The sequence below is a fragment of the Paenibacillus violae genome, from assembly GCF_032461945.1.
Classification (GTDB): Bacteria; Bacillota; Bacilli; order Paenibacillales; family NBRC-103111; genus Paenibacillus_E; species Paenibacillus_E violae.
In genome coordinates, this window is sequence record NZ_JAWCUD010000001.1 from 1,326,446 (window position 1) to 1,384,116 (window position 57,671).

The window sequence follows — 57,671 nt, forward strand, 5'->3', positions numbered from 1 at the left end:
TTTCGCATTTGCACAGAAATATTTCGTAGAAGGAATTGCCACAACAGGGATTAAAGGTTGAACAAATCTTAGGAGTATTTTGAAACAAATCGTTGGGTACTATCATAGGCATGATGATTTGATAGAGCTATAGTTAGTAAAGATTGAAAATTCAAACTACTATATCACGAAGGGGTTATGACAAATGGCTACAATGAGAAAAAGACTGACTATCGCCATGTTAACAACAGCAATCGGATTATCGTTAGTAGGATGCGGTGCGGCAGAGTCATCGCCTAAAGCAGCCGATAGCAAGAGTCCGAGCAGTACAACGAATGCTACATCAAGCAATAAACCGGTTAAACTGCGCATTATGTGGTGGGGATCTCAGCCACGTCATGATGCGACTTTGAAAATGTTGGAACTTTATACGAAGAATAATCCGAATATCACGTTCGAACCGGAGTACTCAGGGTTTGACGGTTATATCGATAAATTGACTACGCAAGCCGCAGCGAAGAATGCGCCGGATATTATTCAGATGGACGCAGCTTGGCTCGCAGATTGGAACGCTAGAGGTCAGTTAGCGGATATCAGCAGTATCAATGAAAAGGATGTAGATCCTAAACTAGTTGAAGCTGGAAAATACAAAGATAAGCAAACAGCCGTTCCGCTTGGCGGAAATGCTTGGGGTCTCATTTATGACAAAGGGTCATTAGATAAACTTGGGATTAAGCTTCCGGCAGAAGGGATTACCTGGGATGCATTTTTCAGCCTAGCGAAAGACATTAAGTCCAAATTGGACAAGGATCATTACGTCATTGGGGACTTTGCGAGAAATCGCGATATGTATACGTCCTATCAATTAAGTAAAGGAAAAGGTTACCCCGTCACACCGGATGGAAAGTTTAATTTCGATAAGGACACCTGGTTGGAATGGATGAAGATGGCCGAAGATTTCCGCAATGCGGGTATTATTCCACCAGCGGATGTATCGGTCAGTGACGTTGATTTGGATCCGAAGCAAGACTTAATGCTTACTGGTAAAATTATCTTCAAAGCAGCACATGCGGCACAAGCTTCTTCATGGGATAGCCTAAAACCTGGCAGCATTGGTGTTTATGCAATGCCGAAGGACAAGCAGGGCGGAAGTTGGTTGAAGGCAACATTCTTCTTTAGCGTCAGCCAAGATTCTCAGCATAAAGAAGAAGCGAAAAAGTTCATTGACTGGTTTATTAACAATCCGGAAGCAGGAGAAATTTCGGGAACGACACGCGGTGTGCCTGTTTCAAGTAAAATTCTCGCCCAATTACAACCGAAATTTAGTAGCGCCGATAAATTAACGATCGATATGATCAACATGGCTACACAAGGAGCTCAACAATTTAATCCGGGTGCGAAAGGTTGGAACAATTTCGATACGAAGGATTACAAAACGATTACAGAATCAATTATGTTCGGAAAAATGAAGATCGAGCAAGGATTTGACGAGCTGAAGAAAAAATCGGCTGAATATGAAAAATAAGTAGTTGTGAGCACCCCTTAGTTAACATAGAAACCCTAATTCGGTTATTCTGATGTTATAATTAAGGGGTGCTTTGACATGACATCCGTTTTTATAGGAGGCAACGAGATGTGGAAGGTTGCAATCATTGATGATGATCGGCAGGTACTCAAAGGAATGAAACAAGTGATTCCCTGGGAAGAAATCGGAGCCGAGTTAGTAGGAGAGGGTCTGAATGGAGAGCGCGGATTAGAACTGATTCGGGAGAAAAAGCCTGATATCGTCATAACAGACATTTATATGCCTGTTATGGGTGGAATGAAAATGATAGAAACATTGCGCAATGAGAGTTTTGAAGGAAAAATTCTTATTCATAGCGGTTACGCCGATTTTGAAGTGGCTCGACAAGCGCTAAGACTTCAAGTTGAGGATTACTTATCAAAGCCAGTTTCTAGAAACACCATCACAGAAGTGCTGCTGCGAACCATTTCGTCCATCGAACTTGAAAATCAATCAAAGATTGAGCAGGAGAAACTACGAGACCAAATTGATGAATATGAACCGTTCGTGCGGAAAGAACAGTTAAAGACAGTCGTGACGGGGACAGCTAGCAATTGGAATGAAATGACGCTTTTATGCAACATGAGAGATGATCAGAGCCATATCGTCCTTGGATTAGAGATTCTAAGAACGTCGAGAATTTCCGATGTCCGGACGCAAGATCGATTGTTATTTCGTTTTGCCATCAAAAACATTATGAAAGAAATTCTCCAAGCCGAGAAGCGATCTTATGATTATGTTGAATTGCATGGTTATCATGCAGCATTAATTCTTCATTTTGAAAAAAACGCGGTGTATTCGGAGCATATCGATCATATAAGAACTATTGCTAAGAAAATCATAGAATGTGTACAAGCCTATCTCGATATTACAATCCGGATTGGCATCGGCAGATTCACAGAGAATTGGTCCAATCTATCGGATTCACTGGAAGAGGCTTTTCAACCACTAGTCCCGGATGCCAGGATGCTTCAATCTACCGGTGTCTTTGAATATGTGAATACGGAGCGTTTCCCTGCCAGTCACAGCCAGACGACGGCCAAACCGATCAAGTTTTATCAACAAATCATTGAGGATATCAAAACAACGCAAGGCAAGAATGCCCAGAAGATGATTGAAAGTTATATGGCTACCTTAAGGGTAAGCGCAACCCCTCCTCCATTCAGCTTACTTGGCGCGCAATTTTGGGCTATTTTCAGCTTCGCGCTAGCGGATGAGGATATCCGACTGACGGAGATCTTTCAGGATCACAGTATGGAAAGTGAGTTGAATAAAATATTTACGTTTGACCAGTATGAAACATGGCTGCTCAGTATTATTCAGCGAATCTGTACGAATCAGCCTTGGCAAGAAAGCTTCAAGCATAAGATGGCCATTGATTTTATCAAACAATATGTCCGTGAGAATTATGCCAACGATATCACGATTGCCGAACTTGCCGATAAAGTGTATATCTCTCGTAACTATTTAAGTCAAATCTTTAAGAACGCAACAGGAGAGACGATCAACAACTATATTATCAGTGTGAAGATGGAAGAAGCTAAACGGCTTATTTTAGAAAGAAAATATAGAATCTATGAGGTCGCAAATAAAGTAGGCTACAATAATATCCCTTATTTTAGTACCACATTTAGAAAGCACTTTGGTATTACACCTGCGGAATTACTCACATAAGGGCGGAATGGCGAATGAAGAAGATGTTTAAAAGATACCGGATCGATTATTTGCTTTTTGGAGGCTTAACAAGTTTTGTCCTCATCTTGCTCACGATTGTCATTTTACTAACTTATACACTTTCAACAAAAGAATTGGTGAGGGTAACGACCTATTATCAAAAAGAAAATTTGAATGAATTGTATAACAAAATTGAAATTCAAATGCGCGCAATTGAGCAAATTTCTTTGGCGGCGACCAGGAATATTGTGACAACGGAATATCCGGACATCACCACGGATTCATACGTCAATTATCAGAAACGTGAAGAGCTAGAAACATTTTTGAGCAACATCGCGTATTCTACACCAATTATTCAGTCCATTGAATTATATACGGGGAATGCATTTCCATCGAAATCACAAAGTCTTGTTTCATTTATTGACTTGAATCAAGCCAAAGACCAAAGCTGGTATGAAGCTGTTGAGAATGCAGACTTCGCATGGATTGGCCAACATACCATTGCTTCCAATCAAGGCCGAATAGAAGTCATCAGCTTCGCCCGCAAAATATATTCAAATAGCGGCAAATACCAAGGGTTCATGATGCTGAACTTGAAAGCGTCATCAATTCAAAATCAGATCAGTGGTGAAATCCCGACTTCCAACCGGATATTGCTTGATTCAGGGGGCAGAGTAATAACTTACATCGGTGATCCCTCCTTACCGACGAAGATTAAGTCCTATTTGTTGGACATGAATAACGAAAGCGGTTATATGAAAGTCGGGCTTCCCGGAAATAACGACTCGGCTAGCTCCCCAAAGAATAATACCTTAATGGTATGGGCCATGCATTATAATTCCAGTTGTATGCTCGTTCAGCTCACACCTTTGAATCAAATCACAAAAGGCAGTGTTCACATCTCCGCTGTTTTATCTCTTGTGGGTGTTTCGGCGATTCTGATTGCCTTATTATTTACCTTATATTTTTCGAATCTATTCATTACACCTATACGTCAGCTGCTCCACGAAATGGGGAGATATACAGCTAACACAAATAAAGTGAATCTGCCGGAAGACTATCATAATGAATTCGGTGTGTTATTCTCCGGTTATCGCAAATTAATGGATCGAATTAAGTCGCTATATGTTTCTCTGGAGAATCAATATAAGGAGCAAAAGAAAGCAGAAATCAAAGCGCTTCAAGCGATGATAAACCCTCATTTTTTATATAACACATTAGATCAATTAAATTGGATGGCGCTGACTGCTGGACATGATAAATTAAGTCAAATACTTGAGCTGATGGGGAAAATGTTTAGAATCGGGTTGTCCAACGGCGAAAGCCTGATCACGATTCGCGAAGAATTTACACATGCGTTGTGTTATGTGCAAATCCAGCAGCTGCGCTGGGAGGAAGGGTTGACCGTATCCATTGATCTAGCAGAGCATTTACAAGATTGGTACATCCCCAAAATGACGTTACAACCGTTCATAGAAAATGCGATTATGCACGGATTCAATGAGCGATTAACCGGAAATATTACCATTAGCGCCAAAGAAGACCAAGGGGACGTTATCATTCAAATCACGGATGACGGCGTCGGACTGAAAAAAAACTGGAATGCCCAGCGGGAAGGAAATACGGGCGGTTATGGGATACGGAATGTAAAAGAGCGTTTCGAAGCTTTTTTTGGAACCCGTTATCGAGTCGATATTGTAAATAATTCGCAAGCCAGTGGAACGACGGTAACGATACAATTTCCAATGCTAAAATACAAGCAAGAAGAGGTGAATGTCAGCCTCGGAGCAAGTATCCCATAATCAACTTGGGATTGGTGTAACCTACAGAGGAGAGGTGAAAGAATATGCGTGAACCTAAGCCTTATTGGCGCGATGTACCCCTTGAGTTGAGGAAGCAAGTGGAGGAGCGGATGGAAAGCTCGATTCGAACGGCAACTCGTGTGTTCGGAGGATATGGACCGACGGCAACGTTTCGCATTTTTTTAGAAGATGGAAGAACGTTGTTTGCCAAGGGAGCAGGGCTGGGATCACTTGCAGAAAATTGGCGAGTGCTTCCGTTAGAAGAAGCCGTGTATCGTGAGGTTCAAGCGATTTCGCCGATTTCACCACGGTATTATGGGTCAGTCAGCACCCAAGGCTGGCATCTTTTATTATTGGAGGATTTAAAAAACTGCAAGAAAGTGCCTTCTTGGACTGAAGCATTAGCAATTCAGGCGATGCGTGATCTAGCCCACTTTCACGTGCAGGGAATCGCCGAGGCTGATAAGGTGGAAGCCATGTCTGCCCGAGGTGTAACGGAGAACTGGCTTTCCATCAAACAGAACAGCGAAGAGCGACATTATTTTCTCGAGCTGTTTCACGAGAATAGAGATGAAGCGGAGGCTTGGCTGGATGCGGTGCTTGATGTTTTGATTCCTCTTGAAGCGGATCTTATGCGTCAAGACCAACCATGGGGTTTGATCCATAAAGACATACGCTCGGATAATCTTCGATTTAGAGACGGCAGATTAGTGTTGTTCGATTGGGCATTGGCTTGCAGAGGTCCCTTGCTATTCGATATTGGTTTTTTCTTTCCTAGCTTAGAAGGGGAAGGAGGGCCTACCGCAGAACGATTATTGCCCATTTTCAAAAAGGAAATGGCTGCACACGGCATTGAATTCCCCGAATATGCCGAACGATCTGTTGCCGTTTGTGCGGCAGGATTCTTTGCTACAAGAGCAGGGAAACCGCCAATTCCTCAGCTCCCGCGGCTTCGATATATTCAGTGGCTACAGCTGGGACCTGCGCTGCGTTGGACATCGAATCTGCTAGGGCTGCCTCAACCGCCTCAATTATCGCCACTTAAAGAAGAGTAATGTTAACCTATTCAATACGTTGGAGGAATGGTATGAATCCTATTCAGAATAAAATCGGTGGCGTCTTTATCCCAGTCAGCAATATCGAACAGGCTCGTGATTGGTATTGTGATATTCTAGGCTTACCGACGGATGGAGAAGTTTTGTTTGGGCATATTTATGTTTTGCCGATGGAAGGACCTAGTCTTGTGTTGGACAGCAAGATATATGCACCTGATCACGTTTATAAAGTGCCGGCTTTTCAATTCCGTACCGATGATATCGTTCAAGCTTTTGAATTTATGAAAGCAAAAAATGTTCAATTATTAACTGAAATCGAGAGTGATCACTGGTTTAATTTTAAAGACCCTGATGGTAATGTTTTAATGATTTGTAAGTAGTGCTTAAGTTAAAACTCCCTAATCCGAGGATTAGGGGGTTTTTTATTTTTCTGTCAAATCTACAAAAAGACATGATCATTTCATAGAAAGTCATCATCAGTATGTATGCCAATTGGGGTGAGAAAGTATTAAGCTATTCCTAAGAAAGGAGGCGGTTGATATGTTGGCAAGTCAGGTTTTTGCGGGAAGTGTGTTTATTGCAGGATTGCTTTCGTTTTTCTCACCATGTATTTTGCCGCTATTACCTGTCTTTATTGCCCAACTCAGCGGCGCAGCGCCAGGCAGTGATGCAAAAGCCGTAAAAATAGGTGCGGTTCAGCTTCGTCCTCATCTGATAGGGAACACGTTGTTCTTTATACTAGGCATTTCATTCGTATTCGTGTTACTTGGTTTTGGAGCAGGTGCTATCGGCAATGTCATTAACACCTCTTGGTTTATTGTCATTTGCGGAGCCATCGTCGTCTTATTCGGAATCTTTCAAACAGGTGTATTTCATGTGCTATTTATGCAGCGAGAGAGAAGGTTGTCCATCGAAATGAATGGGAAAAAGGGTTTCACAGCGGCCTTTTTACTCGGCTTTACATTCAGCTTCGGTTGGTCGCCATGCATTGGCCCGATATTAGCGGCGGTGCTCAGCTTATCTGCAAGTGAAGGATCTTCCCTGCAAGGCGGCGGTTATATGCTAATTTACGCGCTAGGTTTGGCTATTCCTTTCCTTATTCTTTCCTTCTTTTCGGATTTGCTTGCAGGACGTTTAAGAGCGCTTAATCAACATTTGCCTAAAGTAAAAGTGATTTCCGGTATTCTGCTCATCGTGATGGGCGTTCTGCTTATGACGAATAATTTAAATGCAATTGTATCTTTATTCTAATGATGGACAGGAGGAGTTTTATTATGAAGAAAGTAAAATGGTTACTCGCCGGTGTGATTGTGCTCTCACTATTCGTACTTGCGGCATGCGGGGATAAAGGCGCCACAAAGGCTGCTCCATCCTCATACAATTCAGGGCAGGCGGCCCCTATGTTTGAGCTCAAGGATCTGAAGGGAAATAAAGTGGAATTGGCTAGTTTTGCCGGAGAAAAAGTATATGTCAAGTACTGGGCCTCTTGGTGTTCAATCTGCTTGGCAGGACTTGATGAATTGAATGAATTGGCCGGTCAAGACAATGGATTTAAAGTGATTACAATTGTCAGCCCAAATTATAAAGGGGAACAGTCGACCAAAGCATTTACGGAGTGGTTTAACGGTCTGCAAGATGAGCAAAAAAGCAACTTAACGGTGCTTCTCGATGAAGATGGTAAATGGGCTCAAAAATTTGGAGTAAGAGGTTATCCATCTTCTTATTACATTGGTTCTGACGGTATTCTGGCAAAGTCAGTGCCAGGTCATAATTTTAATGATGCGATTATTGATAATTTCAAGAAAATTTCTTAATTTTCCATTTGTAGAATAGGAGGAAAAGACATGATGAAAAGATTTCTGTATGTAAGTTCTCTACTGTTGCTATTGTTTGTCACTGCTTGCGCCAATTCAATCGGTATCAGCGATTCTTCGAAAGCCGCGGGGGCATCATCGGCGACATTAGCGAAAAATGAACCTACGACGACTAGATCCGCAAATCCTAATGATAAAATTGATTATTCCAATAGTAAGCTGCAAACCATTTATTTGGCAGGTGGCTGCTTCTGGGGAGTGGAAGCTTTCATTTCCCGAATTCCAGGCGTACAGGATGTAATTTCCGGTTATGCTAATGGCATAGGGGAAAATCCGACGTATAAGGACGTTGTTCGGGAAGACCGCAAATTTGCGGAGACGGTAGAGGTTAAATATGATCCGGCACGAATCGAATTGTCCGATCTGTTGACTCGTTTCTTTAAAATCATCAATCCGACAAGCGTGAATAAGCAGGGAAATGATATAGGAATCAGCTATCGATCTGGGATTTATTATGTCAATGAGAGTGACGCTGCTGTGATCAACTCAGTAGTTGCTAAAGAGCAAACGAAATATGATAAAAAGATCGTGACGGAAGTACTGCCTCTCACGAACTTTTATGTAGCTGAGGAAGAGCATCAGGATTATTTGGAGAAACACCCGGATGGTTACTGTCATGTTGATTTAACGATTCTGGATGAGCCAGTTAAAGTTGACCCTACAAAGTACTCCAGACCCAGCAATGAAGAGTTGAAAGCGAAATTGACCGATCTTCAGTACAACGTAACGGTACTCGGAGGCGAGGAGAGAGCTTATTCCAATGAATATTGGGATACGTATGATCCAGGCATCTATGTCGATATCACCACAGGCGAACCTCTATTCTCCAGTCGTGACAAATATGATTCCGGCTGTGGCTGGCCAAGTTTTACGAGACCGATTGATCCTGATGTGGTAACTTATGAGAAGGACACTAGGTACAATATGGTTCGTACGGCGGTCAAAAGCCGCGTAGGCGGCATTCATCTTGGTCATGTATTCGATGATGGGCCTGCCGAATCGACAGGGAAAAGATTCTGTATCGATAGCGCCTCCATCCGGTTTGTTCCACTGGACGACATGCAAAAGGAAGGCTACGGATATTTGCGTACAAGTGTTGAATAAATCAGGAGGTAAAGCGCGATGTACAAATTATTGCTTGTGGAGGACGAAGAGCTGATCAGGAATGGAATCAGACGGCTGGTTCCTTTTGAGAAATTTCAAATAACTGAAATTATAGAGGCGGGAAACGGTGAGGAGGCGTATAAGCTATTCCTTGCTCATCGTCCCGATATCGTCCTGTTGGATATTAATATTCCGAAAATGAACGGGCTTGATTTTGCCAGAAAAGCCAAAGATCTGAAGCAAAATGTCAAGATTGCGGTTATTACGGGATATGACTATTACGATTATGCGGTTACTTCTTTGAAAATTGGCATTGATGATTACGTGCTTAAGCCGGTATCTAAGGAAGACGTGTATGAGGTCCTTCAAAAGTTGGTGAGTAAGCTTCAAAGCGAGCAGCAGCAATCCGAACTGCAAAGCCTTGTAAGCGATTATAAAACGACGCTGCAAGCAAAAGATGAATCCGATAACAAAGCATCTATTGCCAAAATTATCGATGAGAATATCGCTAATCCCGATTTCTCCTTAGCCATTCTGGCGGATCAGAAAGGGTTCAGCAGCGGGTACATGAGCGTTCTTTTCAAAAGATTATTTAACGTCTCCTTTCAGGATTACTTAATTGCTGTCCGGCTAGAACGTTCAAAGCTTCAGCTTCTGGTGTCGGATTTGAAAATATATGAAATCTCAACGGCGGTAGGATTTGATAACCCGAATTACTTTAGCGCCGCGTTCAAAAAGAAATTCGGGGTCTCCCCACTGCAATACAGGGAAAGGATTAAATATTCGTGATGAGATTTCCCCGGTCGCTGCAATCCCGTATTTCGTTCGTTTATATGCTAATCAGTCTCGTAACCATAGGAATTATCGGCACTGCCTTATATGTGGGCATTTCTAGAGTAGTCATGAATGACTCCATTCAGTCGTCGCAGATAGCCATTTCCAAAAGCGGGGCTTTCGTTGGAGCGTATATAGATCGGCTGTTGGTATTGTCCAATGTGCTTGCTAACAATCCCCAGACCATTAAGACTTTAGCCTCTCCAACCAAAGAAGGGGAGAAGGATGAGATGCAGCTTATCCGAACTGTGCTGATGTCCGATTCCTATATTAAGTCCGTTGTAGTCATCGGAAAAGACGGCTATATGTTGTCCAATGAAACGAAGCTAAACATGCAGCGATCATCCGATATGATGACAGAGCCTTGGTATGTAGAAGCAATTAAAGGTAAAACGCCGGCCCTTTCTTCTGCCCGCATGCAGGAATTTGCGATGGACAAGGACAAATGGGTGATTTCGATGAGCCAAGAAGTGAAAGATGAGAACAATCAGAACCTTGGCGTCATCCTATTGGATATCGAATACAATGGCATCGATGATTATTTGAAAGATTTGGATCTGGGGAGTAAAGGTTTTGCATTCATCATTAATAGCCATAGCGGCATTGTTTATCACAAAGACCCTACATTTTTTGTTGATCCAGCCAAGAAAGAGCAATTAAGGAACATAAGCATGTTAGCTAACGGTTACGATCGATCGCAAAATGTCCTTATTCATAAAACACAAATAGCAAACTCCGATTGGACTTTGGTAGGCGTTAGTTCACTGGACGGTTTGCTGCAAATTCGTAGCCAAATGCTTCGTTCTTTTGCAATTGTCGGTATAGGACTGTTCATCCTTATTATTACGGTGTCATTGATCATTGCCAGAAGCATCACGCGGCCGGTTCATCGATTAGAGCAGGCCATGCAAAAAGTAAGAGCAGGTACGTTGGAAGTAAGTGTGCCTGAATCCGGCGTGACGGAAGTGCAGGGACTAGCCCAACATTTTAACTTGATGGTTTCCGAAGTTCGCAGATTGCTGGAGGAAATTGAAACGAAGGAAAAAGCGCTGCACACCTATGAACTAAAAGTGCTGCATAGCCAAATCAACCCCCATTTTCTATATAATACGTTGGATACGATCGTCTGGATGGCCGAATTTAATGAAAGCGAACGTGTCATATCCACGACCAAAGCATTGGCCAAATTTTTTCAATTGTCACTAAGCGGAGGAAGCGAGATGGCGACGATTGAAAATGAAATGAACCATGTCGCTCAATATTTATTTATTCAGAAGGAGCGATATGGAGATAAACTTCATTATCAGCTAGACTTCGACCCCGCGTTAGCGGTCAAGGTCATTCCTAAAATCATTTTACAGCCCATAGTGGAAAATGCGATTTATCACGGCATCCGGGAAAAAGAAGGCTCCGGATTCGTGGAAATTACATGTGACTATACGGATGATGGACATGTGCAGTTCATTGTGAGGGATGATGGCGTGGGCTTCGACCCGCTTGCTCATCGCTTAAATAAAGACGTCGAACCATCAACTGCCCAGCCCAAGTTAGGCGGTGTTGGCATCAACAACGTAGATGAACGCTTAAAACTTTACTATGGCAAAGAATATGGGGTTCATATCCAATCCCGTTTGGGAGAAGGAACAACAGTAACCATCATCATACCGTGAGAACTCCGAACATAACTCATCAGGAAGGGGATTGATTCTTGTGAACAAATCTAAATTAATGGTAAACTTAATAATAGTTGTGCTGCTAGTCGCCCTATTAGGAACCGTATATACGGAAATAGATGCTTGTTTTTTGAATAATTAACTGAAATCGACGGATGAGAGGTAATGAGCGCATATGATCGAATATGAACGGATCCATCATGTAAGCTTAGCTGTTAGAGACTTGGAAAAAGCGAAGAAATTTTATTCGGAACTGCTTCATTTTCAGGAAATTGAGCGCCCTCCTTTCAAATCCAATGGTGTCTGGTATGCGATTGGGAATCAGCAGCTGCATTTGCTTGAACACCCGAAAGGCGAAGCATTGCGTATGAGCGGCATAGATTCGGTAGATGGGCACTTTGCTTTATGGGTTAAAAGTTATCGGAATACGATACAATGGCTCGAACACATTGGTGTGCCTTATGAGGCAAGACCCCAAAGCGTGGCTGGGTTTGCACAGATTTATATCCTGGATGTGGACAACAATATCATCGAGTTTGATGCTGTATATGACTCCTAACATGAATTAAACAAAAAGAGGCATTCCCTTGAGTCATTTAATGACCATGGGAGAGCCTCTTTTTTGAGCTTATGGGGCAGCTTTTTCAAAATAAAGCAAAATCTTCCCGTTATTTAATGTAGTAAAGAAGTATTCTCATGAAATAAATGCAATTTTTCCTATTAATAGGGGGGTGTGCTTTGGAGCAGCGGTTTTCGAGCAAATTAAAGGGAGATATTTCTGTTAATTGTCATTTAATTCATGATTTGCTTGAAATAACAGCAGGATTTCCAGTTAATATTGAATTAGCTAAGCGAAGCAAGTGTCTTACGAGTAAACGTTTCATCGAAGGTGTAGCTTTAGCAATCCATTAAATAGCAACAAATCTAAGAATTTGAAGAAGGAAAAGTCTTCTAAGAACGACGACACCACGATTATTCATAAATCGAAGAACAATGGAATTACGATTTCTGGATACCACACGACCGTTAAAAACGGTAATGAACCCATTGGCACTGCGGTAAACAATACCATAAAAGTGGTTGATTAATAAAGCCATTTCTATCATTCCTTTCTAGCGGGGATACTTTAGGATATGCAGGAAAAACTTGTCTGCGAGGGCTAATTTAATAGATTAGTATGGAATTATGAATGTTTCTGAAATTTTACATCACGGCAGATCAACTACTTCATATCCCCATTGGCATATGTTATGTTTAAAGAAAATTGAAATAGATCCATGCAACTCGCAATACATTGAAACTGTACGGCAGTTATTTGTATCCGTTTATTAAAGTTTGTGATGAAAGGTGGTATTTCAACGATGCCTTTTAATCCTCGCATCTTAATTCTTACGGCTAGTTATGGAAATGGACATATTCAAGCTTCTAAAGCGCTGCAGCAGCAGTTCTTGAAACAGGGTATAGAGCAAGTGAAAATTGTTAACCTCATGAAGGAAGGCCATCCGTGGATCTACTCCATAACTTCTTCGTTAATCAGTAAAAGTACAAAAAGCTCTAAATTAGGCCTTGACTACTATGGCTGGAGTTATTATTTAACACGTGAAACGAAAGAGACCGCGCTATTTCAGAAATCAATGACTTATTTGGGTCAAAAGAAACTAAGAGAACTTATCCAAAAAGAACGTCCGGATGTTGTGGTCAATACGTTTCCTTTCGGCGCTGCTCCAATCGTCTGTAGTGCAATGGGGGTTAAAAATTTTACAGTACTCACGGATTACGCGTTACATGCAACTTGGCTGCATCCAAAAGTCGATCGGTATTATGTGGCAACGGAAGATTTGAAACAACAAATTATTTTTAAAGGATATAACAAAGACTGTATAGAGGTCAGCGGCATTCCGCTGAAGCAAGAGTTCGCAGCAGCGAGCATTCGTGCGCAATCGCAACCACTATCACTGCGAAAGAAGATTATCCTTATCATGGCTACGGAAAGCGGAGTAACCAGTTATCTGGATGAAATGTTGGATTCGCTGCTGCTTCTAGAAGATTGTCAATTAGTTGTCATCTGTGGCCATAACGAGAAGTTGAAAGATAGACTTGAGGCAGATTTTGCTGCGTACCCGGGGATCACCATTCTTGGTTTTGTCGATAATGTTCACGAGTGGATGTCGAGAGCTATGTGTATTGTAACGAAAGCAGGCGGATTAACGTTGACAGAGGCTATTGCCTTACGACTGCCGGTTTTCGTGTATAAGCCAAATGGCGGTCAAGAGAAAGAAAATGCCTTGTATTTATCCAGGCTTGGTGTAGCTTCAATCGCCAATAAGATGGAGGACTTTTACATAAATATTCAGCAGTTTGTACGGCATCCCACTAAAAGTGAAGAAATGAGAGCTCGTATGGCCTCGTTGCAGCGTAATCATGCAGCGGCGCACATCGTAAATGACATGTTGATGATATTGGATAATTCATTCATGTCCGCTTCAATTTGAGGTTGTGATAGATCAAGGAGTTTGCTCCGTAGCAGCTCCTTTTTTTGTTGAAGAATTTTAACGAGTTAAGTTGGAAAAGAGAGAAAAAGAGAAGCATTTGAATAGAAGACTGCTCCTAACATACATTGAATGACAAGAAGCGTCTAATAACGAGTGAGTTGTTCGGAAAATAGAAGAAAATATTATTTCTAAGGAAATATCAGAGATAGTACTAGCAGGTTTCTAGCATTAAATTTTGATAAAGTCGAAGGGAAAAACCTTGTGCTAGAGAAGTTACTACATGGAAAACATGCGGATGAGTTTCAGGACAGAAATCAACAGTTTAGAAGGGCGAACTACTATGAGGATGATACGTCAAAATTTGAAATAGAGATAAATGCAGGAGTTTTTGAAGAGAAGGTAACTGAAATATCAGGGCGAACTTCATTACTTTGAAATCATATTTGATTTTTGCGCTAAGTTGAAACTCAGTATTTGGGATGTAAAACTTAACCAAGAGATTCTTTCTGAAGATGATATGAAAAAGAGCGTTGAGAGGTTTAACCGCTTAAGATGAGTAAGCTTGTAAGGCACCTATCGGTGTCTTTTTTTCGACAAAACGAATCGAAATGTGCCGATATTCGGCAGGTAACTAGTTCATTAGACATATTTTGAGCAGCGTATAGAGGGGAAAGGTCTCAAAGGTAGAAAAAGGTAATTGACAATCATTTTTACACCTAATGATGGAGGTGAAGCACGGTGCTGCGACGCCCTGTACCCATTTTTGTCCAGTTGCTCGCGGGGATGTTCTTGATTGCCGCACTGGCGATCGCGCTTACAAATCTGCTGAATTACCGCATGACGTCACAGATTGTGCTCAACCGCACCGCAAGCTATACCCAAGAATCCGTGGAACAGCTGTCAGCCAAAATCGATGTGTTGCTGCGCCAATACGATCAGGCTACACAAATGGTTGCATTCGATGAGAAAGTGTTGGCTGCTCTAAAAGCGGATGTTCCCCCACAAGCTGCTGAATCTCAAGTTTCAATGGACCTAAATCGGTATTTGGCGGAAAAAATACGCTACATTGCCGGGGATATGCTGCTTCATTTATTTGACCGCAATGGACACGCGTACGCTTCTAATGAATCCCTGCAGTTATTCTGGCGGATGGCGGACGATGTAGCTGCTGTAAGCTGGTACAGCAAAATGCAAACGCTTGACGGACACATGCTGTGGGTATACGGGCCTGCCTGGCGGGATGGCGAAATCCCGGCGATTATTGGAGCTCGTAAGTTGAAGGACCCGTCAAGCCTGACACCGCTCGGAGATGAGTTTATTGTATTTCCGGTGGATAAAATCAATCGGATTATTGGCGAAACAGGCCAACGGATCGAGCGAAAGGTGCAGGTGATGGATTCCATCGGCAACATCGTGTATTCGACGGTTCCACGAGAAATCGGTACGGCTGCGGACGTTGGCCTGTTCAGTAAATTTGGAAGAAATGCGCAACCTTTCTTCGAATGGAAGACAAGGGAGGATCAGAAGCAAGTGCTGGTATCTTATGCAAAATCTTCGTATAGCGGTTGGACGACAATCGCCTATTTCAAACCTGAGGCAGTCAACAGCGAGGCTTCTCAAATTTGGGCTCATGCCTTGATCACCATGGGCGCAGGTATCCTCATTGCCTTAGTGTTTGTGACGTACTTTACATGGACACTTACCAAACCAATCCGGCTGCTGGCCGATGGCATGAATCGACTCCGTAAAGAAGGGGTCAAGCCGATTGACAAACCATTTGCTAGCCGTGAAATCACTAGACTTTATGCCAATTACAATGCCTTAGTGGAAGAGTTGGAGGACGTTGTAGAGCGGCTCTCGGAGCAGCAAATTACGGTACAGTGGGCGCAGTTGGTAGCACTTAAAGCACAGTTTAGGCCTCACTTTTTGTACAATTCGCTCAATCTGATTTACTGGACCATTGAGGATGAACGGCCGGATCAGGCGCAAGCCATGACGCTCGCGCTAAGTGAACTACTCCGATATAGTGTCCACCCGTCGACGGACCTCGTAACATTAGGTGAAGATATGGAACAGCTGAATCGTTATTTGCTTTTGCAGCGAGCAAGATACGGGGAGAAGTTTCAAGTAAGCATAGAGGTGGAGGATGGACTAGAACGACAACGCGTAATACGACTCGTACTCCAGCCTCTAGTCGAGAATGCTTTCCATCATGGATTGGAGCAGCAAGATGAGGGGGATTGGCAAATCCGAGTGCGGATCTATCGACAAGACGGCATGGTGAAGTGCTCTGTTGAGGACAACGGCGTAGGGATGACGCAAGAGGCATTGCAGATGTTGGAGGTATCCATCCATCAAGAGCAAAGCTTCGAGAAGCAAGGACGAGGAATCGGACTGAGCAACCTCCACAAACAGCTGCAAGCGTTCTTCGGGCCCAGCAGCGGGATTAGCCTCTCCAAGAGTCCGCTAGGCGGGCTGCAGGTTATGCTGTCATTGCCGCTTCATACTTCGGAGATGGTTACAGTTCCACCCTTACTGTCCAAAAAAGGGGGGACTGGCGCTGCTTAATGATCGAAAAGGTAATCAATCCACCTTATGGCTCATGGTTTGCCTCGTGAGTTTCTTATTCTTGACTTCTTGTGAACCGGAATCAGCTTTACCTAGTGTGAACGGAAACACGTCGCAAGTCGTGAAGCTTCGTGTTTGGCTATGGCCGGGAAGTGGGCTTGAACGGCTCGTTAAGAAATATATGGCCGATCATCCTGGAGTGGATGTAGAGATCGTCAGCTTTCAATTTGACGATGTTTTACCGGGGCTGATGACGTCCCTGGCTACCAAAGCGGACACGCCGGATCTAGTTCTGCTTGAGGCTTCTCAACTTAATCAAGTAAAGCGTTTTCAAAATGAATTTTTTAATCTCTACGATTATGGCGATGAGAGGGAACACTACTTGGATTGGAAATGGCGCCAAGCAGAAAGCAAGGATGGCGGTTTCCTATTTGCGATGCCAGTGGACATCGGCCCTGTCGCCTTAGCGTACCGCCGGGACTTGTTTCAGATGGCAGGGCTACCAATCGAACGGGAGGAAGTCGCCGAAGTTCTAACCAATTGGGAGCAAATGGAGCAGGTTGGATTGGAAATCAAAGAGAAAACAGGCGCTTATCTTATCGATAATTTGACCAATGTATTTATGAGTTATTTGAACCAATTCGACGGTTATTATTTGACGCCGATGGATCATGAGCTTGATCCGCATGTGAAAGAAGCCTGGGATCAAGCTATACGCTTTCATAAGCTCGGGCTAAATGCGGGCCTTCCGTCGCAATCTTCCGCTTGGGCTGCAGCTGCCGTAAACGGGAAGTTCGCCGTTGTCTTGGCACCCTCCTGGCTTCATGGAGCTTTCAAGAAAGTTGCCCCCTCTACCGCAGGTGTATGGGATCTGGCACGGGCGCCCGGACTTCCCTCGAATTGGTCAGGGACATGTCTGGCTGTTCCACGGACGAGCCGCAATCCTCATGCGGCTTATGAGCTAGCGCAATGGTTGACGGCTCCAGCACAGCAGCTAGACAATTTCATTGGCAGCGGTAATTTCCCTTCCACACCGGAGTCTTATTCGACCCGGGAGTTTCTAGAGGTGCGGGACGCTTTCTTTCATGACGCACCTGTCGGTCAGATTTATTCCTATACGGCGCTTCGTTACAAAGCGGCTTACAATGATTTTGAATATGAAGGGATTGAACGAATGATCAAAGAGGGCCTGCGCCGAGTGGAATCAGAGGGAGCAGATCCAGAACATACATGGGAGGACATCGTCCGCCGATTCAAGCAGACAAATACGGGAGGTTGATCGTGATGTTTACAGTTCTTGTCGTCGATGATGAAGCAAATGTGCGCCACCCGGTATGCAGAACCCTTTCGCGGTTAGATGGCGTGGGAGAAGTGCTGGATGCAGCAAATGGACTTGAGGCAATGGCTTTGTTAAAGAAGCAGAAAGTCCATCTCCTTATTACGGATATCCGCATGCCTGCAGCGGATGGTCTGCAATTAGCGGAATTTGCGCGGGAGCATTCGCCTGGAACCGATGTATACGTGCTCACAGGGCATGCGGAGTTCGATTATGCACAGAAGGCAATGGAGCACGGGGTTCATGCCTATTTGCTTAAGCCATTGTCCAAGGAAAAGCTCAGAGAGGTCTTTCTGGCATCCTATGAGAAGCATCGTCGCAGACAGGAATCTCAACAAGTTAATGTCATTAGAGAACGTGCGCTATTAGAAAAGCGTCTTCATGATTTGCTCCAAGGCGTTCCGGTTCCAACTTTCGATGAAGGCTTGATTCCGTCTCATAAGAAAATCATGCTCGTTTCCTTTTCAACTAAAGACTTAAGGTCATTAGGGGAAGCTTCTGTGCGTTATTTTATCAGGGAGTGCGCATATGAGGCATTCAGCCGTCTGGGCACAGCAGCCGTGTGTCTAGAGGACAGGCTCGTCACAGTCGTGCTGTTTGCTAATCAATGCGATCAGGAGGCTTGGGAGAGGGAAGTGCAAGAGACGTCGAAGTGGATGGCGGCAAAGCTGCGAATTGAGGTGAAGACAGGGTATGGGGGAGCGACGAAGGAGATCGGAGATCTTAGCTTGATGTACATCCGCAGTATGATCAGCCTTGGATTTACAGAAATTACGCGTAAAGAAAGTGGCGGTGAATCGTTCCCGCCGATCATCCGAGCGCTTCTTGGCTATGTTCACAAAGAGTATGCCGGTGCGGCCAACTTGTCCGACTTTGCCCAGCAATACCAAATCAACCCCAATTATTTGAGCAACTTATTTCACCAGGAAACGGGGATGACTTATACGCACTATTTAACGCAGCACCGCTTGACTGAGGCTAAAAAGTGGTTAAGAGATACGAATTTGAAGATCTACGAGGTGTGTGAAAAAGTGGGCTACAAGGACCCTGCATATTTCAGCCGAATCTTCAAAACGTTCGAGGGGATAGCTCCGGGAGCTTATCGGACAGTGGACGGAACTTTCCTAACTTAAGTCCAAGAAATCGAAGATGCGTTACCTATACGGGTTGTCCACCCCTGTTTATACTAAATGTAAGGGCTTTCTTAATAGGCTCGAAATTTGAAGGGAGCGTTAATCGATGAAAAACGTGTCGAAGGGTAAGGCCTTAGGTTTACTAATGGCTTCCGTCCTCCTTCTTAGTGCTTGCAGCAGTGGTGGAGGAGCACCGGAAGCAGTAAAAACGGATGCGAAAGCAAGCGATGGCAAGAAAGTTCAACTTCAAATGTGGTTTTGGCAGGGGGCTTCATTCGAAAAAATCATCCCAGAGTTTAACCGCACCCATCCTAACATCGAGATCATTCCACAAATTTACAAATGGGAAGATGCGCACAAAAAGCTTTTAACGGCGATGTCAGCGGGGTCTGGAGCTCCGGATATCGCAATGATCGATATTTCCCAGTTGGATCAGTTTCTGAAATACCCAGATAAATTTAATGATCTTAATACTTTTGGCGCCAAGGAAATAGCCAAAGACTTTCTTGACTGGAAGTGGAAACAATCCACGGTCGGCGAGAAACAGCTTGGTCTTCCGACGGATATCGGTCCGATGGTGCTCTATTATCGGCAGGATTTGTTCCAACAAGCTGGATTACCGTCCGAACCGAACGACGTTGCAGCCAAGATCAAGACGTGGGACGATTTCCTAGCTGCAGGTAAAACGCTTAAAGAGAAAACGGGGGCCGATATTTTATCGAATCCTAATGAACTTTTCGGCGCTATTCGTGATCAAGGGGATGAGTTGTACTTCGATAAGGACGATCAGCTCATCATTGAAAAAAATCCGCAAGTAAAGAAAGCTTTGGAATATTTTAAAAAGGCTCGTGACATGGGTATTGCGGGTAGTTATGATCAAAAGAATGCTCTTCAAGAGTATTCGGCAGCTCTCAACTCAGGCAAAATTGCCACGTATATCTCAGCAGCATGGGGCCGAGGACATGTCGAAACCCGTGCTCCGGATACGAAAGGGAAATGGCGCGCAGCGAAAATTCCGGAAGGCACTGGCAACATGGGCGGATCGTTCCTGACCATCCCTAAGGAGTCCAAATACGCGAAGGAAGCTTACACCGCTATTAGTTGGCTGATTTCTCCTCAGCAGCAGCTCGAAGTCTTTAAACTATCCGGCAACTTCCCTTCAACACCATCCGTATATGGGGACAAGGCTTTCACAGAAACGGGTTATGAGTTTTGGGGCAATCAGAAGCTTGGTGTGTTGTACTCTGAAGTTGCTAAAGACGTAAAAGTGCAGCGTAAGGGGCCAAACTATCAAACGGTTGCGGATATCATTGGCGACGGCATGCAAGCTGTAGCGGTAGATAAAACGAAAGATCCTGATAAAGAGTTCTGGTCACTCGTCGAGAAAGCCAAAACGAAATTGAAGAATAAATAAAGGCCAATAGGGGGCAATTTCGATTCACTGGCCCATAGTGGCGATGGAAGCGAATTGCTCCCTGTAGGTATATCTTATGAGGATAGGATGTGGAGCCGATGAAAGGGTTCAAAGCCCATCTGGCGCCCTACGTAATGATTTCTCCATTTTATATTCTCTTTATCGCTTTCAGCCTGTTTCCCATCCTGTTCTCGCTGTATCTGGCGTTTCATTCCTGGGATGGGCTTGGCCCCATGGAGTTTGTAGGGTTTCGCAATTTTCGTAATCTGTTGACGGACGATCCGGAATTCTGGACATCGGTCGGCAACACTTTTGTTATTTGGTTTCTGTCCACTGTGCCTCAGCTGTTCGCTGCACTCGTGATTGCCTTTTTGCTTAATGCAGCTTTTATGCGGTTTAAGGACTTTTACCGGGCGGTTTATTTTCTACCTAACATTACTTCAATTGTAGCGGTTGCCATCATCTTCGGATCGTTTTTTGGCAGCCAATTCGGTCTCATTAACGGCCTGCTGCAGGCAATAGGGCTTCCTCGCATTGAATGGATCAATGATCCGTTTTGGGTGAAAGTTGCCATCTCGCTCATGGTCATCTGGCGTTGGTCCGGTTATAACGCAATCATTTACTTGGCGGGACTTCAGAGCATCCCGCATGATTTGTACGAGGCAGCTACCATTGACGGAGCCAGCCGCAAGCAGCAGTTCTTCAGCATTACGTTGCCTCTTCTGAAGCCAATTATTCTCTTTACTGTTATTCTCTCGACGATTGGCGGTATGCAGCTGTTTACGGAACCGCTCATTCTGGTTGGCAATACCGGAGGAGCGACGAAAGGCGGGCTGACGCTGGTGTTATACCTGTATAATCAGGCGTTTGGCAACCAAATGTTCGGTTATGCTTCCGCAGTTGCATGGATGCTGTTTCTGATTATCGGCATATTTTCATTTGTGAATTGGAAGTTCGTCTCAAGAGGGGAGGGAGTCTGATGGTGCCATCATCTTCCAAAGTATCCTTCGGACGCGTCATCACTGCTGTTGCTGTGAAAAAGACAAGAGCGCCGGGCACCCTTTGGCTCCATGTAGTCATGATTACCGGGGCGATTCTATCCCTGTTTCCTTTCTATTGGCTGCTTGTCATGTCAACAGCGACGACAGCGGACATGTTCCGGTTTCCACCTCGGCTTCTGCCTGGAGACCAACTGCTTGTCAATATTGGAAAAGTGCTTGATCATGTCGGCTTTTTTCGCTCATTTAGCAATAGTCTTCTTGTTGCAGGCACACATACGGCGTTAGTGTTGTTTTTCTGCTCTTTAGCAGGATTTGCCTTTGCGAAATTCCAGTTTCCAGCGAAGGCGCCGTTATTCTTCTTTTTATTAGCGACAATGATGGTGCCTCAACAGTTAGGTCTTATACCACAATTCATCATTATGCAAAAACTTGGCTGGATCAATGATCTCAAAGCGCTTATTGTACCAGGAGCGGCCAGCGCGTTCGGGATCTTCTGGATGCGGCAGTATACGACTTCGGTCGTTCATGACGAGCTTATAAATGCCGGTCGAATAGACGGCTGTAACTCGTTCGATCTTTATTGGAGAGTCGCGCTTCCGGTACTGCGTCCAGCACTTGCGACACTGGGAATCATTACGTTTCTAGGGTCGTGGAACGATTACCTGTGGCCGCTTGTCGTCATTTCAGTGCAGGAAAAGTTTACAATCCAGATGTTGATTGCCTCTATGAACGGGGTGTACAGCACTGATTACTCCATGGTCATGGCGGCTACATTAATGGCTACCGTGCCGCTCATCATTGTATTTTCGCTATTCAGCCGCCAGTTTATTGCCGGTCTTATGCAAGGGTCGGTGAAAGATTAATAGTTAACAGAGTTAAACGTTCACTCGATGAGTGGACGTTTTTTGTGCGGATGGAATGCCTTCAATCGTGTAAAATGAGAAAAGATAGGCATAATGATGAGCTTCCTTTTCAAAAAAATAATGAGGTGAGCCTAATGAACGATTCTGCTTTACATTTTTATGATGAGCTTGCAGAAGACTACCATTTAATTTTCGAGGAATGGACACGAGCCATTGCTTCGCAAGGAGAAACATTAAGCAGAATCATCCGCTCGAAATTAACGGCTTCAGTTACTGAAGAAACGACACTGTTGGACTGTTCTTGTGGGATTGGCACACAGGCAATAGGCTTGGCATTAAATGGATTTAAAGTGACTGCGACAGATTTAAGTCCAGTGTCCGTAGAAAGGGCCAAAAAAGAGGCTGAGTCTTTTGGGGTTGAATTAAATGGAGGAGTAGCTGATTTTCGATCGTTGGACAAAGACGTTTCCGGTATGTTTCACATCGTTCTTTCGGCTGATAACGCAATCCCTCACCTTCTTACGGATGAAGAACTACTTAAAGCCGCTAGTAATATGTATAAAAAATTGGAAATTAATGGGTTAATCCTGATTACAATGAGAGATTATGATGAATTAGTAAAATCGAAGCCAAAAGCTACGGAACCGCGTATTTTTGATCAGGGTAAACGCATTGTTTTTCAAATTTGGGACTGGGAAGAGGAGTCGGCTGCTTATCTGACTAATCACTTTATTATGCAAGAAATTGACGGCGTGTGGAAAACTAAGCATAATAAAACGAGATACAGAGCTTTGCTGCGAGAGGAATTTAGTCGTATTTTGACACAAGCGGGATTCTCTTCCATTGAATGGCAGATGCCGTCCGAAACAGGGTATTACCAGCCGATTGTCACTGCACGAAAAAAATAATAGGGTAAAAGGATGGTGCAGATGTCTCAACCACTAGTCTATGTTCGGTTCCCTGAAGAAGCGGACATTGCACAGATCATCGCAATGAACAAGCGCAATAGGGCGTTTTTCGAGCAATTTTCTCCAAGTAATTCCGATGACTATTACACAGAGGAGCACATGCTCCAATGGCTGAATAAGAGCAGGATCGATCGAATGGAGGATCGGAAATACTCCTTCGTGGTATGCCAAACGGAAGATGAACAGATCGTCGGTACCATCGGGTTGACGTATGTCGTACGGGGACCTCTACAGAGCTGCATGATTGGCTACAATTTGGACCAGGCGGCCAACGGCAAGGGTTATATGACGGAAGCAGTGAAACAAGTGGTGCGTTATGCTTTCGAGGAACTGAGGATTCACCGGATTATTGGCGAAGCTTCTCCTAAGAATCCTGGTTCAATTCGTGTGTTAGAGAAGGCCGGTTTCCACAAGGAAGGGATCTCCCGCAGCAATGTGAAGATTAATGGCGTGTGGGAGGACCATCAAGTTCTGGCCATTATTAATCCCAATCCGGATATTTAGGCTGTTTAATACGAAGATCAGACCCATCCTGTGGGTCTTTTTTTGGCATTTAACCATGGTTCAGATGATCGGGAAAATAGGGGGTTGACTTGGAGTTAACTCCAAGGGGTAGACTAGTTTTGTGGAAGACGATATGAATTTGAAAGTGAGGAACAATGAATGGACTATGTGAAGCTTGGAAATACGGGTTTGGATTTATCACGAATTTGTCTAGGGTGTATGAGCTTCGGTGTTGCAGAGCGATGGGTTCATCCATGGGTGCTTGATGAAGAGCGCAGCCGTCCTATTATCAAAAAAGCGCTGGAGCAGGGTATTAACTTTTTTGATACGGCAAATGTGTATTCGGATGGTACCAGCGAGGAAATCGTTGGACGCGCACTAAAGGATTATGCCAATCGAGATGAAATTGTTCTTGCGACGAAGGTTCATTTCCGTATGCATCAAGGTCCGAATGGTGCCGGTCTTTCCCGCAAGGCGATCATGAGTGAGATCGACAAGAGCCTTAAGCGATTGGGAACAGATTATATAGACCTGTACCAAATTCATCGCTGGGACTACAACACGCCAATTGAAGAAACGATGGAAGCCCTGCATGATATTGTTAAGGCAGGGAAGGCAAGATACATTGGCGCTTCCGCGATGTACGCCTGGCAGTTCCTGAAGGCATTGCACACGGCTGAAAAACATGGGTGGACTCGGTTTGTATCGATGCAGAATCATTTGAACCTCATATACCGTGAAGAGGAGAGGGAGATGCTGCCGCTTTGCAAGGAAGAGAAAATCGGCGTTATTCCATACAGTCCGCTTGCTTCAGGACGATTGACACGTGATTGGTCGGAAGCGACGCATCGTTCTGAAACCGATCAAGTTCAGAAATCAAAATATGATGCTACGGCAAATACGGATAAACTCATTGTTGAGCGTGTTGCGGCAATCGCAGAGCAGCATGGTGTCCCTCGGGCGCAAATCGCTCTCGCATGGTTATTGCAGAAGGAACCAGTAACAGCTCCTATTATCGGTGCAACGAAAATGTCAAATCTCGAAGACGCTGTAGCGGCTCTTTCCATTTCGCTATCACGTGAAGAAGTTGCTTCACTCGAAGAGCCGTATGTTCCTCATCGGGTTATTGGTGCCATTTAATTAATATAAAGACTGAGAAAGGGGGGCGAGCAACATGTTAATTGCCGAAGCAAGTGAAAAATTTGACTTGTCACAAGATACTCTTCGTTATTATGAACGAATCGGACTTATTCCAAGGGTGAATCGAAATAAAAGCGGAATCAGGGATTATACGGAAGAAGATTGCAAATGGGTTGAATTTATTAAATGTATGCGAGGCGTAGGTCTTCCGGTTGAAGTTTTGATTGAGTACGTAGCGTTGTTTCAACAGGGCGATGAGACGAAAGAAGCTAGAAAAGAGCTCCTCGTTGAACAGCGTGAGCAGCTCAGAACAAGGATGGAAGATATGAAAAATGTATTGTTACGTTTAGATGATAAGATTAACAGATACGAACAAACCATTGCTGCAAGAGAAAAAACGCTAAATAGATCGTTAGACTAGTTTTAACTCTACGAGAAACCACATGCGACAACGCGCCATTCTTACGTTATAATAGTAGTTGAAAACGTTTCCGAGAGGGGCTGTGGCTGTGGGTAGAAACGATCGATTAGGCGAGCGGTTGACTCCGCTGTTGAAGAGCTTTATGGAGAAAGGGCCAGTTGGCTGTGCATGTACGGTAGTACACCGGGGAGAAGTGATCTACCAGGAAACCCTGGGGTATGCGGATTTGGACAAAAAGCAAGAGATCAATCTGAACACCGTCTACCGGATTTATTCCATGACCAAGGTAGTAACCTGTGTTGCAGCACTCATGCTTTATGAGAAAGGCCTTTATCTGCTAAACGATCCACTAGGTGATTATTTGCCGGAGTTTCAAAACCCGCAGGTGTACAAGTATAACGATTTCGGTGTGAAGACTTTGGTCCCGGCGGGAGCTCCGATTCGGATCAAGGATCTGTTTATGATGACTTCCGGGATTACATATGGTGGAGACGGCAATGAAACGGAACGCCAAACGCGCGCGAAAATGGAAAAAGCAGCCGAGACCATGGATACTCGAACAGCGGTCAAAGCGATTGCGTCCGTACCGCTTGCCTTTGAGCCTGGTACTCGTTGGAAATACGGGATGAGCCACGATGTTCTTGCCGCATTGATTGAGGTGTTGTCAGGCCAAAAGTTTGGCGATTTTCTGGAGAAGGAAATTTTCGAGCCGCTAGGCATGAAAGATACCTCCTTCCGTATGAGAGAGGATCAGCGTGACCGACTGTGCACGATGTATGATTGTGCTGCTGATGGCACAATGACACCTAACACTAGATTGGATGCCTGCTATCAGCCGGATTGTCAGTTGGAGAGCGGAGGAGCTGGGCTGCTTTCGACAATTGGGGATTACAGCAAGTTTGCGCAAGTACTCTCGAATGGCGGCGAACTAGGTGGAACTCGTATCTTAAGCCCCAAAACCGTTCAATTGATGGCAACGAATCATTTGAGTGCTCAACAGCTGCGAGATTTCGACTGGACGCAAATGAGCGGTTATGGCTATGGCCTAGGCGTTCGCGTATTGCTGGATCCTGCGGCTGGCGGAAACAACGGTTCAATCGGTGAATTCGGTTGGGCGGGTATGGCAGGATCCTATTTGCTAATCGATCCCAAAGAAGAGCTCTCTATTGTCTATATGCAGCAGTTGCTTCCGAGCCGCGAGCCTTTTATTCATCCGCGGATTCGGGCTGTTGTTTATGGAGCGATGGAGTAAAATTTCTTAGCATTAAAAAAGAGGCGACCCCAAGGTCATTACATTGACCGAGGGTTTGCCTCTTTTTATTAGGCAAACTTATTCAACAATATTGATTGTCACATCGATGTTACCTCTTGTTGCTTTGGAGTAAGGGCATATTTGATGTGCCGCATTGGCAAGTTCTCTGGCCACTTCCTGGGCAACCCCGTCAACGGTCACATCGAGTTCCGCGGATAACTGAAATCCGCCGTCGTCTGTTTTGTTAATCGTAATATGGGCAGTTACTTGTGTGCCCTCAACTTTGATGCCTTTTTGGCGAATCGCCAGATTCAGTGCGCCATCGAAACATGCGGAATATCCTGCCGCAAAAAGTTGCTCCGGATTCGTGCCATGGCCACCTGGCCCGCCTAGCCCTGTTGGCGTTTTGAGTTCAAGGGAGATGACTTGGTCGGAAGAGACCACTTTCCCGCTTCTTCCACCGACTGCTGTTACGGTTGCTGTGTATAGACTTTGCATGATGATTGGCTCCTTAAGGTACATGATTAATGTAAGTCCCCTATACATTTCCCGAAAAAAGTGGTTATTATGAGAAAATTTTCTTCATTTATCACACGATATCGGTACGCCTTGAACATATGGTAATTACGACCAATTGTGACTTAAAAAATGGCTGGTTGGCGAATAAACTATACGTATAAGGAGGAAATTGTCTATGGGTAATCCTGCAAATCTTGCAAACCGATATAGGATCGTTCAACCGCTTAAGCAATTGACGAATGGACAGATCGTAAGAGGACAGGATGTAACCTCTGAGCGAGATGTTATTATATATACTTTTCAAGAAAGTGATGTACTAGAAAATGAGGAAATTTTACATTGGATGAAAAAAGCGTCGCAGATCTCCAACAAACATTTCATGCAGATGCTGGACTACGGGTCGGAAGACGGGACGTTGTATGCCGTACTTCGGGTAGAGTCGGGAAGTCTTTTGACCGATCGGCTGAACGACTTGGTGATAACCGGAAACAAAGCACTTACGTACGTGCACGAGTTGGCTATAGCTCTTCGAGAGGCACAAATGAAACAGCATTTAGCCTTTTCGGTTGATGTGAATAATCTTTGGATCACAGATCAAGGCCAGCTGCGGATCATGGATCGATGGACGGAGGGGAACAACGGGAGGCGCGGAGCACCGGGTCTGGGGCTGCTGCTCTATCAGCTGGCTGCGAAAACGGATATTCCTACATCCTCTATGAGTGCTTACTCATTTGAGATGAGTTTGTTGTTTGCCCATATGGCAGAAGAAACTCGTGAACGTGCCGTTGCGTTAGCCTGCAAGGCGTATGAAGGCTTGTGCACGTTTGAAGATTTTCAGCTGGAGCTGGGAGGGCTTCTTGGCATCGCTGGTGAGAAGCCAGAGCCTCGTACGCCATCCTATGCCAAACCTTCTACATCCAGTGAGAAAAAGGCTGTTCGCAAATGGTTATTGATCGCACCCGCCGGACTCAGTGTACTCGTTTTGGTACTCTTTTTATCCTTGCGTTCGAACTCGGATTATGCGAACGATGCGAAGCAGCAGACGACTGCTAAGGCCGATCCTGTAGCAGTTGCGACAAGTGGGGCAGATTTTTCGAAACCATCTGCATCGCCAACACCCGATCGTACTGCCACACCGACAGCTGAGCCAGTAGTTGCTCCAACTCAGCTGAGTGGCGATAGCGCGGGACAAGATCAGCTTGGCGTCGTTCCGGACTTGGTCAATCATACGAGGGAGGAAGCAGAGAAGATGGCATTGGATGCAGGTCTTCGCTACGAGTTTTTCTTGGAGTCGAGCAGCGCATCCCAGGGAACCGTATTCAAGCAAGACATCCCTCCAGGAACCGCTGTTCATAATGGTGACCGTGTCACGTTTTGGGTGAGCAAAGGGTTATAACGGGAAGTGATTGTGCTCGTAGACTTCAAACATTTATTTCCGCAACCCTTCTCTCCTAATTTCGGAAGGGTTTTTTCCTCTTACTTTTTTGAACTGTCTGCTGAAAAAAGACAAGTCCTTGTATCCAAGCGCTTCAGCCACTTCAGAGGCATTCATCCCGTTATAGCGTAGCAAATGTTCGGCCCGCTCAATGCGTGTCTGGATAATATATTGCTCCAGGGATATTCCCATTACTTCTTTAAATTTGAGCGAAAAATAGCGCGGGGATAAGTTGGCATTCTCCGCCAAAGATTCCATCGAATGCGGCATGCCCGGTGTCTGACGGATACGGTGAGCTAACACCCGAATGAGCGACGTTGTATGATCGGTTGAGTGCAAGGCCGGTTGCTCTTCTTCGCGTTTTAACTGCATCAGCATCAAGGTTAACAACAGTTTTCCCTCTATGGCGGAACCTTTCGTGTTCTCCAACATCGCTTCAACATATCGATTGAGATAGGTTTCGAAGACGAAGCGATCCTTTACAGTATGAGTACCGGATGGCATTGCCGGCAGTAATTGCTGATAATCAGCCAAAGAAAAGTGAATATAGGTGACTGTTAATGGCTGCTGCGGATCATGGCTTGCTGCTGTACGGTCTCCCGGCTTGAATATGAAACATGTTCCGCTTCCGACGGGTGATGTCAATCCGTTTCGAAGCATTGTGCCTGTACCACTCCAGGCATACCAGAGATCGAAATCCTCCAACGGCTGCAGCCGTGTATCCCATTTCCATGTCCGCTCGCAAGTGACTTTGCCGAAGTTGCCGTTTAAGCTTAAATGAGAGATGAATTCCACGTTGAAGTATCTCCTTTATGTAGAAAAGTACAAAGATTTCGTGCTGTAGTGAATTCATTTTACACCGTTTTATCCGTAATATGAAGGTATTCAAGATATCTTTAGTACAAACATTTGAAGGAGATGTTTCACGATGCTGCATCCGTTTATGGGAATCGAACAGTGGGATCGAATTGGTTTGTCCGTTGAGGAGTCGGCTAAGCGTCTTCAGCGTATAGCGTACGTTGATCGGCGTTGCATGAATCTTGAAGCGGGACACATGACGGCACGGCCTGAATATGAGGTAAAAGGAGCGTTAGCTCGGTTCACCTGGCAGGATGCCGAATTCTATAACCAGTTCCGCAACCGCTGCAAACAGCTTCGGATGGGTGTGAGAGCTTTTGAGAAGTGCCCGGATGATGCATTAGATCGGTTGATGACTGCCATTTTGGAATCGTCCAATACGCTAAACTTGCTGGTCGCATTATTTGAGGTGCTGAAGCCCGCATCAATCAATGCGGTGAACAGGTATCTGTCTGAAGCTCAACCGCTCGTCGATGAACCGACGATACATCTTTTGCAGCATCAGCTAATCGACCGCAAAGGGCAAATGGTTTGGGGCGAGCAGGCGATTGCTCACTTTATGGAAGCCGCTAGCAGGGAGGAGAAAGAAAAGGCAGAGAGCTGGAAGCAGTATATCCAAGCGCTGCTGCAAGCAGCCGGGGGCATTGATGGATGCGAGGATCAAATACCGGTGAATCCGAGTTTGATCGTGAACACGGAACCGTTTCAGCTTCCTTTCACGAGCACCCGAGACAATCGGTTTCAAACGTCAGTCATCAAAATGAAGGGCATGACATTCGAAGACAATGATGAAGGACGTTTTCTTCAAATGATGCTTTCCCGTTACTTCGAGATGTCGCCAGCCGAAGGCGTAGCTTATGTGCACTTCTCTACGGAAGGGAAGCCGTGGTCCTTTTACTACGATACCGCTAGACATTGCTGGGATGAAGTCAGGCACTGCTGGTTCGGAGAAGCGGCGCTGCGGAGTAAGGGCTACGATGTCCATGCCATCCCGAATTGGACGGGCTGGTATGATATGACGAGCCAATTGTTTAACAAAGATGAAGCGTATACCCATTTAACCATTGCTATTGAGAAAGCGGCGATGAAATATCCACCGGGAAAAAGAGAGGAGTGGGAATTTTGCCGGGATGTCGCCAAGGACCCGTTAATGACGACTTTCCAGGACTTCGATTGGGCCGATGAGGTGGTTCATGCCGGGTTTGGGCAGAAATGGATTATTGATGAACTGTTTCAGGGCGACAATGTGAAAGCCTTGGATGCAGCAGAGGATACAGTCGCGAAGAGAGCCGTGTACATGGACAGCATCGATAAAGAAGGGAATGTGCCGCCGCCGAGCCGCTTTGCCGGCAATTATTAAAGCACCGATAGACGCCGAGAAGGGTTTCCTTCACGGATAAATTCGGCAGCCTTATCTTTGATATTCCTTGGGAGTGAAGCCGGTCATTTGTTTGAAAATACGGCTGAAGTAAAACTGATCGAGGTAACCGACACGTTCGCCGACTTCTTTTATCGATAAATTGCGATAATGCGTCAACAGGTATTTGGCCTCATTAATGCGCAGGGTCATCAGGTAACGGGAGGGAGGTTCTGAGGTGTATTTGATAAAAATTTTGCTTAAATAAGAGGCTGTGAAATTAAAATGCCTTGCAATTTGCTCAAGGCTTAACTCTTTGGTGAAATTTTCGCGCATAAACTCACGGACAAGTTGAACGATATCCTCGGGATTTTGGGCCGTTTGCATGTTCAAACCTTTTAAATGGTCCTGAAACTGAGCCCTCTCATTCTCAATAAGCGAAATGTTCCGCGATAGCACGCGCTGCAGCTCCTCTGTTGAAACCGGTTTGAGCAGATAATCTTTGACATTATACTGCATAGCCTCCTTGGCATAGGCGAAATCGGCATAGCCGCTGGCGATAATTTTGCGGATGCGAGGAAAGTAGCTATCCAGCGACTTGATAAGCTCCAGCCCATCCATAACGGGCATGCGAATATCTGTCACGATAAGATCAGGCTGATCTTGGCGCACCAGCTCAAGCGCTTCTTTGCCGTCTTGCGCTGCTCCTATGACTTTTACCGTATCGCAAAGGTTCTCAATTCTTTTAACAAGATTATTACGGATCAAATCCTCATCTTCGGCGACAATGACCTTAACGAACAGCCGTTCCTCCATGACCATGATGTTCGTTGATACCCCCTTGCGTAAGTGTTCCGCCAATAATAACGGTTGCGCCTTGCCCGTTTACAATCCTGAAAATGGTATTGTTACCGTACATCAGTTTCATGCGGATATAAATATTTAACAGTCCCATTCCGTTTAGTTGGAGTAAAGGAAGCACGTTTGTTTTATCAATCTCTTTGATTTTCCGATGAAGAACCACCAAACTTTCCTCACTAAAACCATCTCCCGTATCGGCAACTTCAACTTGCCAATGTTCAGCTGAGATTGTCCCACTCACACGAATCGTCCATGGCGGCTGATGTTTGGTTGCAAATTTGAGCGCATTTTCTACTAATGGTTGGATAATAAGTTTTGGTATACGTAGTTCAGTGAGCTGCTCATCGATGTCAAATTCGAAATGAACCTTGCGCCCGAAGCGAATTTGATTGATTTCCAAATATTTTCGGGTATGCAGAACTTCCTCCTTGAGAGCGACCAGGGAACCGTCTGCCGAGAAATAACGAAGAAAGTCGGACATATTTTCTGTCATGGCAACGATTTCCGCGTTCATATTTTCCTGCGCCATTACCTGGATTGTCGTTAGTGTATTATACAGAAAATGCGGATTCATTTGCGTCTGCAGAGCAATCAGTTTCGCTTGCAGTTCTTGGTACTGCGACATCAGCAAATCATCCATGGATTGCTTCAGCCGCGCGCTCATCTTCATGAACGACCAATACAATTGGTCCAGTTCGTTTAATCCGCTATTTAACTGGGGTGTAGCAACACGTTCGCTGCCTAGGTCTTCCAGCCGCATGGTTCGCATGGAACGATGAATTTTTTGAATCGGCATTGTAATCCGTTTTGCCGCAAGAAAGGATAGTAAAATAGCCAAGAGCAGAATAACCAGGGCTACTAGCACCGTGCGCTTCGCAAAGGTGAAAAGAGGCGACAGCAACTTGTTTTCAGATACGATAATAACTGTACTGAGCCCGGTAAAGTCGGAGTAATGCAGTGATAACAGCGCTTTTTCCCCCGTATCCTGATTGTAAAACGATTGGTCTCCGGCTGTTCCATCCGTCTCCTTATACCGCAAATAGGGCAAATATCGTTCTTTATCCGCATTCGTGGGATAGATGATTTCGTTGGCATTATTGTAGACGAGGACTTTAGCTTGGTAGGGATTGCGTTCAGTAAAATCTATGGCGCTTTTGAATATGCGATTAAAGTACTGCTTCACTTCGATAATTCCCATTGGCGTATTGTAGTTATCGTAGAAAAGACGGAACAAAGATATCGAAAACTGCTTCTCTTGAGAGGAGATGAAACGTGACATTTCCTCATCGGGGACAGGAAGAGCAATGTATTTTCCGGCTGCGTTATTCATCACTGCGTTAAACCACGGTTTATCTTGGGGAAGATAGGTTCGTTCTCCATTATCAAAACCGTTGCCATATACTTTGCTTTTGAAATCATACAAATACAGCTGCTCAACAGGCCGAGATGGACCGATTGCAGCCGTAAGAATGTCAGTCAACTCTTTGGCATTTTGCACAGATTTCTCAGCCCTAGTTGCACTAACGTTCTCTTGCTGCTTCTCTTCCGAATTGGTTGTGAGGGACAGATAGCTCTGAAAATGATTCTTCACGAGATTGGAGTACATCACATTCAGCGAAACATCGTTTAATTTATGGAACTCTGAATCAATGTTGTCTTGCATGGACTGTCCCATGCTTTCCAAGGTATCTGTCGCATTTTTCCGCAGCAGATCGGAGGCCCATACATAGAACCAGGCAACCAGAACGGTGAACACGATAACGATAATGAACGAGTAGGTGGAGAAAAGAATCGATCGTATGTTGCGGTGTTTCGTCCACATAACCTGCCTCCAAGCGGTTGGTGTGCCTTTGATGCTTTCATTTTCCATTGGGCTGACCGTTTTGTCAAAGCTTTTCTTGAAAGCGCATGCAAGTCAAATTTGTACATAAAAGGAGTCGGATTTCTCCATGTTAGATCGCGGGCAAGGCATCTATAATGAGGGCATACCCGAAATGTAAGCGGATTTATAAGGGTCATACCCAAGGGGGGAGTGGTGTTATGAAAAAGCCGTTATGGATGTTGGCCGTATCCGTATTTACCGTGGCATTGGTTGGAGGATGCAGTAGTGGATCCGCACCAAGTGCGACAAGTAATGCTTCATCGCCCGCAGTCAAAAGCAATACATCTGCAGCTGATAGCAAAACTCCCGCTAAGAAAGACGTAACGCTAACGTATATTGCAAGTCAAGGGTGGATTAAGGATACAGAGATGCAGCTCGCTAAAAAGTTTGAGAGCGAAACCGGCATCCGTATCGATTATCAAATTATTCCAGCCGACCAATACTTTAATGTATTGAAGACTAAGTTGAATGCTAAGGAAGGTCCGGATCTATTCGGCGGACAAAGCGGCAAAAGCGAGATAAGTTTAAATTACAACGTAGAGAAGAACGCCGTCGATCTGAGCGATCAGGAATGGACCCAACGGGAGGATAAGCTTTCACTGGAGCAGCTTTCATTAAACGGAAAAGTGTATGCGCTTACGATTTGGGATACCGGCAACAGCTTTGTCGTTGTATATAACAAAAAGATCTATGAGAAGCTCGGGATCAGCGTGCCAAAAACTTATGAAGAATTCAAGCAAGCTTCCTTGAAAATTAAGCAAGTCGGCATTACGCCGATCTATGAACCTATTGCAGACGGCTGGCACCATGTACTTTGGTTTGCAGAACCGGGACCTCGATATGATGAAGTTACGCCTAATCTTTACAACGATCTGAACGCAAACAAAAAGAAATTTGTTGATGATGCAAGCATGAAAACATCCTTGACTCAGCTGAAGGAAATGTATGATCTCGGATTTTTTGGTGAGAACACGTTCTCTGACACCGGTTCCGATACAGCGAACAAACTGGCTAGCGGTAAATTCGCCATGTCCCTGTCAACGCAAAGCACACCTGGTGATGTCACCAAAATTAATCCCGAGCTGAAAGCCGAAGATTTCGGATTTTTCCCAATTCCGCTTGCCGACAATCAATTTTATTACATCAATCCGGGTGGTCCGAGTAAGTTCGTTTATTCCGGCTCAAAACATATGGAAGAGGCGAAGCAGTATCTAGCCTTTTTAGCCAAACCGGAAAATCTGCAATATATGGTCGACAACGACAAGACGGTCTCCAATCTAAACTTCACAGGACTTAAGGATAAATATACCGATGAGCAGAAGAAGCTGTTTGCGGCTTATCCAAAGCGAGGAACGGACCTGCAGGATTATGTCAACTATGTCAATCCGCAATGGATGGATATGGGGAAAGATATGGTTGCGATGTTCAGCAAGGCAATGGAGCCAATCGATGTGTTGAAAAGCATTGATAAACGGAGAGCTGACATGGCAGGAGTGGCCAAAGACCCAGCCTGGGCCAAATAAAAGAGATTAGTATTCTATTCGGAGTGGGGAGCTTACCGTTATGAACAATAAGATTTATCCTTCCTATTTCAGTTGGGCGACACTCGGGTTATACTTGGTTTTTTTTATCATACCGGGTTTGATGGGCTTCTATTACTCATTTACCGATTGGAACATGTATTCCAGCGATATTCAGTTCATTGGATTTGATAATTTCAGCTCGCTGTTCTCAGCTGATGAGAAGTACATGAAATTTATTGTGAATACACTCAATTTTACGATATCGACGGTGATTCTGAAGACGGTTCTCGGACTTGCATTTGCCATTGCTCTTAATGAGGGCATTCGCATGAAAGGGTTTCACCGTGTGATGATTTTCATGCCTTCGATCGTTCCGATGCTTGTGGTCGGCCTTATTTTCAAGTCTGTGCTCAATCCAGCTACCGGCCTCCTGAATGAATCACTGCGCGCAATCGGCCTAGATGTCTTGACGCAAAAGTGGCTCGTTGATGTGAATTGGGCGTTCAAATCGATTATCGCCGTCGATACGTGGAAGGGTGTAGGTTATATCATGATCATCCTGCTCGCTGGTTTGCAATCGATCTCGAAAACCTATTATGAAGCTGCACAGATCGATGGTGCAAATAGCTGGCAAAAGTTCAAATATGTTACGGTGCCACTTCTGATGCCTGCTCTCGTCGTTACCACCGTGCTCAATTTATTGCATGGTCTCAAAGTCTTTGAAGTTGTGTATGTTTTGACGAACGGAGGCCCTGGCTACGCGACGGATGTGCTGTATACGACGATTTTCAAGGAATTTTCGCAAGGCAGATACGGCGTAGGTACAGCTTTGTCAACCGTTCTGTTCTTGTTTATGACCATTGTCGGTTACTTCGTGATTCGGTTGATGGCCAAAGAAGAGGAGATTAGCGCATGAGAATAAACCCCGTTATCTCCCTGCTTCGAAATGTGTTTGCTTGGGTACTTAGCCTGCTCATGTTCATTCCTCTGCTGCTGATCGTCATTAATTCTCTTAAAACGCAGCTGGAAGCGAACACGATGAGTATGAACCTGCCGAAAAGCTTGGCTTGGAGCAATTATGCCATTGTTATTGAGCAAGGCAAATTAATCCAATCATTTTTTAACAGCCTATTATATGCCAGTGTATCAACTGTGCTGGGTATAGCGCTTGCTTCCATTGCAGCTTATGTATTTTCTAGAAACCGAACGCGTATGAATCGGATTCTTTATTTGTTCGTAATTATGGGCATCGCGATGCCGGTTAACTTTGTTACCTTGACCAAAGTCATGCAAATGACGCATCTCATTAATACGCAGCTTGGCATTATCATTTTGCTGGCCGTCGGCTCGATCCCATTCAGTGTATTTCTTATCTACGGATTCGTAGCCTCCGTACCAAAAGAGTTGGACGAAGCAGGGATTGTGGATGGATGCCCTCCATTCAAGCTGTTTTACGCGATTGTTCTTCCTCTTTTAGTACCGGTCATTGTGACAGTCGCTATTTTGAACTTTATGGGCGCTTGGAACGACTTTGTGCTTCCCTTATATTATTTGAACTCTTCGACGAAGTGGCCGATGACGTTAGCCGTTTATAACTTTTATGGACGTTTTCAGGTGAATTGGAACTTAGTTTCGGCGGATATTGTGCTGACAACACTACCGGTCATCGTCATCTATCTCATTGGCCAAAAATATATCATTTCCGGGATGACATCCGGATCCGTCAAAGGATAGCAGGCAGCAGACGATGGGACGATTGATAAGCTAAATTTTTAAAGAAGGAGTTGTAAACAGCATGAATAAGCCTAAATACAAACTAGGCGTTATCGGCCTTGGGGAAGGACGCAGCATTATCTCTGCAGCAATGCAAAGTGAACGTTGGGATCTGGTGAATGTTTGCGACATTAATGAAGAGATGTGCAAGCTGCGAAAAGATGAATTCGGGTTTCAGCGATATACCCTTAACTATATGGATCTGCTCAATGATCCTGAGATCGATGTCATAGCTATCTATACACCGGACCAACTGCACGGCCGGCATATCCAAATGGCGTTAGAAGCAGGCAAACATGTCATTGTAACCAAACCGATGCTTCATTCTCTGGAAGAAGCCAGCGGCCTGCTTCAGGTATGGAAGAGCTCGGGCAAACATGTTTTTGTGGGACAGAGTTCCAGATTTTTTGAGCCGATGATCCATCAACGCAATGATTTCTTAGCAGGTTACCATGGCGAAGTAGATACCGTAGAAACTTCCTACATATCGGATTCTCGCTGGTTTTTGCAGAAAGATTGGAGCAGGCAGCGGGGATTCAGTTGGTTATATAATTTTATGATTCATGCCGTTGATCTGGCCAAATGGTATTTGCCAGAAATCGAAGAAGTGTTCGGTTACGGACACTCGAGCAATACGAACAAGGAGTATGGATTAACAGCGCCAGATTCGATGAGATTTGTGATGAAAGATAAAGAGGGACGAATCGCCCAAGTGTCCGGTTCCTACACCAAACCCTCGCTGCAGCATATTGAACCGGGTATAAGCTGTACACTTAGGGGGACGAAAGGGACAAGTAGAGCTGTCTACTCTAATCTGCTGTATCATACGCATTTTCCGCCGGAGCAGCCTGTGACCCATACGTTCGAAGAGAAATTCCCGTACTATTTCCGTTTTGAGGGAACAAGTCATCATGCGGGTGAGTATCAAAATTACATTGAATATTTTACTGATTGTCTGGAACATGGCGAAACGCCGAAACCGGATCTGATGGAGGGGATTCACACCCTTTCTATTCTGACAGCGATGGAAAGAAGCATGGAAAGCGGTACCCCCGTGAAAGTGAACGATGTTTTGAGTGAGTTTTGCTTGGAGCTGTAAGAAGGCAATTCGATATTTGACATGTAGATCCTCAGCGTAATGCTTTGGGTCTATTTTTGTTCTTGGTGCTTCTCGTCAAATAGTCGATTTTTCGGAAGATTCACTAATATTCGAATGATTCGTAATTATGTGCATAATTCGTAGTACTGCAGATTTATTTTTCTTACTATTACAACTATGATTAGAATTAAGGTGGACGGTAACAACAGACCGCACAAGAGGGAGGGATATCAGGTATGAAGCTGGCAGTATTGGGCGCAGGGGCTATAGGTGTCAAACATTTAGAAGCAGCAAGTGAGATTGAAGGATTGGAGCCAGTTGCCGTTGTTGAGATAAATGAATCTCTGGCAGCGGAGACGGCAAAGAAATATGGCGTTAGGGGTTATACAGATTATCAAGAAATGCTGCAGAAAGAAAAACCGGATATTGCTGTGATTGCGCTGCCACATTTTTTGCATAAAGAAGTGTCTATCCGCTGTGCCGATTATGGATCTCATATTTTACTTGAAAAGCCGATGGCTTTAAATACAGTGGAATGCGATGAGATTATTGCTGCTGCTGAGCGGAATGAAGTTAAATTAATGGTTGGTCATACGCAACATTATTTTCCAGAGAATATTGAGGTTAGACGAATTATTGAGAGTGGCGAGCTTGGAAAGCTTGTCATGATTAATGATACGCGGAACGTAAACTACTATAGAGCAGATCGACCCGGGTGGTTCTTCGAGAAGAGTAAAGCAGGTGGAGGCATCATGACGAATCTGGGAGCGCATTCTATTGATAAAATTCAATGGATGACACAAAGCAGGGTCACCAAGGTGAAGGCATCCGTAAGCTTCCATGAAAAACGTGGAGATGTTGAAGGCAGCGGGATTATGTATATGGAAACCTCTTCCGGTGTTCCGGCTGTGATTACGCAATCCGGATATCCAGGAGTTTCACGTAATGAAACGGAGTTTATTTTTACAAAGGGTATGCTCAAGCTGGAGACGGGGAAGGGCCTGTCCATAAGTCGTAACGGTATGTACGAGCCTGTCCTGCTGAAGCCGGCTGAGCAGCCTTTGGTCCAGCAATTATTAGATTTTATGGATGCGATTACAAACGATACGTGGCTGGATTGTTCCGGTGCGTATTCCAAAACCGTCGTTTCTGTTATCGAGAGTGTATATGCTTCAAGTGAGACAGGAATTGAGCAGATCGTGAAGTAACAATAGAGGAGGAGTGATGATATGAGCGAAAAGATGAGATTTGCTGTTATAGGAGCCGGAGTTATTGCTCCCTCTCATGCGAAGGCAATTCAGGGGAACTTTCAAGCAGAATTGGTTGGTATTGCCGATGTTGAGATTGAAAAGGCAGGAAAATTAGCCGCTGATTTTTCGATTCCGCATGTATATCAGGACTATCAGCAGCTGCTGAAGCGTGACGATATTGATGCAGTTACGGTAGCGGTACCAAGCGGCTATCATTCGGAAGTCGTCATTGCGGCGGCACAGGCAGGCAAACATGTGTTGTGTGAAAAGCCGCTTGATATCACTGCGGAAAGCATGACGCTTATGATCGATGCTTGCCGCAAGGCAAATGTGAAGCTCGGCTGCGTATTTCAACGCCGCGTAACTGAGGCGTCTATTGTCGCGAAAAAAGCCATAGAAGCTGGCAAGCTGGGTAAGCTGGTGCTTGGCGATGCTTATCAGAAAAGCTACCGCAGCCCTCAGTATTACAAAAGCGCCGGCTGGCGAGGTACTTGGGCTATCGATGGAGGAGGCGCCCTGATGAACCAAGGTGTGCATGGCATCGACTTGATTCAGTGGCTGATGGGAGATGTCCAATCTGTCTTTGCCTATTCGTCCGCGCTGGTTCGTGAGATTGAAGTGGAAGATACGGCAGTTGCGGTTGTGAAATACAAGAACGGCGCATTCGGCGTGATTCAAGGAACTACTTCTGTGTATCCGGGGCAGGAGACGCGCTTCGAACTTCACGGAGAGAAAGGCACGATTATTTTTGACGATACTGGTTTCAAGCAGTGGAAATTTGCTGACAGTGAAGAAGAAGCGCCTAAGGTGGAGCCAAGAGTAAGCGCCAAAAATGATCCTTCCCAGATTGCCAACGACGGGCATTTTATATTGGTTGATGATTTAATCCAAGCTATTCGTGAGGACAGAGATCCCATGGTACCGGGAGAAGAAGGCAGAAAAGCTGTCGATTTGATTCTGGCAATCTATGAATCGGCACGAAGCGGGAAAGAGATTATGCTGAAATAGTCCTCTGCAGCTGACATGACTTAGGAAATTGTAGGGGGGATAGGGTTGCCGGAAGAGAAGACAAAACGTGAGGCGAAGACCGTTGTTACAGGTCGACATTATCGTACAGGATTGCCGATAGACGTAACCATCGCTAATGGTCACATTGAAAATATTTGCTTGCTGGAAGCTGAGCTTCAGGAGCAGCTGCCATGGATCGGCCCCGGTCTGGTCGATTTGCAAATCAACGGCTACGCGGGAAGAGATTTCAATCAAGCTCCGTTAGCGAAGGAGACAGTTATGGAGCTGACACGTAATATTTGGAAAAAGGGAGTCACCACCTATTATCCAACGGTAATCACGAACAGTGAAGACAAGATTAGTCAGATATTACGCACCATAACGGAAGCCTGTCGTACGGATCCCCTATCCGATAGCTGCATTCGCGGCATACATCTGGAGGGTCCGTTCATCTCACCCGAAGATGGACCACGGGGAGCGCATGGGAAATCGTTTGTTACAGCACCGAATTGGGAGTTATTCCAGCATTGGCAGGAAGCTGCGGAAGGTCGTATTACCTTCGTGACCATGTCGCCGGAATGGCCGGATTCCGATAAGTTTATCAGGCTTTGTACTGAAAGTGGTGTTACGGTGTCAATTGGGCATACCAATGCTGCGCCAGAACAGATTCGTTCAGCGATTGCTGCCGGGGCAAAGGTGTCCACGCATCTCGGTAACGCAGCTCACCTGATGCTGCCAAGGCATCCGAATTATATTTGGGAGCAGTTGGCGGCAGATGAGCTCTGGGCATGTATGATCGCTGATGGTTTCCATTTACCCGAGTCGGTGCTGAAAGTATTCATGAAGGTGAAAGGCGACAAAGCAATTCTCGTCAGTGATGCAGTCTACCTAAGCGGACTTGAACCGGGACGTTATACCACGCATATTGGCGGCGAGGTCGTGCTGGCGCCGGACGGCAAGCTGCATTTGGCTGAAAATGCCAAGGTGTTGGCAGGATCCGCACAAATGCTGGTATGGGGCATTCAGCATTTGGTGAAGAAAGGCTTATGCAGTTTGGCTGATGCCTGGGAGATGGCATCAATCCGGCCATCTGAGTTAATGGGCCTGCCGACGGCTAAAGGGCTTCAACAACATGCTCCGGCGGATATCGTGTTGTTTGCGTTTAAGGATGATGGATCGTTACATATTTTGAACACTTTTAAAGAAGGAAGGCTCGTATCACAAGCATAAAAATAGCTGAAAAGCACAGAAAGGGCTGATTGTTATGACTAACCCAAAATCATTAATTATTGGGATGATCGGACTTGACACTTCCCATTGCACAGCTTTCACTAAGTTGCTAAACGAGCAAGATCATGAGTTTCATGTTCCCGGAGGGAAAGTTACTTATGCTTTTCCCGGCGGATCGCCTGATTTTGAATTGAGCTATTCGAGGTTGGAGCGGTTCACAAGTGCGATTCGGGACGAGCACGGTGTACAGCTGCTTGATTCTCCAGAGGCAGTAGCGGAACGTTCAGATGCCATCTTACTAACTTCTGTAGACGGACGCATTCATTTGGAACAGTTTCGTAAAATTGCTCCCTTCAGGAAGCCGGTGTTCATCGATAAACCGTTTGCCGTTTCGACCTCTGATGCGAAGGAAATCGTACAGTTGGCGGCCGAGTATCACGTGCCGTTGATGAGTGCATCCTCGCTGCGTTATGAACAAGGGCTGGTTGATTCCCTTTCAGAGAATAGTGCTGATATTATTGGCGCCGATTGCTACGGACCTGCAGAACTCCAGCCAACACAGCCTGGTCTGTTCTGGTACGGGATTCACGCCGCCGAAATGTTGTATCGCATAATGGGCAAAGGGTGTGTGCAGGTGACCGCAAGCACGAGCGAGTTCCATGAACTGGCCGTCGGTGTTTGGGAGGATGGCCGAATTGGGACAATTCGCGGCAACCGACAGGGAAATAAAACGTTTGGGGCTGTCATCCATCGCGTGAACAAAACGGAATTCGTTGATGGCGACAAGCATCCGAAACCAAAATATGCCGGCCTAGTCGAGGCGGCGGTAGCCATGTTCCAATCAGGAACGCCATCAATTGATCCTCAAGAAACGGTTGAAATCATTCGCTTCCTGGAAGCGGCGAACGAAAGCCGGGCAACTGGGAAAACGGTCAAGCTCTAAACTATCTTCTGCTGAACATACAATCTGCATTATTGAAGGAGTGTATAACTTATGATATGGGACCGACTTGGCGTCATTAGCGATGAAGTAAGCCATGATTTCATAGAAGCGCTGGATTGGATACAAACCGAAGGCTTGAAATACGTGGAAGTTCGCATGGTGGACGGAATAAATGTAGCCAATCTGACGGATGAGCAGGTAGAGCGGGTTCGTCAAGAAGTCGATAATCGAAGCCTGCACATATCTGCATTGGCTTCACCTTTATTTAAATGCGCACTTGATCCAACTCGGCCTGTTGAAGCCGGGGACAGGTTCGGGCAGGAGGAGGAGAGTGTTGATGCTCATTTTGAAAAGCTTGCTCGAACAATTGAGATTGCTGAGAAACTTGGCACTGGCCTTATTCGGATTTTTTCCTTTTGGCGTGAGAAAGAGCCTGAGCAGTACGCAGATGAAGTCGCAGGCCACTTAAAAAAAGCAGCTGAAATTGCTGCACGGCACAACATCATTTTGTTGTTAGAGAATGAGGGCTCCTGCAACGGAGGTTATTCTTTCGAAGTAGCTAAGCTTATTCGGAAGGTCAACTCTCCAAGCTTGAAAGCTTTATGGGATCCCGGCAATGAAGCTTTGGGAGAGATCTGGTCTTATCCCCGAGTGTATAACGAAGTGAAAAATCTGTTAGCCCATGTGCACTTGAAAGATGCCTTGATCGAAAGCGGCGGCAAGCCCTCCTGCGTGCCAATCGGCTCCGGTAGAGTTCCGTACATGCAACAAATTCATGATTTGGAGAACGAGGGATACAAGGGGCTATATGTCATAGAGACTCACTACATTCCTCCTGGCGGCAGTAAAATGGAGGGGACCAAGCAATCCCTAGAGGGATTAAGAAAGCTGTTTAGCCATCCGTCGCTGAAAGAAGAGAAAGCAAAGCATCTTAAAGTGAAAGTTTTTGAAAATCGCCAAATCATGGGGGCTGCAGCTGCCGTAGAGGCAGCAACGAAGATCAAAGAGTTGCTGTCTCAAAAAGACAAAGTAAGGATCATTTTTGCGGCGGCCCCTTCTCAAAATGAATTTCTGGCGGAACTCGTGAATCAGAAAGGCATCGACTGGTCTCGTATTACCGCATTTCATATGGATGAATATATCGGTCTTCCCGATGATGCACCGCAAAAATTCAGTCAGTTTTTATCAGAGAGACTGTTCAAATTAGTTAAACCCGGGGAGCTTCACTTGATTCAGAGCTCTACGACTATTGAGCAGGAATGTCAACGCTATAGCGATCTGATTGCGGCTGCGCCAATTGATATCATCTGCCTCGGTATCGGGGAAAATGGTCATATTGCTTTTAATGATCCTCCTGTGGCCGATTTTGCAGACAGCTTCATCATTAAACCGGTTGAACTCGATGCTGCTTGCCGCCAACAGCAGGTCAATGACGGCTGTTTCCCGGACTTCGATGCCGTTCCTACCCATGCACTCACTTTGACCATACCGACGATGATGGCTGGCGCGCACTTATTTTGTATTGTTCCAGGACCAACCAAACGCGCTGCTGTTGAACAAACACTTCGCGGACCCATATCTACTTCCTGCCCGGCATCCATCTTGCGGACACATTCGGATTGCACCTTGTATGTGGATCGAGATTCATATGGACTGCTGCAAGTACCGCAAGTATCTACACAAGGAGGTCAGGCATGATTAGATCAATTGAAGAATTGGAAGCCAAACTTGCGGAGCCGTCAGAAGCCTTAATTCAGGATCTGGCTGCGTTGGATGGGGATATCATGCTGCTTGGTATTGGGGGGAAGATGGGGCCAAGCTTAGCGAGACTTGCTAGGAATGCTTTGAAGAAAGCTGGTGTTGAAAAAACAATTTGGGGTGTTTCGCGATTTTCGGAGCATGGCTTGAAAGAGCAGCTGGAGCAGGAGGGCATCCACACGATTGCGTGCGATCTGTTGGATGATGAGCAGTTGCAAAAACTTCCTGATGTGAAAAATATCATCTACATGGCAGGCAATAAGTTCGGGACTACGGGACGCGAGCATTTCACATGGGCAATGAATGTGTACCTGCCGGGACGCGTAGCGGAAAAATTTAGAAATTCCCGCATTGTGGTCTTTTCATCTGGAAATATATATCCGTTTACCCCAGTCTTCCAGGGCGGTGCAACAGAATCGCAAGCTCCATCTCCGCTTGGAGAATATGGTCAATCAACGCTCGGTCGTGAACGTATATTTGAATATTTTTCTCGGAAATATGAGATTCCGATGGTCATCTATCGCCTGAATTATGCGATTGATCTTCGATATGGTGTGCTGCTGGAAGTCGCCAAAGCGGTAAAAGCCGGAAAGCCCATCGATGTGACCATGGGGCATGCGAATTGCATTTGGCAGGGAGACGCCAACGAAATTGCCCTGAGGAGTCTGACTATTTGTTCAAGTCCTCCGAATTTTTTGAATGTAACAGGCCCGGAAACGATCTCCATGCGTTGGATTGCTCATGAATTTGGTAAGCGGCTGGGCACGCAACCTGTCATTGTTGGGCAGGAAGCGGAGGATGCGCTGTTAAATAATGCCTCTAAAGCTTTTCAACTATTCGGCTATCCGCGGGTGACACTTCTCCAAATGTTGGATTGGATTGCCGAATGGGTGGCAAGTGACGGTGCAACTTGGAATAAGGAAACTCATTTCCAAGAAAGGCAGGGGAAATTCTAATGCCTTCCAATTTAAGCGGAAGCTTGTCTCAGACCAAGCTGCAGGCGCTGCATGAAGGGCTTGTGATTCCTGCTCATCCTCTGGCTTTGGATGAAAACCGTCAGCTTGATGAACAGCATCAGCGTGCGTTAACCCGTTATTATATGGCGGCAGGCGCTGGAGGGATAGCGGTTGGCGTACATTCTACCCAATTTGAAATTCGTAATAAAGACGTCAATCTACTGGAACCGGTGCTGCGAATGGCTTCAGAGGAAGTAGACAAAGCGGGTTTAGAGCGTCCTTTTATTAAAGTAGCAGGGATTTGCGGTCCTACGAAGCAGGCTCTGGCAGAATCAGAGTTGGCACTTAAGTTAGGGTATGACGCAGGGCTCCTTAGCATGGGCGGTCTGCAGGATTGGAAGGAAGCGGATATTCTAGAGCGAACGAGAGAGGTGGCCGGTCAAATGCCGGTCATCGGCTTTTATTTGCAGCCATCGGTAGGCGGGCGTACGTTCAGCTTTGATTTTTGGCGGCAGTTTGCCGAAATTCCAGGGATTGTCGCGATCAAAATGGCGCCGTTTAATCGTTACCAGACGATTGATGTTGCTCGCGCCGTCTGCTATTCAAGCCGTCGTGACGAGATTGCTCTATATACGGGCAATGATGATAATATTGTTAACGATTTGCTGACAACCTACCGCTTTCAAGTCTATGGTGCTCCTGTTGAAAAAAGCATCGTCGGTGGGCTGCTAGGGCATTGGGCGGTTTGGACGCAAAAGGCTGTCGAGCTGCTGGAGGAAATCAAGCAAGCGAGAAATGCTGGGCAGATTGACAAACAATGGTTAACTCGAAATATCGAGGTAACGGAGACGAACGCCGCGTTTTTTGACCCGGCGCACCATTTTGAAGGCTGCATTCCGGGCATACATGAAGTTCTGCGCCGTCAAGGATTGTTAAAAGGGACATGGTGTCTGAACCCAAATGAGGTATTATCTCCAGGCCAAGATGAGGAGATTGACCGGATGTACGCGGATTATCCGCATTTAAACGATGATAAGTTTGTGGCAAAGTATTTGAAAGAATGGCTCGCGAACTAATAACCAAAGACAAAGAGGCTCCCCCAAAAGTCATCAAGTGACTGAGGGGGAGCCTCTGCTGCAAGCCAGCTTAGAATAACGGTAGTTTTTCCAACTCAATCAGGTGAAGAGGTTAACTGGAAGTAGGAATCAATGATCTTATAGAAGTATTGTAATTCGTGTAGTGTATATAGTCTCCACTCATCCAGAAGAGGATGGCTTGTCCGTCATGGCTTCCACGAGTCAGGAATGGCCGCACTTGATGGGAGGCAGAATTTGCCGTTATAGCTGCAGATGACCACGTGACCCCAAGATTAGAAGTAGACCACCGTTCGATCTCGAAAGTCCCTTGTACTTGCCGGGATACATACACGATGGATGGATCGGAATGATCCAGAATAATTCCGCCAGAATAATAGGGCTCAGTCTCTGTAACACTTTCAGGGGTTTGAGGGAACCAACGGCCGGCAGCTGTGATCTCATTCGTCACCCAATGTGCGCCATCCCATCGGCTGTAGTAGTAACGATGATCCTCCAAGGACTCAAATACGGCATAAACGATGACGGGATAGCCTTGCTCATCCTCGGCTACATCCCAAATCCAGGCATTGCGTTGTGCACTTGTGCCGTCGAACACTCTGTCTATTTCGGTTAGTTCTAGCGGTAAATCTACAGATTGCTTGATTAACGAGCCGTCTGCCCGATATATGGCTCCTTCTCGGTAACGGGCATAATAAATACTGTTGTAAGGTTCAATGTTCGGATGTCCATCGGTACAGGAGAAATGTATCGTGTCTTTCCCATTGGAGGCATAACGGATGTAAGGCCGTTGTCCGCTGTCCATGATCAGCGTGCGCACCGGGGACCATTCACCTTGATTCAAATCCGAGGACACGCTGAAATTAGGCTTGAAATTGCCTCCACGCCAGAACAAATAGAGCCTTTTTTCCGCCGATAGATAGATTGGAGTAGGGTAGGTGTAGCCGAAATGCCCATCGGTATTCGCAGGAAGCTGCATTTCCGCTCCGAAAGAGGAGAGGTCTTCTGGCAACCGTGTTGTCCGATAGTACATCTTGGACCCATTGTGGGCGGAATAAAAGATCGTGATATGCCCCGATTCGTCTATGTATAGGGATGGGTTGGCGTGATCATCCTGCTGAAGATCAGAACGGATCAAGAAAGTGTCGTAGGCTCCCAGGAGGTGATCGTAGCAGCCGATCCATACATCTCCAGTGCTATTCAACCAGCCGACATACGTTCTATGATGCTGACCCTGATAGTAGAGCGCACGAGGATCGGCGAAAAAACACCAAGCCCCGTCGAATGTGAACTCTTGTGTCAAACTTAAGGGTGAATTCATCTGTCATTCTCCTTATCTCTGATTAAACAGAACGCCATACTGGGAAGCGGCAGCTCCCGGTAAGGCGTTCTTTGTTTACTGATTCTACTAACAGAGAAGCGTATTACTTAAGTCGGTCGTAAGCGGTTTGAGTGATTTTCATCAGCTCGTCTACACCAATCTTTTTAGCTTCGGCAACATACTGATCCCATTCATCCATGCTGCGTTGACCTAGTATGAATTTGGTGATTTGCTCGTTGCGGTGCTTGTCTACGGCTGCTTGAAGCAAGGATACATTGGACAGCTCGCTTTCAATGTACTGTGGTCTCACATGGTAGACACTGTCATGTTTCCTGGCCAGATCATAGGCATTACGCTGTTCTTGTGTTGCAGGAATCAGATGAGCGTCATAATTAAACCAAGTGTAGGTTCCATTCGTCGCTAATCCCGTCTTTTTACGAACATCGGTTATATCCAGATATTCAGGGCGCAATTTCTTTTGCCCATTCTCAGTGATGTACACTTCGTCGCCTTTGCCCCAGCTGAGCAATTCTTTACCTTCCTCACTATAAAACCAATCGAAAGCCTGGAGTGCTTCCTTGACTTTCTTGGATTTGGAAGAGAAGGTCATGCCTGTTTCCAGAATGTGCGTATAAGGGTTTACACTAAATCCGGGTACGCCCTCAGGAGGGGGCATGAATGCCAGATTGAAGCTAGGATTCGTCTTTTTCATTGGGATGTTGAAGAGATCGAGACGACCGATATAATCAAGTATCATGAATGTTTGGTCATTAGAAACGGCATTTTGCCATTGTTGAACGTTGAAAGTCAGCCAGTCCGGTGGAATAAGCCCTTCTTTTTGCATACGTTGGAAGAACTCGATCATCTTCTTGTACTCGTTCTCAATAGGACCATAGCGAACTTTGCCCGTTTTCTCATCCTGGAACAAACCGTTCATTGTGCCGAACTGTGCGGTGGCAAAGTTAAGGATGCCAAGATTGGCTCCGCTTCGGAAGGAGAATGGATAGCTGTTAGGGTATAGTTCCTTCAGCTTCTTGCCCACAGTAATCAGTTCCTCATAATTGGCAGGAGGTTTAAGCCCGTTTTTCTTGAAAATATCTTCCCGATACATCCAGATGACTCGATTCGTTTCACCGAAGCCTTCATTGGGAAGCATGTACATTTTACCGTCAGCGGCCAAAGCAGCTTTCGCGATGTCCGGGTATTTCTTCAGCCAAGCTGTTAAATTCGGCATGACATCTTTATAATCCAGAATGTTGGCGAGAACCCCTTGCTGCCCAAATTTATCAGCATCTGCGCGAGGATTGAAGAAGGTGATGTCAGGCATGTTACCAGAAGCTACATTCAGATTAATGGTATCCTTCAGTTCTCCAGACGGAAGCTGAACATTGAAAGTGGCGCCGGTTTTCTCTTCAATCCACTTCCAGACAACCCAGTCCTTGTTATACGGCCAATTCGGGTGAACCTCTAATAACATGGTAAACGTATTTTTGGGCTTTTCTGCCTTGACTGCAGGCTTAGTTGAACTGCCTGCGTCCGTCGCTGTTGGCGTAGATGTTGTACCTGAGCAGCCTACCAACATGGAGGCACTGATTAATAGTGATCCAAGTGTCGTAGTCCATTTCTTCATGCGTGAACCTCTCCTTTTCATTTTACTAATTTCTCATTGAGCATTAATGGGGTATTGCTCAGCATAGCTAAGACTTGACCGCCCCGATCATTACGCCTTTGACAAAATACTTCTGCAGGAAAGGGTAGGCGAGAAGGATGGGAACTGTGGAAACCATGATCGTTGCGAACTTCAGCGGTTCTTCCAGCACAACATTTGCATCGCCAACTGCTGCAATGTCCGCTTGGTTCGATTGTCCGGCAAGGACGATGTTGCGCAAAATGACCTGCAAGGGGAAAAGCTCTTGATCTCGTAAATATAGCAGCGGCAGCAAGAAATTGTTCCATAATCCTACCGCGTAGAACAAACCGATTGTGGCGAATACCGCTTGCGACAAAGGGACAACGATCCGGAAGAAAACGCCAAAATTGCCCAGTCCGTCCATTTGTCCCGATTCCTCTAATTCTACTGGTATATTGGAGAAGAAGGTACGCATAATGAGCAAATTCCATGTGCTCACAGCGCCAGGAAGTACCATGCCCCAGACCGTGTCGATGACGCCTAGTTCTTTTACAACGAGGAAAGTTGGGATCATCCCACCGCTGAAGAATAGGGTGAATATAATGATCATTGTGAATCCACGCCCGAATACCATATCTTTTTTGGCAAGAGCGTAAGCCCCTAGCGATGTGATAACAAGAGAAAGGGTGGTGCCCAACACGACGTAAACAATGGTATTCCAGTAGGCGGTGCCAATGCGCGGATCTTTTAAAACGACCTTATACATGTCAAGGTTGAAGCCTTTTGGGTACCAGCTGATTTCTCCTTTGAGCACATGAATGTTGCTGCTTAGCGAAACAGCGGCCATATAGATAAATGGATAGAGTGTAAGCAGTACAACTCCTAGAAGGATGACGATGTTAACGACTGAAAATAAAGTTATTTTGGAGCGTGTCATATGGAAGAATCCTCCTCAAGAATTACCACAGACTTGTTTGTGATAGGCGACGGCTTAGTGCATTTGTGCTATAGATGAAGAAGAAACATACAATTCCAGTGAACATATCTATAGCTGCAGCGTAACTGAAATTACCGCTAACGAGCCCTGTACGATACACATAGGTGCTTAGAATATCGGCGGTAGAATAGGTGGCCGGGTTATACAGCAGGAATACCTTCTCAAATCCTATTTCCAGCACCCGACCGACATTAAGGATGAACAATATGATAATGGTCGTGGATATTCCTGGCAGTGTGACGTTCCAAAGCTTCCTCCAGCGGCTGGCGCCGTCTATATCAGCAGCTTCATAGAGGGAAGGATCAATGGAAGAAAGTGCTGCCAAATAAATGATGGCCTCCCATCCAATATGCTGCCAAACCTCTGAACCAACATAAATGAATCGGAACAACTCGGGTTTAATCATAAAATGAATCGGTTCGAAGCCAAAGGATTGAATCATACGATTAACAAATCCTTGAGAAGGAGATAAGAACATAACGACCATTCCAGCAACAACGACATTAGAGATGAAGTGCGGTAAATAACTGACGGTTTGAACAAATCGTTTGAATACCATGTTCTTGACCTCATTAAGAAGCAAGGCCAAGATAATTGGGGCAGGGAATCCGAAAATAAGTTTATTAATGCCAAGTAGAAAAGTATTTCGCAAAATGATCCAAAAATCCGGACTATGGAAGAACATCTTATAATACTTAAGACCAACCCACTCACTGGCCCATATCCCTTTGTACAGGTTATAGTCCTTGAACGAAATGACAATTCCGAACATAGGTAAATACTTAAAAATTAAATAATACAGCAAGCATGGTAAGAACATGAGAAGCAAACTCTTGCTTTTTGCGATCTTCCTCCACATCAGAACAGTTCGACCGGGAACGCCCGGTAAGGAAGTCTCCGGATTTGCTCCAGCTGCGTCTAACTTATTCATTTGAGTATCCCCCCCCGATCATGAGTACTTGAAAGTGCTGTCATTCGTCATTGCCCGGCGACTCCTAGGTGTTGATGTTCTTGTTATTTCGAAATTAGCATAGCACCGTTCTTATAGAATGTAATCCATAATAATTCCGAATTGTCCCCTCTTCTATGAAATTCGTAAATATGTTAAGTTTTCGTGAAAAAGTGAATAGGCAAAATAGGCTTTTTTCCGTATTATTTAAGTAAGACTTTTCGTAGATGATAAATACATACATTGAGATAGGAAAGACCATAAAAACAGATATGGAGGGGAGTAGGATACGTTTACTTTCGCGAGTCCAATCTAGAACGTCTTCCTTGCTCATTCGTTTGCTGCTAGGCTTTCTCACTGTCATTGTGCTGCTTATGTCTTTTAATTACTTGTCGTTTACGTTTTTCCAGAACAATATTAGGAATGAAATCATTAGTTATAACGCGCAGAACATCCGATTTACCTCAGAGAGATATGAGGAACATTTTCAACTCGTTCAGAAGCAAATGTATGCTCTTTATTTTAACGATGACGTGGATCGTCTTCAGAAGGCCAGCGGGAATGCTCGTTATGCGCTGCTGGATAGGGTCAAACAGGAGATAATTAAGGTTGTTGGCAATCCTTTGATCTATGTAGACAATGCCATTATTGTCTTCAAGGAAGGTTCGCTAACGTTAAGCAGAATAGGGACCAATGACAGAACATCTATGTTCGAAAAGTTCTATGCCAGCACCGATTACCCGGATTCTTTCTGGCAAAGGCAATTCAACGAAACGTATAGTGCCAGGATGTTTCCCATGTCCAAATTTTATGAGCATTCTTTTCATAAAGCAGGTGATGTGACAACCAAAGGATTGTTCATCCCTTATGTGCTTAAGCACTGGCAAAATGATGACTTCTACATCGTTGCGATGATGGATGCGAATCAGCTATTCGAAGCTTTTCATCGTTCTGTGAACGCCAATTTCATAATCTTGAACAAGCAGGGTTTACCTTTGTTTTCAACGGGAGGTTTGGCTAATCGAGAGGAGCTTCCAGAACTGCCGGTAGACAAAACGTATTTGCTGCGTGACAATACCTATTACTTTTATCAGACCGGACAGAACAGTGGGTACACGTATATAAATATCATACCTAGTGCAAGCATTTCGAAGCAGATTTCAAAACTTAATGTGACACTATTAGTTCTACTCATTCTTTCCTTGATCGTGAGTGTTGTTATATCCGTACTGTTCAGTGTTCGCTTTAACCGTCCGGTTAAGCAGCTGGTATCCTCGCTGCAGATGTCAGCAGGTGAGGATGTTCGATTTAAGAGCAATATTCGCGAGTTTAAGTTAATCGGTCAGAAACTGGATGATATGCTGCAGACGAATGCAAGGATTCAATCGGATCTGGCTCAAAAGAATATCCAACTCTTGTCGTACAGTTACTTAAATAAACTAAAGAAAATATATAGCGGCTCTCCAGGAGCCATTGATATGATTTCCACTCAGGAATATCGTTTCGTCGTGTACGAGATTACGTACAAAGATAGGTTCTGGGAGGAAATGAAAGAAGAGCCAGGCCCGTTAACTTACAGCATTTATACGTATATTAATCATAGCTTGCTAAAGGCATTCCCCGCTTCCTTAACTATTCAGATCGAGAGCCGGCAAATGCTATCGGTCATTAATGAGATTGACGATTCTCGTATGGATGCTTATATGGCTGAATTACTGAACGTCGTAGCTCATGATGCTGATTTTTATTTTCTAACCATCGCGATCTCACCGGCATTTCCTCAATCGTTTGATTTCACAGAGGCCTATGAGCAGACGGTTAAGCTGCTGCAAGAACGGAAGCTTAACGAGGATACGCAAATTGTGCGACAGCTTGCTGGTCGTCAATCCGTACATTTGCTAACGTCTGCTCAAGAACAGCAATTCGACTGCAATCTGGCAGCAGGGAATACACAGGAGTTGCTTCATCTGCTCGATCGCCAGCTTGCTCTTATGGAACGCAAGTGTGAAACAGTGCTGCAATATCAAGAATTTTTAATTGACATTGTCCAAAAGGTACGCAAAGCATTCCATGTGCTGCGTTTAGATGAACGGGCCATCCAACCCGTTATCGCCGGATTGAGCACGAGTCAGAGCTTTTATTCGGGTCGGCATTATCGCAAATTTTTCAGTCAATTGCTTGTTGCAGCCTGCGAGGAGATTCGAAGTAATCAGAAAAATGAAGATCCAGTCATTGATTTTGTTGTGGACTACGTGAATAAGCATTTTGCTCAAGATATTACGCTGGATATCGTAGCTGAGCACCTACATATAACAGGAGGCTATTTGTCTACGTATTTCAAGGAGAAGACGGGGGAAAACTTCATTGATTACATTAATGGGGTACGAATCCGGGTGGCGCAGCAAATGCTGCTGGAAACTGATCTGCGAATACAGGATGTCGCCAGTAGTTCAGGATATCAGAACATTAATTCTTTCAACAGAATGTTTAAGAAATTCACGGGGATGCCACCACGCGAGTTTCGTAGAGAGAAACGCACGGAAGACGAAGTTAGTTAACCTGAAGACCCTTAGCGCGCAGCTAAGGGTCTATTTTTGACATATTGAAAATCCATTTACTATATAGTAAATGGTAAGCGATTACATAACTGAACTTAATGGAAGGAGAGCAGGGGAATGGAACGCAATGCCGGATTGGATATCGTTCGCAGCACGGCCATCTTGCTAGTTTTATTTTGCCACGGACTCGGGTTCTTTTTCATGAAGTATCATGACTTCAACCCGCTCAATTATGTGACCGGATATTTGGCGGTGGAGTTGTTTTTTGTTTTAAGCGGCTTTTTAATCGGTGGCATTTTGTTGCGTGATATCGTGGATAACGGTACTTTGTTAGGACTCAAGAATTTCTATTTCCGCCGCTGGTTCCGGACGCTGCCTCTGTATTATTTTGCGGTGCTCACGACTTATTTATTTGTTAATCACCATGTGGATGTCACGAATCTGATTTTTCTGCAAAACTTCAAGGAACAGGATTTATCTTTTTTGCCGATTTCATGGAGTTTGTCGATCGAAGAGTGGTTCTACTTGCTGGTCCCGCTACCGCTCTTTTTTACAGGAAAATTTCGGCATAAATCCGCCGCATTCTTCATCCTTACATCTCTTATCCTTATTATTCCGCTCCTTCTTCGTATCTATCATGTATCGGTCAGTCAGCCGGTTTGGGATTTCGGGATACGCAAACAAATTCCGCTTCGACTTGATAGTCTCATGTTCGGCGTTATTCTGGCGGGCATTAAAACGTACCATACAAATGTCTACCAGAAGTTTCTGGCTGGCAAAGTTTCCTTGCTGCTTGCGTTAGGCGGACTGGCTTATTTCAGCGGTTACTTGGTTTACACCGGCATTCAAAATCAAACGATGGATCATTCCTGGTTTAACCGGACGTTCTTGTTCACTTTCGTTTCGCTATTTATCGCGATGTTAATCGCCTATCTGGAAGTGCATCTTCCCAGAATGGATGATTTCCCTAAATTACGAGCCTTTTTCCGCTTCATCAGCTCGCAAAGTTACGGTTATTACTTGTTTCACTGGAATATTTTTGTCTGGTTCAGCCGGGAAAATACAACAAGTCGGATCGGCCACAGCCTGTATTTGCTGGCATTTTCTCTGATTCTGATGATTTCGTTTACTTATCTGATGCACAGGTATTACGAAGTGCCGATTATGAAGATAAGAGATCGGATAACAACGAAAAGAAAAGTCAAATGGATAGATGCAGAGCGGGCAGGTCAATGAAAAAGAAAGGCGAACTAGTACATAGAGATGTTCCTTATTTGGCGAAAATGTGACACGGAATGTGAAGATTGGAGATGTTCAAGTTGAGAGATAAGAATGTCAGAGAAGTTAGGATTTCTGATTATCAGGATATTTATTTGTTGAACCAACACTTTAATCCGAATCTATCTGTCTTTACGGAAGAGAAAGTAAAAGAGAAGTTAGTCACCCTTACAACCAAAACAAAAGATGTCATCTTTGTGTATGAACAACATAACGAGGTGATTGGATATATTCATGGCAGTCCCTACGAATTACTGTTTGCTGACTCACTAGTAAACATCCTGGGGTTCGTTGTCAATGTGGCGTACAGGGGTCAAGGGATTGGCAGCATGTTGATTGAAAGTCTTGAACAGTGGGCAAAGGATGCCGGATATTCGGGGATAAAACTGTTATCGCATCCAACTCGTGTACAGGCTCACCATTTCTACGAGCGACGAGGGTATCAGTTTACGAAGGACCAGAAAAATTTCATAAAGACATTCCGTGAAAACTAAAAACAGGCTGCCAGCTAATGTGGCAACCTGATCTTCGAGAGTCTAGACAACACCTTGTGCAATCATCGCGTCTGCGACTTTAGTAAAGCCTGCAATATTAGCGCCTACAACCAGATTGCCCGGGTGGCCGTATTCCTCTGCCGCTTGAACAGCACTTTTGTAAATATTTTTCATAATGGCATGAAGCTTATCGTCTACCTCATGGAATTGCCAGGAGTAACGCATGCTGTTCTGAGACATTTCAAGCGCTGATACGGCAACACCACCGGCATTCGCTGCCTTAGCAGGTCCGAAGAGCACGCCTGCTTTCAGGAATACCTCAATGGCTTCCAACGTGGATGGCATGTTGGCACCTTCGCCAACAGCTTGTACGCCATTTCTTACCAGGATTTTAGCCGATTCCTCATTGATCTCGTTTTGCGTCGCGCTTGGCAGAGCGATGTCGCATGGAATTGTCCAAATGCCGTCACAACCCTCATGGTAAGTGGCTGTAGGATGCTCGTTGACATACTCGCTGATTCGCTTTCTATCGACTTCTTTCAAACGGCGCACTGTGTCAAGGTCGATTCCATTTTTATCATAGATATAGCCGTTAGAGTCGCTGCAAGCTACGACAGTAGCGCCTAACTGCATCGCTTTTTGCATGGAGTAGATCGCCACATTGCCTGAACCGGAAACAACGACAGTGCTGTCGTTAAAGCTAAGGCCTTTGGATTGTAGCATTTCATTTACAAAGTAAACGCAACCATACCCAGTCGCCTCTGTACGCCCCAAACTGCCGCCATAGATAATCCCTTTGCCAGTCAAAACACCAGCCTCGTATGCACCGCGAATTCGTTTGTACTGACCGAACATGAAGCCGATTTCCCGCGCACCAACGCCAATATCGCCAGCAGGTACGTCCGTATCTGGCCCCATATATTTATAAAGCTCCGTCATGAAACTTTGCGTAAAACGCATGATTTCATTATCGGACTTGCCTTTCGGATCGAAATCAGAGCCGCCTTTACCGCCGCCAATTGGCTGGCCTGTAAGGGAGTTTTTGAAAGTTTGTTCAAATCCAAGAAATTTGATGATGCTTGCATTAACGGAAGGGTGAAAACGCAAACCACCTTTGTAAGGTCCGATCGCGCTGTTAAATTGCACACGGAAACCGCGGTTTACATGGGTAACTCCTTGGTCGTCCACCCATGGCACGCGGAAAGTGACCAAGCGCTCTGGCTCGACGATTCGTTCAAGGATACCATGTTTCATATACTTCGGATGTTTGGAGAGAACAGGGATCAGGGACTCAAGAATCTCCTTCACTGCTTGATGGAACTCTTTCTCATGAGGATTACGTTTTACTACTGTTTCGTATACGCCGTGTACGTATTCACTTGCAACTGTTTCGTTGTCGACCTGTACTATCACAATCTCATCCGCCTTCATAATCAAGTATAGTTAAAAAAGTTTATTATAATAGTTTTACCTTATCCGAAGCATTTGATCAATTAAAATTTACATGTCATGTAAGCTTACTCTGCTGAGTGAATGAAGTGCCCATTCAAAGTCAAAAAAAACCGCGAAGAAATAGGTCCTCGCGGGTATTTCTATTGAATTGCACGAAATCTCTTGCGAAAGTCACTAGGTCTCACATTTGTTTTGCTGTGGAACAGGTTCGAAAAATAATGGGGATCGACATATCCCAGCTTGTATCCAATTTCACTTATCGTTAATTGAGTGTCGACCAGCATGCGTTTAGCGGATTCTATCTTTTTGGCAATGACATAGTTATAGAGGGTCGTTCCTACCTCTTTTTTAAATAAACGATTCATGTGTCTGGCAGAAACACCAATCTGAGAGGAAAGTTCTGATGTGTCGTAAGGAGAGAAGACACTGTTATCCAGAAATTGTTTGATAGATTGAACCGTTGACGTTAAAGTATCGCCTTGTTTTCGCAATACCTCAGAAAGGCAAACGATGATTCGCATAAGATTAACCTGAAGTTCAGTTTGCAGCTCCTGGGCGGATTTGTGCTTAGCATTGTCGATAGCCTCGTGAAAAAGAGGTTCTAACCCGCTATTTTGCACGACGATATGGGGAAGCAATTGATAAGCTTCGAGCATCGTAAGAATCCAGTTGCCGCTAATGTTTAACCATATGTAGCTCCATTGTTCCTCATTCTGTGAGTCTGAGGCAACTTCATGGTAGCAGCCAGCAGGGAGGATGAATACGTCTCCCCGACGTGCAGTCGAAGTTCGTGTG

The 57,671-nt window shown here is 45.1% G+C and carries 51 protein-coding genes (2 of these 51 running past the window's edge); 41 read left to right on the top strand and 10 right to left on the bottom strand.

The annotated features are described in order from the left end of the window. The 25 genes from RQP52_RS05980 to RQP52_RS06100 form a co-directional block, all read left to right on the top strand. On the top strand, positions 1 to 61 hold the 3' end of the coding sequence (locus tag RQP52_RS05980; RefSeq protein WP_315950061.1) for a carbohydrate ABC transporter permease. 788 nt of this gene lie to the left of the window's left edge; the window shows 61 of its 849 coding nt (coding positions 789-849); the start codon falls outside the window, past its left edge; its stop codon occupies positions 59 to 61. Positions 62 to 184: 123 nt separating this feature from the next. Continuing rightward, on the top strand, positions 185 to 1,504 hold the full coding sequence (locus tag RQP52_RS05985; RefSeq protein WP_315950063.1) for an ABC transporter substrate-binding protein: 1,320 nt from the start codon (positions 185 to 187) through the stop codon (positions 1,502 to 1,504). A 108-nt stretch (positions 1,505 to 1,612) separates the two neighbouring features. Continuing rightward, positions 1,613 to 3,217: a response regulator gene (locus RQP52_RS05990; RefSeq protein ID WP_315950065.1), complete on the top strand. Its 1,605-nt coding sequence runs from the start codon at positions 1,613 to 1,615 to the stop codon at positions 3,215 to 3,217. 14 nt (positions 3,218 to 3,231) lie between these two features. Further along, positions 3,232 to 5,019, top strand: coding sequence for a cache domain-containing sensor histidine kinase (locus RQP52_RS05995; protein ID WP_315950066.1), 1,788 nt, complete (start codon positions 3,232 to 3,234; stop codon positions 5,017 to 5,019). 44 nt (positions 5,020 to 5,063) lie between these two features. Next, positions 5,064 to 6,074: a phosphotransferase gene (locus tag RQP52_RS06000; protein WP_315950068.1), complete on the top strand. Its 1,011-nt coding sequence runs from the start codon at positions 5,064 to 5,066 to the stop codon at positions 6,072 to 6,074. 32 nt (positions 6,075 to 6,106) lie between these two features. Further along, a complete protein-coding gene (locus RQP52_RS06005; protein WP_315950069.1) occupies positions 6,107 to 6,454 on the top strand; it encodes a VOC family protein in 348 nt (115 codons plus the stop codon). Positions 6,455 to 6,614: 160 nt separating this feature from the next. After that, positions 6,615 to 7,325, top strand: coding sequence for a cytochrome c biogenesis protein CcdA (locus RQP52_RS06010; protein WP_315950070.1), 711 nt, complete (start codon positions 6,615 to 6,617; stop codon positions 7,323 to 7,325). Between the two features lie 23 nt (positions 7,326 to 7,348). Next, a complete protein-coding gene (locus RQP52_RS06015) occupies positions 7,349 to 7,888 on the top strand; it encodes a redoxin domain-containing protein (protein ID WP_315950072.1) in 540 nt (179 codons plus the stop codon). Positions 7,889 to 7,918: 30 nt separating this feature from the next. Beyond that, entirely contained in the window at positions 7,919 to 9,052 is a 1,134-nt protein-coding gene (msrB, locus tag RQP52_RS06020; protein WP_315950074.1) for a peptide-methionine (R)-S-oxide reductase MsrB, read from the top strand. Between the two features lie 18 nt (positions 9,053 to 9,070). Next, the gene (locus RQP52_RS06025; RefSeq protein WP_315950077.1) at positions 9,071 to 9,841 is read left to right on the top strand and encodes a response regulator transcription factor; all 771 of its coding nucleotides are present in this window, start codon (positions 9,071 to 9,073) and stop codon (positions 9,839 to 9,841) included. Further along, positions 9,841 to 11,556 carry a cache domain-containing sensor histidine kinase gene (locus tag RQP52_RS06030; RefSeq protein ID WP_315950403.1) on the top strand — a complete coding sequence of 572 codons (1,716 nt, stop codon included), beginning with the start codon at positions 9,841 to 9,843 and terminating at the stop codon, positions 11,554 to 11,556. Before RQP52_RS06025 ends, RQP52_RS06030 begins: the two co-directional genes overlap by 1 nt. A gap of 178 nt (positions 11,557 to 11,734) precedes the next feature. Continuing rightward, positions 11,735 to 12,118 (top strand): VOC family protein, encoded by a 384-nt coding sequence (locus tag RQP52_RS06035; protein ID WP_315950079.1) that lies wholly within the window; start codon positions 11,735 to 11,737, stop codon positions 12,116 to 12,118. A 179-nt stretch (positions 12,119 to 12,297) separates the two neighbouring features. After that, positions 12,298 to 12,471, top strand: coding sequence for a hypothetical protein (locus RQP52_RS06040; RefSeq protein ID WP_315950080.1), 174 nt, complete (start codon positions 12,298 to 12,300; stop codon positions 12,469 to 12,471). Between the two features lie 449 nt (positions 12,472 to 12,920). Continuing rightward, positions 12,921 to 14,051, top strand: a complete 1,131-nt coding sequence (locus RQP52_RS06045) for an MGDG synthase family glycosyltransferase (protein WP_315950081.1) — start codon at positions 12,921 to 12,923, stop codon at positions 14,049 to 14,051. Positions 14,052 to 14,789: 738 nt separating this feature from the next. After that, positions 14,790 to 16,619, top strand: a complete 1,830-nt coding sequence (locus tag RQP52_RS06050) for a sensor histidine kinase (protein WP_315950083.1) — start codon at positions 14,790 to 14,792, stop codon at positions 16,617 to 16,619. Between the two features lie 61 nt (positions 16,620 to 16,680). Then, positions 16,681 to 17,898 carry an ABC transporter substrate-binding protein gene (locus RQP52_RS06055; RefSeq protein ID WP_315950085.1) on the top strand — a complete coding sequence of 406 codons (1,218 nt, stop codon included), beginning with the start codon at positions 16,681 to 16,683 and terminating at the stop codon, positions 17,896 to 17,898. Next, complete coding sequence (locus tag RQP52_RS06060; RefSeq protein WP_315950086.1) at positions 17,850 to 19,088, top strand: response regulator transcription factor; 1,239 nt, start codon at positions 17,850 to 17,852, stop codon at positions 19,086 to 19,088. The genes RQP52_RS06055 and RQP52_RS06060 overlap by 49 nt, the downstream gene beginning before the upstream one ends. Positions 19,089 to 19,194: 106 nt before the next feature. After that, positions 19,195 to 20,502 carry an ABC transporter substrate-binding protein gene (locus RQP52_RS06065; protein WP_315950087.1) on the top strand — a complete coding sequence of 436 codons (1,308 nt, stop codon included), beginning with the start codon at positions 19,195 to 19,197 and terminating at the stop codon, positions 20,500 to 20,502. A 98-nt stretch (positions 20,503 to 20,600) separates the two neighbouring features. After that, entirely contained in the window at positions 20,601 to 21,482 is an 882-nt protein-coding gene (locus tag RQP52_RS06070) for a carbohydrate ABC transporter permease (RefSeq protein WP_315950088.1), read from the top strand. Positions 21,483 to 21,580: 98 nt separating this feature from the next. Further along, a complete protein-coding gene (locus tag RQP52_RS06075; RefSeq protein ID WP_315950405.1) occupies positions 21,581 to 22,366 on the top strand; it encodes a carbohydrate ABC transporter permease in 786 nt (261 codons plus the stop codon). Positions 22,367 to 22,440: 74 nt separating this feature from the next. Beyond that, positions 22,441 to 23,274 (top strand): class I SAM-dependent methyltransferase, encoded by an 834-nt coding sequence (locus tag RQP52_RS06080; RefSeq protein ID WP_315950089.1) that lies wholly within the window; start codon positions 22,441 to 22,443, stop codon positions 23,272 to 23,274. 21 nt (positions 23,275 to 23,295) lie between these two features. Next, positions 23,296 to 23,838, top strand: coding sequence for a GNAT family N-acetyltransferase (locus RQP52_RS06085; protein WP_315950091.1), 543 nt, complete (start codon positions 23,296 to 23,298; stop codon positions 23,836 to 23,838). A 159-nt stretch (positions 23,839 to 23,997) separates the two neighbouring features. After that, positions 23,998 to 24,978 (top strand): aldo/keto reductase, encoded by a 981-nt coding sequence (locus RQP52_RS06090; protein WP_315950092.1) that lies wholly within the window; start codon positions 23,998 to 24,000, stop codon positions 24,976 to 24,978. 34 nt (positions 24,979 to 25,012) lie between these two features. Next, entirely contained in the window at positions 25,013 to 25,399 is a 387-nt protein-coding gene (locus tag RQP52_RS06095) for a MerR family transcriptional regulator (protein WP_315950094.1), read from the top strand. A gap of 88 nt (positions 25,400 to 25,487) precedes the next feature. Next, on the top strand, positions 25,488 to 26,651 hold the full coding sequence (locus RQP52_RS06100; RefSeq protein ID WP_379172107.1) for a serine hydrolase domain-containing protein: 1,164 nt from the start codon (positions 25,488 to 25,490) through the stop codon (positions 26,649 to 26,651). Between the two features lie 78 nt (positions 26,652 to 26,729). Here RQP52_RS06100 and RQP52_RS06105 read toward each other — a convergent pair whose 3' ends face one another. Continuing rightward, the gene (locus RQP52_RS06105) at positions 26,730 to 27,149 is read right to left on the bottom strand and encodes an organic hydroperoxide resistance protein (RefSeq protein ID WP_315950096.1); all 420 of its coding nucleotides are present in this window, start codon (positions 27,147 to 27,149) and stop codon (positions 26,730 to 26,732) included. Positions 27,150 to 27,345: 196 nt separating this feature from the next. Between RQP52_RS06105 and RQP52_RS06110 the strand changes: the two genes are divergently transcribed. Further along, the gene (locus RQP52_RS06110) at positions 27,346 to 28,566 is read left to right on the top strand and encodes a PASTA domain-containing protein (protein WP_315950098.1); all 1,221 of its coding nucleotides are present in this window, start codon (positions 27,346 to 27,348) and stop codon (positions 28,564 to 28,566) included. A 33-nt stretch (positions 28,567 to 28,599) separates the two neighbouring features. Here RQP52_RS06110 and RQP52_RS06115 read toward each other — a convergent pair whose 3' ends face one another. After that, positions 28,600 to 29,400, bottom strand: coding sequence for an AraC family transcriptional regulator (locus tag RQP52_RS06115; RefSeq protein ID WP_315950100.1), 801 nt, complete (start codon positions 29,398 to 29,400; stop codon positions 28,600 to 28,602). A 133-nt stretch (positions 29,401 to 29,533) separates the two neighbouring features. On the opposite strand from RQP52_RS06115, the gene RQP52_RS06120 reads away from it, so the two are divergent. After that, positions 29,534 to 30,823, top strand: coding sequence for a hypothetical protein (locus tag RQP52_RS06120; protein WP_315950102.1), 1,290 nt, complete (start codon positions 29,534 to 29,536; stop codon positions 30,821 to 30,823). Positions 30,824 to 30,874: 51 nt separating this feature from the next. Here the strand turns inward: RQP52_RS06120 and RQP52_RS06125 are convergent, their stop codons facing one another. Both RQP52_RS06125 and RQP52_RS06130 read right to left on the bottom strand, forming a co-directional pair. Continuing rightward, entirely contained in the window at positions 30,875 to 31,642 is a 768-nt protein-coding gene (locus tag RQP52_RS06125) for a response regulator transcription factor (protein WP_315950104.1), read from the bottom strand. Continuing rightward, complete coding sequence (locus tag RQP52_RS06130) at positions 31,614 to 33,551, bottom strand: sensor histidine kinase (protein ID WP_315950105.1); 1,938 nt, start codon at positions 33,549 to 33,551, stop codon at positions 31,614 to 31,616. Before RQP52_RS06130 ends, RQP52_RS06125 begins: the two co-directional genes overlap by 29 nt. Positions 33,552 to 33,721: 170 nt before the next feature. On the opposite strand from RQP52_RS06130, the gene RQP52_RS06135 reads away from it, so the two are divergent. From RQP52_RS06135 to RQP52_RS06185, 11 genes are all read left to right on the top strand, one after another. Beyond that, a complete protein-coding gene (locus RQP52_RS06135) occupies positions 33,722 to 35,086 on the top strand; it encodes an ABC transporter substrate-binding protein (RefSeq protein ID WP_315950106.1) in 1,365 nt (454 codons plus the stop codon). Between the two features lie 40 nt (positions 35,087 to 35,126). Beyond that, on the top strand, positions 35,127 to 36,002 hold the full coding sequence (locus RQP52_RS06140; protein WP_315950107.1) for a carbohydrate ABC transporter permease: 876 nt from the start codon (positions 35,127 to 35,129) through the stop codon (positions 36,000 to 36,002). Further along, the gene (locus RQP52_RS06145) at positions 35,999 to 36,820 is read left to right on the top strand and encodes a carbohydrate ABC transporter permease (protein ID WP_315950108.1); all 822 of its coding nucleotides are present in this window, start codon (positions 35,999 to 36,001) and stop codon (positions 36,818 to 36,820) included. The genes RQP52_RS06140 and RQP52_RS06145 overlap by 4 nt, the downstream gene beginning before the upstream one ends. A gap of 61 nt (positions 36,821 to 36,881) precedes the next feature. After that, positions 36,882 to 37,958, top strand: coding sequence for a Gfo/Idh/MocA family protein (locus tag RQP52_RS06150; RefSeq protein ID WP_315950110.1), 1,077 nt, complete (start codon positions 36,882 to 36,884; stop codon positions 37,956 to 37,958). 236 nt (positions 37,959 to 38,194) lie between these two features. After that, positions 38,195 to 39,166, top strand: coding sequence for a Gfo/Idh/MocA family protein (locus RQP52_RS06155; RefSeq protein ID WP_315950111.1), 972 nt, complete (start codon positions 38,195 to 38,197; stop codon positions 39,164 to 39,166). Between the two features lie 21 nt (positions 39,167 to 39,187). Then, entirely contained in the window at positions 39,188 to 40,216 is a 1,029-nt protein-coding gene (locus RQP52_RS06160) for a Gfo/Idh/MocA family protein (protein WP_315950113.1), read from the top strand. A gap of 45 nt (positions 40,217 to 40,261) precedes the next feature. Next, positions 40,262 to 41,446 (top strand): N-acetylglucosamine-6-phosphate deacetylase, encoded by a 1,185-nt coding sequence (locus RQP52_RS06165; protein ID WP_315950115.1) that lies wholly within the window; start codon positions 40,262 to 40,264, stop codon positions 41,444 to 41,446. A 34-nt stretch (positions 41,447 to 41,480) separates the two neighbouring features. Next, on the top strand, positions 41,481 to 42,389 hold the full coding sequence (locus RQP52_RS06170) for a Gfo/Idh/MocA family protein (protein WP_315950117.1): 909 nt from the start codon (positions 41,481 to 41,483) through the stop codon (positions 42,387 to 42,389). 51 nt (positions 42,390 to 42,440) lie between these two features. Then, positions 42,441 to 44,087, top strand: coding sequence for a TIM barrel protein (locus RQP52_RS06175; RefSeq protein ID WP_315950119.1), 1,647 nt, complete (start codon positions 42,441 to 42,443; stop codon positions 44,085 to 44,087). Further along, positions 44,087 to 45,103, top strand: coding sequence for an NAD-dependent epimerase/dehydratase family protein (locus RQP52_RS06180; protein ID WP_315950408.1), 1,017 nt, complete (start codon positions 44,087 to 44,089; stop codon positions 45,101 to 45,103). The genes RQP52_RS06175 and RQP52_RS06180 overlap by 1 nt, the downstream gene beginning before the upstream one ends. Beyond that, positions 45,103 to 46,179, top strand: coding sequence for a dihydrodipicolinate synthase family protein (locus RQP52_RS06185; RefSeq protein ID WP_315950121.1), 1,077 nt, complete (start codon positions 45,103 to 45,105; stop codon positions 46,177 to 46,179). The genes RQP52_RS06180 and RQP52_RS06185 overlap by 1 nt, the downstream gene beginning before the upstream one ends. Positions 46,180 to 46,291: 112 nt before the next feature. Here RQP52_RS06185 and RQP52_RS06190 read toward each other — a convergent pair whose 3' ends face one another. From RQP52_RS06190 to RQP52_RS06205, 4 genes are all read right to left on the bottom strand, one after another. Next, positions 46,292 to 47,518, bottom strand: coding sequence for a BNR-4 repeat-containing protein (locus tag RQP52_RS06190; RefSeq protein ID WP_315950123.1), 1,227 nt, complete (start codon positions 47,516 to 47,518; stop codon positions 46,292 to 46,294). Positions 47,519 to 47,621: 103 nt separating this feature from the next. Then, positions 47,622 to 49,148, bottom strand: coding sequence for an extracellular solute-binding protein (locus RQP52_RS06195; RefSeq protein WP_315950124.1), 1,527 nt, complete (start codon positions 49,146 to 49,148; stop codon positions 47,622 to 47,624). 67 nt (positions 49,149 to 49,215) lie between these two features. Next, a complete protein-coding gene (locus RQP52_RS06200) occupies positions 49,216 to 50,085 on the bottom strand; it encodes a carbohydrate ABC transporter permease (protein WP_315950125.1) in 870 nt (289 codons plus the stop codon). Between the two features lie 22 nt (positions 50,086 to 50,107). Further along, a complete protein-coding gene (locus RQP52_RS06205; RefSeq protein ID WP_315950409.1) occupies positions 50,108 to 51,004 on the bottom strand; it encodes an ABC transporter permease in 897 nt (298 codons plus the stop codon). A gap of 428 nt (positions 51,005 to 51,432) precedes the next feature. Between RQP52_RS06205 and RQP52_RS06210 the strand changes: the two genes are divergently transcribed. The 3 genes from RQP52_RS06210 (at position 51,433) to RQP52_RS06220 (ending at position 55,424) form a co-directional block, all read left to right on the top strand. Continuing rightward, positions 51,433 to 53,652 carry a helix-turn-helix domain-containing protein gene (locus tag RQP52_RS06210; RefSeq protein ID WP_315950126.1) on the top strand — a complete coding sequence of 740 codons (2,220 nt, stop codon included), beginning with the start codon at positions 51,433 to 51,435 and terminating at the stop codon, positions 53,650 to 53,652. Positions 53,653 to 53,769: 117 nt separating this feature from the next. Continuing rightward, on the top strand, positions 53,770 to 54,888 hold the full coding sequence (locus RQP52_RS06215; protein WP_315950128.1) for an acyltransferase family protein: 1,119 nt from the start codon (positions 53,770 to 53,772) through the stop codon (positions 54,886 to 54,888). Between the two features lie 83 nt (positions 54,889 to 54,971). Beyond that, positions 54,972 to 55,424, top strand: coding sequence for a GNAT family N-acetyltransferase (locus RQP52_RS06220; RefSeq protein ID WP_315950130.1), 453 nt, complete (start codon positions 54,972 to 54,974; stop codon positions 55,422 to 55,424). A gap of 42 nt (positions 55,425 to 55,466) precedes the next feature. Here RQP52_RS06220 and gdhA read toward each other — a convergent pair whose 3' ends face one another. Both gdhA and RQP52_RS06230 read right to left on the bottom strand, forming a co-directional pair. Further along, positions 55,467 to 56,837 (bottom strand): NADP-specific glutamate dehydrogenase, encoded by a 1,371-nt coding sequence (gene gdhA / locus RQP52_RS06225; RefSeq protein ID WP_315950132.1) that lies wholly within the window; start codon positions 56,835 to 56,837, stop codon positions 55,467 to 55,469. Positions 56,838 to 57,016: 179 nt separating this feature from the next. Next, positions 57,017 to 57,671 carry the 3' portion of an AraC family transcriptional regulator gene (locus RQP52_RS06230; protein WP_315950134.1) on the bottom strand. The gene runs 182 nt beyond the window's last position, so the window shows 655 of its 837 coding nt (coding positions 183-837); its start codon lies beyond the right edge, outside the window — the gene reads right to left on this strand; its stop codon occupies positions 57,017 to 57,019.

Coding starts and splice junctions, on each gene's coding strand:
- RQP52_RS06000 (WP_315950068.1), top strand. CDS start 5,064: ATGCGTGAACCTAAGCCTTATTGGCGCGATGTACCCCTTGAGTTGAGG.
- RQP52_RS06215 (WP_315950128.1), top strand. CDS start 53,770: ATGGAACGCAATGCCGGATTGGATATCGTTCGCAGCACGGCCATCTTG.
- RQP52_RS05995 (WP_315950066.1), top strand. CDS start 3,232: ATGAAGAAGATGTTTAAAAGATACCGGATCGATTATTTGCTTTTTGGA.
- RQP52_RS06120 (WP_315950102.1), top strand. CDS start 29,534: ATGCTGCATCCGTTTATGGGAATCGAACAGTGGGATCGAATTGGTTTG.
- RQP52_RS06010 (WP_315950070.1), top strand. CDS start 6,615: ATGTTGGCAAGTCAGGTTTTTGCGGGAAGTGTGTTTATTGCAGGATTG.
- RQP52_RS06035 (WP_315950079.1), top strand. CDS start 11,735: ATGATCGAATATGAACGGATCCATCATGTAAGCTTAGCTGTTAGAGAC.
- RQP52_RS05990 (WP_315950065.1), top strand. CDS start 1,613: ATGTGGAAGGTTGCAATCATTGATGATGATCGGCAGGTACTCAAAGGA.
- RQP52_RS06090 (WP_315950092.1), top strand. CDS start 23,998: ATGGACTATGTGAAGCTTGGAAATACGGGTTTGGATTTATCACGAATT.
- RQP52_RS06030 (WP_315950403.1), top strand. CDS start 9,841: ATGAGATTTCCCCGGTCGCTGCAATCCCGTATTTCGTTCGTTTATATG.
- RQP52_RS06140 (WP_315950107.1), top strand. CDS start 35,127: ATGAACAATAAGATTTATCCTTCCTATTTCAGTTGGGCGACACTCGGG.
- RQP52_RS06125 (WP_315950104.1), bottom strand. CDS start 31,642: ATGGTCATGGAGGAACGGCTGTTCGTTAAGGTCATTGTCGCCGAAGAT.
- RQP52_RS06045 (WP_315950081.1), top strand. CDS start 12,921: ATGCCTTTTAATCCTCGCATCTTAATTCTTACGGCTAGTTATGGAAAT.
- RQP52_RS06195 (WP_315950124.1), bottom strand. CDS start 49,148: ATGAAGAAATGGACTACGACACTTGGATCACTATTAATCAGTGCCTCC.
- RQP52_RS06205 (WP_315950409.1), bottom strand. CDS start 51,004: ATGTGGAGGAAGATCGCAAAAAGCAAGAGTTTGCTTCTCATGTTCTTA.
- RQP52_RS06095 (WP_315950094.1), top strand. CDS start 25,013: ATGTTAATTGCCGAAGCAAGTGAAAAATTTGACTTGTCACAAGATACT.
- RQP52_RS06175 (WP_315950119.1), top strand. CDS start 42,441: ATGATATGGGACCGACTTGGCGTCATTAGCGATGAAGTAAGCCATGAT.
- RQP52_RS06185 (WP_315950121.1), top strand. CDS start 45,103: ATGCCTTCCAATTTAAGCGGAAGCTTGTCTCAGACCAAGCTGCAGGCG.
- RQP52_RS06145 (WP_315950108.1), top strand. CDS start 35,999: ATGAGAATAAACCCCGTTATCTCCCTGCTTCGAAATGTGTTTGCTTGG.
- RQP52_RS05985 (WP_315950063.1), top strand. CDS start 185: ATGGCTACAATGAGAAAAAGACTGACTATCGCCATGTTAACAACAGCA.
- RQP52_RS06200 (WP_315950125.1), bottom strand. CDS start 50,085: ATGACACGCTCCAAAATAACTTTATTTTCAGTCGTTAACATCGTCATC.
- RQP52_RS06190 (WP_315950123.1), bottom strand. CDS start 47,518: ATGAATTCACCCTTAAGTTTGACACAAGAGTTCACATTCGACGGGGCT.
- RQP52_RS06075 (WP_315950405.1), top strand. CDS start 21,581: ATGATTACCGGGGCGATTCTATCCCTGTTTCCTTTCTATTGGCTGCTT.
- msrB (WP_315950074.1), top strand. CDS start 7,919: ATGATGAAAAGATTTCTGTATGTAAGTTCTCTACTGTTGCTATTGTTT.
- RQP52_RS06160 (WP_315950113.1), top strand. CDS start 39,188: ATGAGCGAAAAGATGAGATTTGCTGTTATAGGAGCCGGAGTTATTGCT.
- RQP52_RS06060 (WP_315950086.1), top strand. CDS start 17,850: ATGGGAGGACATCGTCCGCCGATTCAAGCAGACAAATACGGGAGGTTG.
- RQP52_RS06105 (WP_315950096.1), bottom strand. CDS start 27,149: ATGCAAAGTCTATACACAGCAACCGTAACAGCAGTCGGTGGAAGAAGC.
- RQP52_RS06130 (WP_315950105.1), bottom strand. CDS start 33,551: ATGGAAAATGAAAGCATCAAAGGCACACCAACCGCTTGGAGGCAGGTT.
- RQP52_RS06155 (WP_315950111.1), top strand. CDS start 38,195: ATGAAGCTGGCAGTATTGGGCGCAGGGGCTATAGGTGTCAAACATTTA.
- RQP52_RS06005 (WP_315950069.1), top strand. CDS start 6,107: ATGAATCCTATTCAGAATAAAATCGGTGGCGTCTTTATCCCAGTCAGC.
- RQP52_RS06135 (WP_315950106.1), top strand. CDS start 33,722: ATGAAAAAGCCGTTATGGATGTTGGCCGTATCCGTATTTACCGTGGCA.
- RQP52_RS06015 (WP_315950072.1), top strand. CDS start 7,349: ATGAAGAAAGTAAAATGGTTACTCGCCGGTGTGATTGTGCTCTCACTA.
- RQP52_RS06085 (WP_315950091.1), top strand. CDS start 23,296: ATGTCTCAACCACTAGTCTATGTTCGGTTCCCTGAAGAAGCGGACATT.
- RQP52_RS06080 (WP_315950089.1), top strand. CDS start 22,441: ATGAGAAAAGATAGGCATAATGATGAGCTTCCTTTTCAAAAAAATAAT.
- RQP52_RS06070 (WP_315950088.1), top strand. CDS start 20,601: ATGAAAGGGTTCAAAGCCCATCTGGCGCCCTACGTAATGATTTCTCCA.
- RQP52_RS06150 (WP_315950110.1), top strand. CDS start 36,882: ATGAATAAGCCTAAATACAAACTAGGCGTTATCGGCCTTGGGGAAGGA.
- RQP52_RS06110 (WP_315950098.1), top strand. CDS start 27,346: ATGGGTAATCCTGCAAATCTTGCAAACCGATATAGGATCGTTCAACCG.
- RQP52_RS06025 (WP_315950077.1), top strand. CDS start 9,071: ATGTACAAATTATTGCTTGTGGAGGACGAAGAGCTGATCAGGAATGGA.
- RQP52_RS06170 (WP_315950117.1), top strand. CDS start 41,481: ATGACTAACCCAAAATCATTAATTATTGGGATGATCGGACTTGACACT.
- RQP52_RS06065 (WP_315950087.1), top strand. CDS start 19,195: ATGAAAAACGTGTCGAAGGGTAAGGCCTTAGGTTTACTAATGGCTTCC.